Below are 57,671 nucleotides of genomic sequence, written 5' to 3'. Positions count from 1 at the left end.
ACAGCTGAATATGCTGGTGCGCGGCGATATCAACAGCTATTCCATGGAGAAACGCTATTACACCCGCGACGGCGATGTGGTCTGGGCATTACTGGCCGTTTCACTGGTTCGCCATAGCGACAACACCCCGCTCTATTTCATTGCGCAAATTGAAGATATCAACGACCTGAAACATACCGAACGGGTAAACAAGCGCTTGATGGAGCGGATTACGCTGGCGAACGAAGCGGGCGGTATCGGCATCTGGGAATGGGAACTGCGGCCTGACGTGATCAGTTGGGATAAGCGCATGTTTGAGCTGTATGAGGTTCCGCCGCATATCAAACCCACCTGGCAACTCTGGCACGACTGCCTGTTGCCGGAAGACCGCGCGCCGACGGAAAAGATCATCCGCGAGTCTCTGGCGGCACGTCTCCCCTTTAAGCTCGAATTCAGGATTGGCGTAAAAGATGGCATCCGGCATATCCGCGCCCTGGCGAACCGGGTGCTGGATAAAGACGGCGACGTGGAACGCCTGCTTGGCATCAACATGGACATGACCGAAGTCAAGCAGCTTAACGAGGCGCTGTATCAGGAAAAAGAGCGCCTGCACATTACGCTGGACTCCATCGGGGAAGCGGTTGTCTGCATTGACGTCGATATGAACGTAACCTTTATGAACCCTGTCGCCGAAAAGATGAGCGGCTGGCAGCAGGAGCATGCGATCGGCATCCCGCTGCTGACGGTATTGCGCATCACTTTTGGCGATAACGGCCCGCTGATGGAAAATATCTATAGCGCGGATATGTCGCGTTCCGCCATTGAGCAGGATGTGGTGCTTCACTGTCGCAACGGCGGTCGCTACGACATTCATTACAGCATTACGCCGCTCAGTACGCTGGACGGCGGGAATATCGGCTCCGTACTGGTCATTCAGGACGTCACGGAATCGCGGAAAATGCTGCGCCAGCTCAGCTACAGCGCCTCTCATGACGCCCTCACCCACCTGGCTAACCGGGTCAGTTTTGAAAGCCATCTGAAAGAAATCCTGCTTACGGTACGCGATACGCGCCAGCATCATGCGCTGGTCTTTATTGATCTTGACCGCTTTAAAGCCGTTAACGACAGCGCCGGGCATGCCGCAGGCGATGCGCTGCTTCGCGAACTGGCCGCCTTAATGCTCAGTATGCTGCGTTCCAGCGATATGCTGGCCCGCCTGGGCGGGGACGAATTTGGCCTCCTGCTGCCGGATTGCAATATCGACAGCGCACGCTTTATTTCTACGCGGATCGTCAACGCGATTAATGAATACCGCTTTACGTGGGAAGACCGCGAACACCCCATTGGCGCCAGCGCCGGAATCACGCTAATCAATAACGCCAATCGTCTGGCGGCAGACGTGATGTCCCAGGCGGATATCGCCTGCTATGCCTCTAAAAACAACGGTCGGGGACGTGTCACCGTGTACGAAGCGCAGCAGGAACAGGCGCACAGCGAGCGGGAAGTCACGTCTCAGGATGAACAATGGCGCATAATCAAAGATAATCCTCTATTGATGATCGCCCGTGGGGTCGCGTCGCCGCGCATCCCTGAAACGTGCGGTTTTTGGCTGATCTCGCTGCGGCTGTGGACCAGCGACGGCGAAATCATGGAGGAGCAGGCATTCCGCGCAGGGCTAACCGATCCCGAACTCAGCCACGCGCTCGATCGTCGCGTGTTTCAGACATTTTTCCAGCACGCGGCATCCACCGTCGCCAGTAAGGGGGTGAGCATCGCCCTGCCGCTTTCCGCCGCCGGACTCAGCCGCGCAACATTCATTGATGAGCTGCTCGAACAGCTGGAGCGCAGCCCACTTCCGCCGCGCTTATTGCATCTGGTTATCCCGGCACATGTCCTGATGCAAGAGTCCGATAAGGCCATACCCGCGATACAGATACTGCGTCAGGCGGGCTGTCGCATTGTTCTCAGCCAGGTCAACCGTGACCTGGCGCTTTTCGATTGCTTAAGCGCCCACATGGCTGACTACCTGTTGCTTGATAGCGAACTCTGCGCCAGCCTTCACGGTAATTTAATGGATGAAATGCTGGTATCGATTATTCAGAGCCATGCGCAGCGGCTGGGCGTCAGAACCATTGCCGGCCCGGTACAAATGCCGCTGATCATGGATGCGCTTTCCGGTATTGGCATCGATCTGATTTACGGCGACGTCATTGCCGATGCCCAGCCGCTGGATCTGTTACTGAACACCAGTTATTTCGCCATCAACTGACGGCTGCCAGCCATCCGTATACCAGATATGCAGCAACGCGTAGGAACGCCAGGGTTTCCAGCGCTCCGCATAACGGCGGATTTGCGCGGGCGTCATTCCCGAAAACCGCTGTTTAATCAGATAATCATCCGGCAAAAAGATATCTTTCGCCTGCCAGCCGCGCAGCGCGAAGTAGTTGGCCGTCCAGCGCCCAATCCCAGGAAAGGTTTGCAGGTTTTTCACCCCCAGCGCAATATCCGGCGGCGCGGACGTCTCTAACGTTCCATCCAGCGTCGCACGCGCCAGATGGATCAGCGCTTCTGCGCGTTTAAGCGGCATCCCCAGTGCTTTAAGCGCGAATGGGTCCGCCGCCGCCAGCGTTTGCGGCGTGGGGAAACAGACATACTCCGGCGCATCGGCAAGCACATCGCCATAACAACGGGCGACTTTCGCCGTCAGCTTTGCCGCCATCGCCACGCTGACCAGTTGCCCGAGTATCGCCCTTACGCCCTGTTCGAAGGCATCCACCGAGCCGGGCAGGCGCAATCCCGGTCGCGCAGCCCCCAGACTGCCGAGCGCGTCGGCAATCTGATCGGGGTTACAGCGCAGATCGAACAGGCGTTCAATTTTTGCCAGACATTCTTCGGCGACGGGCAACAAGCCCGCGCTCAGGGTTACGCGCAGCGTATGCGTCTGGTGCTCCGGTACAACGGCGATCAGTCCCCGATGTTCTCCCGTCGCCAGACTGCGAACGTAACGCGCGGGCTCAACCGTTTCGACGCCGCTCACCGCACGCGCGGCGAGAAAACCCAACATCCAGGACCAGTCATAAGGCGGCTGCCAGCTTAGGATATACATTGCGACTCCTGTTTTTATTCTCCTTCAGCATAAACGCTATTCAAACGCCGCGCCTTGCTTTCATATTCCAGTTGTCGGGATTACAACATTTCGTTAAAGTCACGCCCCTTCTTCACTGGCATGGGGATTATTAAGGTGTTTATTGGTTTTGACTACGGCACGGCAAACTGTTCCGTTGCCGTCATGCGCGACGGGCAACCGCAGTTGCTAAAAATGGAAAATAACAGCACGCTGTTGCCCTCAATGCTTTGCGCCCCGACGCGTGAAGCCGTCAGCGAGTGGCTGTACCGCCATCACGCGGTTTCGGCGACGGATGACGAAACGCAGGCGCTGTTGCGGCGCGCAATGCGCTACAACCGTGAAGAAGATATTGAGGTCGGCGCAGGCAGCGTGCAGTTCGGGCTGGCTTCGCTGAGCCACTACATTGACGACCCGGAAGAGGTTTACTTCGTTAAATCGCCAAAATCCTTCCTCGGCGCTAACGGCCTAAAACCGCAGCAGGTTGCGCTGTTTGAGGATCTGGTTTGCGCGATGATGTTGCACATCCGTCATATGGCGCAAACGCAGTTGCCGGAAAGCATCACACAGGCGGTGATTGGTCGACCAATTAACTTTCAGGGGCTGGGTGGCGATGAGGCTAACCGCCAGGCGCAAGGCATTCTGGAACGCGCGGCAAAACGCGCCGGTTTTCAGGATGTCGTCTTCCAGTTTGAACCGGTTGCGGCGGGTCTGGATTATGAAGCCACGTTGCAGGAAGAGAAGCGCGTACTGGTGGTGGATATTGGCGGCGGGACGACCGACTGTTCATTGCTGCTGATGGGGCCGCAGTGGCATCAGCGCGCTGACCGCGCCTCCAGCCTGCTCGGGCACAGCGGCTGTCGCGTGGGCGGTAACGACCTGGACATCGCGCTGGCGTTTAAACACCTGATGCCGTTGCTGGGCATGGGCGGCGAAACCGAAAAAGGCATCGCATTGCCGGTTCTGCCGTGGTGGAACGCTGTCGCGATCAATGATGTTCCCGCACAGAGCGATTTCTACAGCAGCGCCAACGGTCGCCTGCTCAACGAGCTGGTTCGGGACGCCCGCGATGCGGATAAAGTCGCGCTGCTGCTTAAAGTCTGGCGTCAGCGCCTCAGTTATCGTCTGGTACGCAGCGCGGAGGAGAGCAAAATCGCCCTGTCCGGGCAGCCCGATATCCTCACCACGCTGCCGTTTATCAGCGATGAGCTGGCGACGTCTGTCAGTCAGCAGGGGCTGGAAGCCGCGCTGAGCCAGCCGCTGGCGCGTATACTGGAGCAGGTACAACTGGCGCTGGACAATGCGCAGGAAAAACCGGATGTCATCTATCTGACCGGCGGCAGCGCACGCTCACCGCTGATCAAAAACGCGTTGGCGGAGCAGTTGCCGGGCATTCCGATTGCTGGCGGCGATGACTTCGGCTCCGTCACCGCCGGTCTTGCGCGCTGGGCGGACGTCGTATTTCGTTAACCGCCTCGCAAGCTGAGCGGCTTGCAGATTGACATTATTTTTGCTGTGGCTTATTTTCAGGAGTGAGGGTTAGGGAGGGTTTCCCCTCCCCCTGGTGTCTTAGTAAGTCTGAAAGCTAATCACTAAGAGTATCACCAGTATGATGACGCACTTCATCATAACCCTTTCCTTATTTTGGCCCCTTCCTCGGGAGGGGCTTTCCCGTTCCAGCGTCCTGCTGAAAGCTGTGGCTTACCTCCTTTTTTTGCCGTGCCGCCACTCTAACGTAAGAGTAAATATCCGTGTTTTTCATGGGTGATTGTTGCGTAACGCCTCGCAAAGGCCGACGTCATTCAGACGAATCCAGACAGTGTTTCATAATTCCTCCATTTTTCTCCCGTTATGGATGACTAAACTAGTATCATTCCGCGAAACGTTTCAGGATGAGAAACTTATAACGATGAAAGGCAGTAAAAAATCCCGCTGGGTGATAGCAATCGTGGTCGTTGTGGCGGCCATTGCCGTGTACGAGTTCTGGCATAGTCGCAGCGAAACCCAGGGGAATGCGCCGGGCGCTAACGAACATGCGCAACGTCAGGCTGGCGCAGGACGTCGCGGCATGCGTTCCGGCCCGCTGGCGCCGGTTCAGGCGGCCACCGCAACGGAACAAGCCGTACCACGCTATCTGACCGGGCTGGGCACGATCGCTGCCGCCAATACCGTCACGGTACGCAGCCGCGTGGATGGTCAACTGATGGCGCTGCACTTCCAGGAAGGACAACAGGTCAAAGCAGGCGATCTGCTGGCGGAAATCGATCCCAGCCAGTTTAAAGTCGCCTTAGCGCAAGCGCAGGGGCAGCTCGCGAAAGACAAAGCCACGCTGGCGAATGCCCGTCGCGATTTAGCACGCTATCAACAGCTGGTGAAAACCAACCTTGTCTCCCGCCAGGAGCTGGACGCGCAACAGGCGCTAGTCAGCGAAACAGAAGGCACCATTAAGGCCGATGAAGCCAGCGTCGCCAGCGCGCAGTTGCAGCTTGACTGGAGCCGCATCACCGCACCGGTAGAGGGTCGCGTGGGGCTAAAACAGGTGGATGTCGGTAATCAAATTTCCAGCGGCGATACCACAGGCATTGTCGTTATCACCCAGACGCACCCAATCGATCTGATTTTTACCTTGCCGGAAAGCGATATCGCCACCGTCGTACAGGCGCAAAAAACGGGCAAAACATTGACCGTTGAAGCCTGGGATCGCACTAACTCACAGAAATTAAGCGACGGCGTACTGCTCAGCCTGGACAACCAAATCGACGCCACGACCGGCACCATCAAAATCAAAGCCCGTTTTAACAACCAGGATGACGCGCTGTTCCCTAACCAGTTTGTTAACGCCCGCATGCTGGTCGACACGCAGCAAAACGCGGTGGTGATACCGACAGCGGCCGTACAAATGGGTAACGAAGGCCACTTTGTCTGGGTGCTAAATGATGAGAACAAAGTCAGCAAGCATCTGGTTAAACCGGGTATTCAGGACAGTCAGAACGTGGTAATCAGCGCCGGGCTGTCGGCAGGCGATCGCGTCGTGACGGACGGGATCGATCGTCTGACGGACGGGGCGAAAGTCGAAGTGGTGGAAGCGCAAGCGCCTGCGGCGAAAGAAGATAAAGCCACGAATCGGGAATACGGTAAGAAAGGAGTACGCTCCTGATGCAGGTGTTACCTCCGAGCAGCACAGGCGGCCCGTCGCGCCTGTTTATTATGCGCCCTGTCGCGACCACGCTGCTGATGGTGGCGATTTTACTCGCCGGGATTATCGGTTACCGCTTCCTGCCCGTCGCCGCATTGCCGGAGGTGGACTACCCCACCATTCAGGTGGTAACGCTCTACCCCGGCGCCAGCCCGGATGTGATGACCTCCGCCGTCACCGCGCCGCTTGAACGCCAGTTCGGGCAAATGTCCGGCCTGAAACAGATGTCGTCGCAAAGTTCCGGCGGCGCATCGGTTGTAACGTTGCAGTTCCAGCTGACTCTGCCGCTGGATGTCGCCGAGCAGGAAGTACAGGCCGCCATTAACGCGGCCACAAACCTGCTGCCGAGCGATCTGCCTAACCCGCCGGTATACAGCAAAGTTAACCCGGCAGATCCACCGATCATGACGCTGGCCGTCACCTCAACCGCTATGCCCATGACGCAGGTGGAAGACATGGTGGAAACCCGGGTGGCGCAGAAAATTTCCCAGGTATCCGGCGTAGGGCTGGTCACGCTGTCCGGCGGCCAACGCCCGGCCGTGCGTGTGAAGCTGAATGCGCAGGCGATTGCCGCGCTGGGGCTTACCAGCGAGACGGTTCGCGCCGCCATCACCAGCGCCAACGTCAACTCGGCGAAAGGGAGTCTTGATGGCCCAACTCGCGCGGTCACGCTCTCTGCTAACGATCAGATGCAGTCTGTCGATGAGTATCGCCAGTTAATCATCGCCTGGCAGAACGGCGCGCCGGTACGTCTGGGCGATGTGGCAACGGTCGAACAAGGCGCGGAAAACAGCTGGCTCGGCGCGTGGGCCAATAAAGAACAGGCCATTGTGATGAATGTGCAGCGCCAGCCCGGCGCCAACATTATCTCCACGGCGGACAGCATTCGTCAGATGCTGCCGCAGCTTACGGAAAGCCTGCCAAAATCGGTCAATGTCACCGTGCTGTCGGATCGCACCACCAACATTCGCGCTTCCGTTACCGACACCCAGTTCGAACTGATGCTGGCGATTGCGCTGGTGGTGATGATCATCTACCTGTTCCTGCGTAATGTCCCCGCCACAATCATTCCGGGCGTCGCCGTGCCGTTATCGCTGATCGGCACTTTTGCGGTAATGGTCTTTCTCGATTTTTCGATCAATAACCTGACGCTAATGGCGCTGACCATCGCCACCGGCTTCGTCGTGGACGACGCGATTGTGGTGATTGAGAACATTTCGCGTTACATCGAGAAAGGGGAAAAACCGCTGGCGGCGGCGCTCAAAGGCGCTGGCGAAATCGGCTTTACCATTATTTCATTAACCTTCTCGCTGATTGCGGTACTGATCCCGCTGTTATTCATGGGCGATATCGTCGGGCGTTTGTTCCGCGAATTTGCGGTCACGCTGGCGGTAGCGATCCTGATCTCCGCCGTCGTGTCGCTGACCCTGACGCCCATGATGTGCGCCCGGATGCTCAGCCAGGCGTCGCTGCGCAAGCAAAACCGCTTCTCCCGCGCGGCGGAAAAAATGTTTGATCGCGTCATTGAGAAATACGGTCAGTGGCTGGCAAAAGTGCTCAACCATCCGTGGCTGACGCTGAGCGTGGCGCTCGGCACCCTGCTTCTCAGCATCATGCTGTGGGTCTTTATCCCGAAAGGGTTCTTCCCGGTGCAGGATAACGGCATTATTCAGGGCACATTGCAGGCTCCACAATCCAGCTCGTTCGCCAGTATGGCCCAGCGCCAGCGCCAGGTGTCTGATGTGATTTTAAAAGACCCGGCGGTAGAAAGCCTGACCGCCTTTGTCGGCGTTGATGGTACCAACCCGGCGCTGAACAGCGCGCGTCTGCAAATTAACCTTAAGCCGCTGAATGAACGTGACGATCGGGTACAGAAAGTCATCGCCCGCCTGCAACACGCCGTGGCGAAAGTGCCCGGCGTCGATCTCTACCTCCAGCCAACGCAGGATCTCACCATTGATACTCAGGTGAGCCGCACGCAGTACCAGTTTACGCTACAGGCCACCTCACTGGATGCGCTCAGCACCTGGGTGCCGCAGCTGATGGAAAAACTCCAGCAGCTTCCGCAGCTTTCTGACGTCAGCAGCGACTGGCAGGACAAAGGTCTGGTGGCGTATGTGAACGTTGACCGCGACAGCGCCAGCCGTCTTGGCATCAGCATGGCGGATGTCGATAACGCCCTGTATAACGCCTTTGGCCAGCGCCTGATTTCGACCATCTACACCCAGGCGAATCAATATCGCGTCGTGCTGGAACATAACACCGACACCACGCCGGGGCTGGCGGCAATGGACACCATCCGTCTGACCAGCAGCGACGGCGGGATTGTGCCGCTTAGCGCCATCGCCAAAATCGAGCAGCGTTTCGCGCCGCTTTCCATTAATCACCTGGATCAGTTCCCGGTAACGACCTTCTCGTTTAACGTGCCGGATAATTATTCGCTCGGCGATGCGGTACAGGCCATTCTGGACACGGAGAAAACGGTCAACCTGCCAGTCGATATCACCACCCAGTTCCAGGGCAGCACGCTGGCCTTCCAGGCTGCGCTCGGCAGCACCGTCTGGCTGATCGTGGCGGCAGTGGTGGCGATGTATATCGTGCTTGGCGTGCTGTACGAAAGCTTTATCCATCCAATCACGATCCTCTCCACCCTGCCGACGGCGGGCGTCGGGGCGCTGCTGGCGCTCATGATTGCCGGTAGTGAACTGGACGTGATTGCCATCATCGGGATCATTTTGTTGATCGGCATTGTGAAGAAGAACGCTATCATGATGATCGACTTCGCCCTGGCCGCCGAGCGCGAGCAGGGAATGGCACCGCGTGATGCGATTTTCCAGGCCTGTTTGCTGCGTTTCCGCCCGATTCTGATGACCACGCTGGCGGCACTGTTAGGCGCACTGCCATTGATGTTAAGTACCGGCACAGGCGCGGAATTACGCCGCCCGTTAGGGATTGGCATGGTAGGCGGCCTGCTGGTCAGCCAGGTCTTAACCCTGTTCACCACGCCCGTCATCTATCTGCTGTTTGACCGCCTGTCGCTGTATGTGAAAAGCCGCTTCCCCCGCCAGGAAGAGGAGGCGTAAATGAAATTTTTCGCCCTTTTCATTTACCGCCCGGTGGCGACTATTTTAATCTCCATCGCCATTACGCTCTGCGGCGTGCTGGGTTTCCGGTTATTGCCGGTCGCCCCGCTGCCGCAGGTGGATTTTCCGGTCATTATGGTGAGCGCATCGCTTCCGGGCGCTTCGCCGGAAACCATGGCGTCGTCGGTCGCCACGCCGCTGGAGCGTTCGCTCGGACGCATCGCGGGGGTCAGTGAGATGACCTCCAGCAGCTCGCTGGGCAGCACGCGAATTATTCTTCAGTTTAACTTTGACCGCGATATCAACGGCGCGGCGCGTGACGTGCAGGCGGCAATTAATGCCGCACAGAGTCTGCTGCCCAGCGGGATGCCCAGCCGCCCGACCTACCGTAAAGCCAATCCGTCCGACGCGCCGATTATGATTCTGACGCTCACATCGGACACCTGGTCGCAGGGAGAGCTGTATGACTTCGCCTCAACGCAGCTGGCGCAGACAATCGCGCAAATTGACGGCGTCGGCGATGTGGATGTCGGCGGCAGTTCGCTGCCCGCCGTGCGCGTGGGGCTTAACCCGCAGGCGTTGTTTAATCAGGGCGTATCGCTGGATGACGTGCGCAGCGCCATCAGCAATGCCAACGTGCGTAAGCCGCAGGGCGCGATCGACGACAAGACTCATCGCTGGCAGGTTCAGACAAATGATGAACTGAAAACGGCGACGGAATACCAGCCGTTGATTATCCACTACAACAACGGCGCCGCCGTGCGTCTGGGCGATGTCGCCACGGTAACTGACTCGGTACAGGATGTGCGTAACGCCGGGATGACCAACGCCAAACCGGCGATTTTGCTGATGATTCGCAAGCTGCCGGAAGCCAATATCATCCAGACGGTAGACAGCATTCGCGAGAAGCTCCCGGAATTACAAACGCTGATTCCCGCCTCAATTGACCTGCAAATCGCTCAGGATCGTTCCCCGACGATTCGCGCCTCGCTGGAGGAAGTGGAGCAGACGCTGGTTATTTCCGTCGCGCTGGTCATTCTGGTGGTCTTTTTATTCCTGCGCTCCGGGCGCGCAACGTTGATTCCTGCCGTTGCGGTTCCCGTGTCGCTGATTGGCACCTTCGCCGCAATGTACCTGTGCGGTTTTAGCCTGAACAACCTGTCGCTGATGGCGCTGACTATCGCCACCGGTTTTGTCGTCGATGACGCCATTGTGGTGCTGGAAAATATCTCCCGCCATCTTGAAGCCGGCATGAAGCCCTTGCAGGCGGCGCTTCAGGGAACGCGCGAAGTTGGCTTTACGGTGCTCTCCATGAGCCTCTCCCTGGTGGCGGTATTCCTGCCGCTCTTGCTGATGGGGGGATTGCCCGGAAGATTATTACGCGAGTTTGCCGTCACTCTTTCGGTGGCAATCGGCATCTCGCTGCTCGTCTCGCTCACGCTAACCCCCATGATGTGCGGCTGGATGCTGAAGTCCAGCAAGCCTCGCGAGCAGACGCGAAGCCGCGGCTTTGGCCGTCTGCTGACTGGCCTGCAACAGGGGTACGGCACATCGCTGAAATGGGTGCTAAACCATACGCGGCTGGTGGGCGTCGTCTTGTTGGGCACCATTGCGCTGAATATCTGGCTCTATATTTCCATCCCCAAAACCTTCTTCCCCGAACAGGATACAGGCGTACTGATGGGCGGCATTCAGGCTGACCAGAGTATTTCGTTTCAGGCGATGCGCGGCAAACTTCAGGACTTTATGAAGATCATTCGCGACGATCCGGCGGTCGACAACGTGACCGGCTTCACCGGCGGTTCGCGGGTCAACAGCGGGATGATGTTTATTACGCTGAAATCACGCGGCGAGCGCCATGAAACGGCGCAGCAGGTTATCGACCGGCTGCGGGTCGCGCTGGCAAAAGAGCCGGGCGCAAACCTGTTTCTGATGGCGGTGCAGGATATCCGCGTCGGCGGGCGGCAGGCTAACGCCAGCTACCAGTATGCCCTGCTGTCTGATGATTTAAGCGCGCTGCGGGAATGGGAGCCGAAAATCCGTAAAGCGCTGGCGGCGCTCCCCCAACTGGCGGACGTTAACTCCGACCAGCAAGATAACGGCGCGGAGATGAACCTGATTTACGACCGCGAAACCATGTCCCGGCTGGGGATCGACGTGCAGGCCGCCAACAGTCTGCTGAATAATGCCTTCGGTCAACGGCAAATTTCCACCATCTATCAGCCGATGAACCAGTATAAGGTTGTGATGGAGGTTGACTCACGCTATACCCAGGACATCAGCGCGCTGGAGAAGATGTTCGTCATTAACAGCGACGGGAAGGCGATTCCGCTCTCTTATTTTGCAAAATGGCAGCCCGCCAATGCGCCGCTGTCAGTGAATCACCAGGGGTTGTCCGCCGCCTCGACTATCGCGTTTAACCTGCCTACGGGCACGTCGCTGTCCGAAGCGACGGAAGCCATCAACCGGGCGATGACACAGCTTGGCGTACCGTCAACGGTGCGCGGCAGTTTCGCCGGCACGGCACAGGTTTTCCAGGAGACGATGAATTCGCAGGTGATTCTGATCCTGGCGGCGATCGCGACGGTCTATATTGTGTTGGGGATATTGTATGAAAGTTATGTTCATCCGCTGACCATCCTCTCTACCCTCCCCTCCGCAGGCGTGGGGGCGCTACTGGCGCTGGAGCTGTTCAATGCCCCGTTCAGCCTAATCGCGCTCATCGGGATCATGCTATTAATTGGCATTGTGAAGAAAAACGCCATCATGATGGTCGATTTTGCGCTTGAGGCACAGAGAAACGGCAACCTGACGCCGGAACAGGCGATTTTCCAGGCCTGTCTGCTGCGTTTTCGCCCAATCATGATGACCACGCTGGCGGCGCTGTTTGGCGCGCTGCCGCTGGTTATCTCCGGGGGCGATGGTTCAGAGTTACGTCAACCATTAGGGATTACGATCGTGGGCGGACTGGTGATGAGCCAGCTGCTGACGCTCTATACCACCCCGGTGGTCTATCTCTTTTTCGACCGTCTGCGGCTGCGTTTTTCACGTAATAATAGCCAACCGGAATCCATAACAGAGCCATGACAGAACTTCCTGACAGCACACGCTGGCAACTCTGGATTGTGGCATTCGGCTTTTTTATGCAATCGCTGGATACCACAATCGTCAACACCGCGCTTCCCTCTATGGCGCTCAGTCTGGGGGAAAGCCCGCTGCATATGCACATGGTCGTGGTTTCCTATGTACTGACCGTGGCGGTAATGCTGCCTGCCAGCGGCTGGCTGGCGGATAAAGTCGGCGTGCGTAATATCTTCTTTACCGCCATTGTGCTGTTTACGTTGGGATCGCTATTTTGCGCCTGGTCCAGCACGCTGAATGAACTGGTGCTGGCGCGCGTTTTACAGGGCGTGGGCGGCGCCATGATGGTGCCGGTCGGCAGACTGACGGTCATGAAGATCGTTCCGCGCGAACAATATATGGCGGCAATGACGTTCGTCACGCTGCCCGGTCAGGTCGGGCCGCTGCTCGGCCCGGCGCTGGGCGGCATTCTGGTCGAGTACGCCTCCTGGCACTGGATTTTCCTGATTAACATTCCGGTCGGCATTGTCGGGGCGATTGCGACGCTCATGCTGATGCCGAACTACACCATGCAAACCCGGCGCTTCGATCTTTCAGGGTTCCTCCTGCTGGCCGTCGGCATGGCGGTACTGACGATGGCGCTGGACGGCAGCAAAGGCACGGGGCTCTCGCCTCTCTCACTGGGCGCACTGGTGTTGTGCGGCATCCTGGCGATTGCGCTCTACCTGAAACACGCCAAAAACAATCCGCGCGCGCTGTTTAGTCTGGCGCTGTTTCGCACCCACACCTTCTCGCTGGGCCTGTCTGGTAGCTTCGCCGGGCGCGTCGGGAGCGGCATGCTACCCTTCATGACGCCGGTCTTTTTGCAGATTGGTCTGGGGTTCTCGCCGTTTCATGCCGGGTTGATGATGATCCCGATGGTACTCGGCAGCATGGGAATGAAACGTATCGTCGTACAGGTGGTAAACCGCTTTGGCTATCGTCGCGTACTGGTCGCCACCACCCTCGGCCTGTCGCTGGTCAGCCTGCTGTTTATGAGCGTCGCGATGCTTGGCTGGTATTACGCCTTGCCCTTTGTGCTGTTCCTGCAAGGCATGGTCAACTCCACCCGTTTTTCATCCATGAACACCTTAACGCTCAAAGATCTGCCCGATGAACTCGCCAGCAGCGGCAACAGCTTGCTGTCCATGATCATGCAACTGTCGATGAGTATTGGCGTGACCATCGCCGGGCTGCTGCTGGGCATGTTTGGTCAACAACATATCGCGGCCGACAGCGGCGCGAGCCACACGGTGTTTATGTATACCTGGCTGTGCATGGCCCTGATTATCGCGCTGCCCGCACTCATCTTCGCCCGGGTGCCGAACGACACGCACAAAAACGCCGTCATTTCACGACGCAAAAGGAGCACGCAATGAAGTTCTGGCGGCCCGGTATTACCAGCAAATTGTTTCTGGCGATTTTCGCCACCTGCATTGTCTTGCTGATCAGCATGCACTGGGCCGTACGCATCAGCTTTGAGCGCGGGTTTATCGACTACATCAAACATGGCAACGAACAGCGGTTGCAGATGCTCGGCGACGCGCTGGGCGAGCAGTATTCGCTGCACGGCAACTGGCGTTTTTTACGCAATAACGATCGCTTCGTTTTCCAGATCCTGCGCTCTTTTGAGCATGACAACGACGATAACAAACCCGGCCCCGGGATGCCGCCGCATGGCTGGCGAACCCAATTTTGGGTCGTCGATCAACACGCCAATGTGCTGGTCGGCCCGCGAGCGCCAGTCCCGCGAGACGGCACCCGCCGGGCTATTCACGTAAACGGTGTGGAGGTTGGCGCGGTGATTGCCTCTCCCGTTGAGCGACTGACGCGCAATACCGATATTAATTTTGATAAGCAACAGCGCCGTACCAGCTGGCTGATCGTGGCGTTGTCGACTCTGCTGGCGGCGCTGGCGACGTTTCCGCTGGCGCGCGGGTTGCTGGCGCCCGTTAAGCGGCTGGTGGAAGGCACGCACAAACTGGCCGCAGGCGACTTCACGACGCGCGTAACGCCGACCAGCGCGGATGAACTGGGTAAACTGGCGCAGGATTTTAACCAGCTCGCCAGCACGCTGGAAAAAAATCAGCAAATGCGCCGCGATTTTATGGCGGATATCTCCCACGAACTGCGCACGCCGCTGGCGGTATTGCGCGGTGAGCTGGAGGCTATCCAGGACGGAGTCCGCCAGTTTACGCCCGAATCGGTGGCCTCGCTCCAGGCTGAAGTCGGCACGCTCACCAAGCTGGTTGACGATCTGCATCAGCTTTCTATGTCCGATGAAGGCGCGCTGGCGTACCAGAAAACATCGGTGGACCTGATTCCCCTGCTGGAGGTGGCGGGCGGCGCGTTTCGCGAGCGCTTCGCCAGCCGTGGGCTGACGTTACACTTTTCCCTTCCTGACAGCGTGATGGTATTCGGCGATCCGGATCGTCTGATGCAGTTATTCAATAATCTGCTGGAAAATAGTCTGCGCTACACCGACAGCGGCGGCAGCCTGCACATTTCCGCCGAGCAGCGCGACAACATGCTGCTGTTAACGTTCGCCGATTCCGCGCCCGGCGTTCGCGATGAGCAGTTACAAAAACTGTTTGAACGTTTCTACCGCACAGAAGGCTCCCGCAACCGCGCCAGCGGCGGGTCCGGTCTGGGACTGGCGATTTGCGACAATATCGTACAAGCGCATAATGGTCGTATCCGGGCGTCCCATTCGCCTTTTGGCGGGCTTAGCATTACAGTAGAGTTACCGCTGGAACGCGATTTACAGAGAGATGTATGACTGAGTTACCCATTGATGAAAACACGCCGCGTATTTTAATCGTGGAAGATGAACCCAAGCTGGGACAACTGCTGATCGACTATCTGCGCGCCGCAAGCTATGCCCCCACGCTAATCAGTCATGGCGATCAGGTATTGCAGTATGTGCATCAAACGCCGCCAGACCTGATCCTGCTGGACTTAATGCTGCCAGGTACGGACGGCCTGACGCTGTGCCGGGAAATTCGCCGTTTTTCTGACGTGCCCATCGTGATGGTCACGGCAAAGATTGAAGAGATCGACCGCCTGCTTGGGCTGGAGATTGGCGCCGATGATTACATCTGCAAACCTTACAGCCCCCGTGAGGTGGTCGCCCGCGTGAAAACGATTTTGCGCCGCTGCAAGCCGCAGCGTGAGCTGCAACAGCTGGACGCGCAAAGCCCGCTGATTGTTGATGAAGGCCGTTTTCAGGCATCCTGGCGCGGCAAGATGCTCGACCTGACCCCCGCAGAGTTTCGCCTGTTGAAAACGCTGTCTCACGAGCCGGGGAAAGTTTTCTCCCGCGAGCAACTGCTTAATCATCTCTACGATGATTATCGCGTGGTGACGGACCGCACCATTGACAGCCACATCAAAAACCTGCGCCGCAAGCTGGAATCACTGGACGCCGAACAGTCGTTCATCCGTGCGGTATACGGCGTCGGGTATCGCTGGGAAGCGGATACCTGCCGGATTGCATAAGTCACGCCTGCAATAGCCGGATGACGCTCCGCTGATCCGGCCGACAAATAAGAGCGTTGTCGGCCAGAGAAGGCGCTACGCCGCCATCCGGCGTTTTTCTTTACCTGCCTCCCCCACAGCGCTACAATGCCCGCCCTTAACGTAGGGGCACTCCCCTAACCGCCTCATTCAGTGAAGCGGATCTGACCTGTCATCAGAACGAGAAAATTATGTTTAAACCGGAACTCCTTTCCCCGGCGGGAACGCTGAAAAATATGCGTTACGCTTTCGCTTATGGCGCAGATGCCGTGTATGCGGGCCAACCGCGTTACTCCCTGCGCGTGCGCAACAACGAATTTAACCACGAGAATTTGCAGCTCGGCATTAACGAAGCCCACGCGCTTGGCAAAAAATTCTATGTGGTCGTGAACATTGCGCCGCATAACGCGAAACTGAAAACCTTTATTCGCGATCTTAAACCGGTTGTGGAAATGGGGCCGGATGCGCTGATCATGTCCGATCCCGGGCTTATCATGCTGGTACGTGAAAACTTCCCGGAAATGCCGATTCACCTTTCGGTGCAGGCCAACGCCGTAAACTGGGCAACGGTGAAGTTCTGGAACCAGATGGGGCTGACCCGCGTTATTCTTTCCCGCGAACTGTCGCTGGAAGAGATTGAAGAGATTCGTCAACAGGTGCCGGAAATGGAGATCGAAATCTTCGTACACGGCGCGCTGTGCATGGCCTACTCCGGTCGTTGCCTGCTCTCTGGCTACATCAACAAACGCGATCCGAACCAGGGAACCTGCACCAACGCCTGCCGTTGGGAATATAACGTGCAGGAAGGGAAAGAAGACGTCGTGGGCAACATCGTCCATAAATACGAACCGATTCCGGTACAGAACGTCGAACCGACGCTGGGTATCGGCGCACCAACCGACAAAGTGTTTATGATCGAAGAAGCTCAGCGTCCGGGCGAATATATGACCGCGTTCGAAGATGAACACGGCACCTACATCATGAACTCGAAAGATCTGCGCGCCATTGCTCACGTTGAACGCCTGACCAAAATGGGCGTGCACTCACTGAAAATCGAAGGCCGTACCAAATCCTTCTACTACTGTGCGCGTACCGCTCAGGTTTATCGCAAAGCGATCGACGATGCCGCTGCGGGCAAGCCGTTTGATCCGCAACTGCTGGAAACGCTGGAAGGCCTGGCGCATCGCGGTTACACCGAAGGCTTTCTGCGCCGTCACACGCATGATGACTACCAGAATTACGAGTACGGTTACTCTGTTTCTGAACGTCAGCAGTTCGTGGGTGAGTTCACCGGCGAGCGTAAAGGCGCCCTTGCCGCCGTTGCCGTGAAGAACAAATTCTCCATCGGCGACAGCCTGGAGCTGATGACGCCGCAGGGGAACGTCAACTTCACTCTGGAGCATATGGAAAACGCCAAAGGTGAAGCAATGCCGGTGGCGCCTGGCGATGGCTACACCGTCTGGATGCCGGTGCCGCAGGATATGGATCTGAATTATGCATTGTTAATGCGTAATTTTTCCGGCGAATCCACGCGGAACCCACACGCTAAGTAGTTAATCCACGTTATTTTTTCATTATGGGAAGATTCTTAGAAATCGATCACATACCGCCTCGTTCATTACGGGTATTATCCGAGGCGCTGAAAAACATAACCCATAAATGCTAGCTGTACCAGGAACCACCTCCTTAGCCTGCGTAATCTCCCTTACGCAGGCTTATTTTTTATCTCATCGTTGCGCACTGGAAAAGAGCCATTCCCTCCAGTATCCACATCTTAGTTGTTCCATTCTCGTTTCACATCCATGTGTTTTTGGCGACACACGCCTTGCTCACTCAGCGCCGTTCCCCTATAAAAATAGAGGTTTAATTTGACAATATAGGGTTAAAACCCTATATTTAAGACCTGCCATGTAGGGTGTGCTCTTTAACAATTTGTTTTACAGGGGATGTTTTATGACCCAGATACTCTGGACGGGTAGAGCCGTTAAGGATCTGCGAAAGCTACCTGCTGATGATCAAAAAGCTGTACGTGAGAAAGTAAACGCCATGCAGTTATACCCAGACATTAGCTCTCTGGATATCAAAAAACTCACGGATCAAGACGGGCAGTACAGATTAAGGGTGAAAAGCTATCGAGTTCTCTTCGTATTTGTAAACGGAGAACCGCTGATCGTTGAAATTCAGCGCATATTACGCCGTAGCTCATCAACCTACTGACAGACGGCGGGGAAACCCGCCCGTTTCCATCTGTAAACAATTTGTTAATTAACCGACAACAACTATTAGCATGTAAATGTAAAAAAGGTAATCTTATGGCCGCTATCCAATTTATTACAGACAGTCGAGGCCGCAGAGTCTCTGCTGTTGTGCCAATTGACCTCTTCGAAAAGTTAGTTAGCGACAGAGATCTTGATGAACTGTATGACACTGTACAAGACGAATCAGGCGCATCTGATAATGTTCGTTACCCCAACGAAGTGATCAGCATTCTTTCTGAGCGAAATTGCACCATGCAAGCGGCATGGCGCATTTACAGAGGGATGACGCAAAAACAGGTTGCGGAAGCCCTGGGCATCAAACAGGCGACTGTCTCAGAGTTTGAGAAGTCAGAACGCCCACGTAAAGATAACATCGAAAGATTAGCAAAACTGTATAACTGCGCTCCCGAGCAACTCATCCTCGAATAGCCAAAAAAGCCCCGGAAACCGGGGCTTTTTTGGCTGAGTCTTTATCCTTTCCTTTACGCTCCTGATTCATTTTCAGCCTGTTCTGACCTTTCCGCGCCTTTTCTGCTATACACTTTCAACAGGTTAACGACAGAGGCAAACAAAGGATGGCTACGTTTCCCGCCAGCTTACTGATTTTAAATGGCAAAGGCGCTGATAATCAGCCCCTGCGCGACGCGATAGGGCTACTTCGCGATGAGGGCGTGGAGATTCACGTCCGGGTCACCTGGGAAAAAGGCGATGCCCAGCGTTATGTTGATGAAGCCAGACAGCTTGGCGTTGAGACAGTTATTGCGGGCGGCGGCGACGGCACTATCAATGAGGTTTCCGCCGCGCTGATTCAGTGTCAGGGCGGCAACGTTCCCGCGCTTGGCATTTTGCCTCTGGGCACGGCCAATGACTTCGCCACCAGCGCTGGCATCCCGGAAGCGCTGGATAAAGCCTTAAAACTGGCGATTGCCGGTAACGCGGTTGCGATCGATATCGCCCAGGTCAACGATAAAACCTGCTTTATTAATATGGCGACAGGGGGTTTCGGGACGCGCATCACCACCGAAACGCCGGAAAAACTCAAGGCCGCGCTGGGCGGCGTCTCTTACTTTATTCATGGGCTGATGCGCATGGACACCCTCAAGCCCGATCGCTGTGAGATTCGCGGCGAGAATTTTCACTGGCAGGGCGATGCGCTGGTGATTGGCATTGGTAATGGTCGTCAGGCCGGTGGCGGACAACAGCTCTGCCCTGGCGCACTCATTAATGACGGGCTGCTGCAACTGCGGATCTTCACCGGGGAGGAGCTGCTTCCGGCGCTGTTTTCCACATTGACGCAGCCGGAAGAGAACCCCAACATTGTCGATGGCGCATCCGCCTGGTTTGATATTCAGGCTCCGCATGAGATCACTTTTAACCTTGATGGCGAGCCGCTCAGCGGTCAGGAATTTCATATTGAAATACTTCCCAACGCGCTGCGTTGCCGTTTGCCGCCAGACTGCCCGTTACTGCGCTAACGAAAAAAGAAAGTAAGCGCAGAGAGGGATAATCAGACCGGCGACATCCCGGAACCTCTGCGCTCACAAACGGGTCATTTACCCTGCGGCCCGAACCGGCGGGGCCAGCGTCTCCAGGAGTTGCGGCATTGACGTGTAGCGCCCGATGGCCTCGCTAAAGCAGGGATGCTGGCAGCCGTCAGACACCACGATGGTATCAATTCCGGCGGCCTGCGCGGCGCGAAAACCACTCAGGCTGTCTTCAATCACCAGACACTCTGCGGCGGGCAGGCCCAGCTTTTTCAGCGCGGAGAGATACACCGCCGGGTGCGGTTTGCCGTAGCGTTCATCGTCGGCGCTGCAAATGACGTCAAAATGCCCCCGAAGATTAAGTTTAGAGAGAACAGCCTCAATAACCTGATGGGATGATGACGTAGCCAGCGCAATCCGATACCCCCTGTGGCGAAAATGATGCAATACCGCGTAGACGCCGTCCATCGCTTCGCCTTCCGTTGCAATAAGTCCGGTAATGCGTTTGCGAATGGCCGACTCCAGCACCCCGGGGTCTGTCTGCAACGGGCAGTATTCGCACCAGACGCGGGCAATCTCATCCAGTCGCTTCCCTTTGGTTAACGTTTCACACTCCTCGTCATTAACCGTCACTCCCCAGCCTGCCAGCGCGTCTTTTTGCGCCTGACGCCACAGCCCTTCGGAGTCAATGATGACGCCATCCATGTCGAAAATTACCGCTTTACTCTTCATCATTTGCCGCCTTAAAAAGGCCCGGCAGCGCAGCCGGGCCCGACATCATTAAGAAATACCGACCGTTTCGCCTTCACATGCCTCCTGACGCGTGAATCCGGGTTGTTCAACACGAATAAACGGACACAGAATAAACGCCACAATATAGAGCAACGTATACGCAATCACGACGCCAATGGTGCTGAAGTGCGGTAACAACACCACGGCGATCGCCGGGGCGAGGAAGTTGGAAAGCCCAGCCGACAGGTTGTAGACCGAAATCGCGGCTCCTTTGTGTTTTGGCTCAAGCGCAGGAAAGACGGCGGCCATCGGCACAAACGCGGCAACGAAGATCCCCAGCGCGATTGCCGGAACCAGCGCCATCGCGAAGTTATGGCCAAAGTGCTGCGGAATGTAATAAAACGCGAGGCTGGAGAGCGCCATCCCGATGCAGCCAAACCAGCGTACAACCTTCATCCAGCCCATTTTCTCTGCCAGTACGCCCCAAAAGACGTTGGAGAAGATGGTTGTGAAGAAGAACGCCGCCCATACCTGTAGCCATTCAGAGGTGGTGAAGCCCAGTTCATCCACAAACATCATCGGCATGACCACCGCAAAACCGAACAGCGATAACGTATTGATAATACGCACGATGCTGGACAACATAATGCTACGGTTGGTGTAAAGCAGCGTGACCGCACGCCCCAGTTCGCTGAACTTTTCACGGGTGGTGAGGTTTTGCATATGGCGCGGCGTTTCAATTTTACGCAGCGAAACCAGCGCGATAACACCGCCGGTCAGACAGAACGCCAGCGCCAGCCACAGGGTGCCCATTTCGCCAATATGCGGAATGGTAAAACTCGGGATATAACTGCCGAAAACGCCGATCCCAATAGAGTAGACCGCCCAGAACCAGCCCAGCGCGGCGCTGGTGCTGTCGCTACGGACGTTATGCACAATGGCGACGATAAACGCATAAAGGAACAGCGGATACGCCAGACCGCGAATACCGTAAAACAACAGAATTAAGGCGTAGTTGGACTGACCCAGTCCAAAAACGAGGAACAATACGTGGAATACGCACCACAGCACAAAGCCGATCATCATGGTTTTTTGCGGCGTGATGATCTCCGCCACTACGCCGGATACCCAGGCCGACAGCGCCGCCGCCAGGCCATATAGCGTAAAGGCGAAGGAGGCTTCCGCCGGGGTAAAGCCCAGCGCTTTGATGTAGTGCGACAAAAATGCCAGCTCGAAACCATCACCAGTCATGAATACGGCGATGGCGATATACCCCCAGACCAGACTTAAGGGTAATCCCAGCCATTGTTTGTTAGTTAACGACATATTGACCTCGTTTTAGGGTGCAGGGAGCCACTCCGGTACATTCACCGGAGGGCTTTTGTTATAGAAATTATTGATTTCGATAGTTCAGGTCGTTTCGGTACAGTGCGTTAAACTGCTGATAACGCTGCATCAGCGCCGTGTGGCGAACCGGATCGCCATACCAGGTTTTGTAGACTTCCGGTTTTTCGCAAACGGACGCCAACGGTTTACCTGCCGCAAGGCACGCCAGTCGCGCCGCGCCCAGCGCGCCGCCGGTTTCTCCGCCTTTGTGCGTCACCACGGGCATATCCAGAATATCTGCCAGCAGTTGCGCCCAGAACGGACTTCGGGCGCCGCCGCCCACCAGCGAACATTGTTCGATATTTGTACCGCTCTCTTGCAGAACACGGAGCCCGTCAGCGATGCCGAAACTGACGCCTTCCAGCACCGCATACCCCATCAGCGCGCGCTGGCTGGAGTGCGTCAGCCCCCAGAACATGCCCCGGGCGTCAGGATCGTTATGCGGCGTACGTTCGCCGGAAAGGTACGGCAGGAACATCGGCGCGCTGGCTTTTTCCGCATCGCTTAACTGCGCGATTTCTTCCAGCAGTTCCGTTTCCGTTGTCCCTACCAGGCGGCAGAACCATTGCAGACAGCTGGCGGCGCTGAGCATTACGCTCATCTGGTGCCACAAATTCGGCAGGACGTGGCAAAAAGCATGTACTGCGGATTGCGGCGCGGGACGGTACGCGTCCGTCACCACAAACAGCACGCCGGACGTCCCCAGTGAAATAAACGCATCGCCGGGCGATACCGCGCCAACGCCAATAGCGCTGACCGCGTTGTCTCCGCCGCCCCCGGCGACCACCACCGAAGGGGTTAACCCCCAGCGTTGCGCGACGACGGGATCGAGCGTGGCAGAAATATCGCAGCCTTCCACCAGCTCCGGCATATTGGCCCGCGTCAGCCCGCATTTCTCCAGCAGCGCATCCGACCAGTCGCGCTTCTCGACGTCAAGCCACAGCGTCCCTGCCGAATCGGACATGTCGGAGACTTTTTTACCCGTCATTTTGAAACGCAGATAATCCTTCGGCAGCAGCACCGTTTCGATGCGGGCAAAATTCTGCGGTTCATGGCGACGCACCCACAGCAATTTCGGCGCGGTAAACCCCGGCATCGCCAGATTACCGGCAACCTGATGCAGCTCTGGGGCAATTTCTTCCAGTTCCGCACACTCCTGGGCGCTACGGGTGTCATTCCACAAAATCGCCGGGCGGATCGTATTCCCGGCGGCATCAAGCAGTACCGCGCCATGCATCTGACCGGAAAGACCGATCGCCTTAATCGCCTGCCAGTGATGACCACATTTCTCCCGCAGGGTGGACATCAGATACTCCGTCGCGTCCCACCAGGCTTCCGGTGATTGCTCTGACCAGTGTTGATGGGGCCGCTGAATCGTCAGCGGCGCGCTATGGGTGGCGACAATGTCATTATTTTCATCAATGACCAGCGCCTTCACTTCAGATGTGCCGAGATCGATACCCAGATACATAGCCACCTCTCAGTTAATCAGCGTGTGAACAGCGGCGATTTTCTCGCGCAGCAGCGCGGCGAAATCATCACGTTCCGTCAGGTCGCCAAACAGCGCTTTATCACTGGCATACGCCGCGATCGGATCGGCGGATTCAAACATGGCATGTACCGCTGGCGCATCCAGAATGCCGTCCTGGTACTCATAAGGCAGCGTGCCCTTGTGCCACTGCTCCATGAAGACGTAAAACAGTGCGGGCAGCATAGCGGTAGCGTTCGGCCGTGCACCACGCTGATAGCACTCGCGCAGCGTCGGCGCAATCATCGCCGGGATTTTCGAGAATCCGTCGGCGGCAACGCGCTGGTTGGTATCCTGAATATGCGGGTTGGTAAAACGCTTAAGCACCACATCACGATAGGTCGGGAGATCGATGCCGTTATCTCCCAGGCAAGGGATCACGTCTTCCGTCACGTAGCGGTCGGCAATCTGGTAGATAAAGTCCGTCAGGGTGCTTTCATGAATATACTGCTGGCCGATTAACGTACCCGCCCACGCAATGCAGCTATGTGATGAGTTGAGGATGCGGATTTTCGCCTCTTCATACGGGATAACAGACGTCACCAGCTCCACACCGACATTTTCCAGCGCAGGGCGCACATCGCGGAAACGATCTTCAACCACCCACTGGATAAAGGTTTCGCCCATTACCGGCGCTTTATCATCAATGCCCGTCTGCGCTTTGATACGCGCCGGAAGATCGGCTGCCGGACGCGGCGTGATGCGGTCCACCATCGTATTCGGGCAGGTCGCATTGGCGCTAAGCCAGTCAATCACCGCCTGTTTGCCGGTCAGCTGTAAAAACTCAACCAGACCATCGTGGAACCGTTCACCGTTGTGGCGCACGTTGTCGCAGTTGAGCAGCGTCAGCGGCCCTGCGTTATTGACCATACGCGCTTCCAGAATGCGGGTAATGACGCCGTAAATCGTTTTACAGCCGCCGTTGAGATCGCTCGCCAGATCGGGGTTATTCACTTCCAGCTTGTGGCTGGTGTTCAGGTAGTAGCCCCCTTCCGTCACGGTAAAGGCAATCACTTTGGTCTGCGCTCTGGCGCCTTCGGCAATCAGCGGCTGCAAATCCGCCTGCCACGGCAGCAGTTTCTGAATCGACGTGATCTCTTCGTACTCACGTTCGCCCTCCGGGCTGACCGTTTCCAGCACATAACGACCGTTTTGCGCCGCCAGCGCCTGCACAACGTGCTCGGCGTCATTGCGAATATTGCCGGCGGCAATGTGCCAGCGCGTATCGCCGGAAGCGATCAGACGATGCAGATACCACGCCTGATGGGCGCGGTGAAAAGAACCTAAGCCAATATGAAGCCATGTGTATTGATCGTTCATTGTTCTGCTCTCCAGTGAGGTTATGCCTGCACTCTAGTCGATCATTTGTATTAAATAAGAGCCGTAGATCACAAAAGAGCAATTGCTCTATAAAATTACAAATGACCACAAAAGAGCAAAGAGCTTGCCTCAATCCTGAGCACCCGCCAGAATGACCTTATCGGTTGAGGGAAATTAACGCCCCCAACGCCACTCTTAAGGTAGGGAAACGTGAGCAAAGAAGATGACATCAGGCTGGATCAGAAAGTCCGGGCCGCATGGATGTACTACATTGCGGGTTTAAACCAAAGTGAGATAGCCAGCCAGCTTGGGACGTCAAGACCGGTGGTACAACGCCTTATCGCTGCGGCGAAAGAGGAAGGCATTGTTTCGATTGGTCTGCACCATCCTGTCGCGAACTGCCTCGATTACGCGCAGCTTTTGCAGGAAAAGTATCAGTTAATTAACTGCAATATTGTTCCCGCCTACAGCAGCGAAAGCACCCTCGACAGCGTAACCTTTGGCTGTTATCAACTGATGGCCCGCTACTTACAGGGCGACAAACCGACGGTAGTCGGCATTGGTTCCGGGTTGACGCTGAAAAAAACCATCAAACGCATTGATTTCGACAGTCGCAATACGCGCTGCGTGGCGTTGATCAGCGCCATGAACGAACACGGACAATGTAACTATTACGACGACGTCCCGCTGTTGCTGGCGCGTAAAATTCAGGGCAAATATTACCAGTGGCCCGCGCCACGCTATGCGCAATCCTGTGATGAATACGAGATGTGGTGCACCAGCCGTCTGTTTCGCAACGTCTCTGCCGTCGCCGAAGCGTCGGAGGTCATTTTTGTCGGCATCGGCGCGCTGGGGAAACAGAGCCCTATCTTCAAAGACGGTTTTATCAATGAGGCGCAACTGGACGAACTGACCGCGCGCGGCGGCGTGGGGGAAATACTTGGCCGCTTTATTGACGCAGACGGCAACGTAGTGGATAGCCTCATCAACCGCTACATCACCAGCTACGATATACGCCAGAGCCAGTGTCCGCGTATTGCGGCGGCCTGCGGTGAAGATAAGCGCCCTGCTATCCTCGCCGCACTGAAAGGCGGCTGGATCAACGGTCTGGTCACCGATGAACATACCGCGCGCTGGTTGCTGACGCGCTAACGCGCCATGTTCTGGCTGGCGATCAATTCCGGCGAGATCTCAATACGACGTATTGTGGTGTCGCCGGAATCCACAATCTCAAACACTTTGTCCAGCATGGCTGGCACATCCTGGCGCACCATATCAATATCGTGCCCCAGCAGAGAGACAAACGGGTCCCAGTCAAAACAGCCCATTGGCGGCTGATGGCTTCCCGTCTGCCCGTTCTGCGCCAGCCAGCGCACCACCCCTTCGAGCGAAATTGTCGAATTAACAAACAGCCCCGGCAGCGGAATATCAGGCGACGGGTAGACCGATTTCAGTAGCCCTTCCACCCTTGCGGAAGAATAACCCGTAACCAGTTGCTGCGTTTCCGGCACCGTCAATCCATGCGCTTTATGCGCGTCGAGGAAGCCGCGCAAACGTTCGGCGGTGTTGTTATCGGTGATTCGCCCCCCCACAAACGTCAGCGGAGCCAAAACGCCATACCGCTTTTGGCTGCTGGCGAGAATGCTTTCCGTCAGCGCTTTAGCCCCCGCATAGTTATCCGAAATAATCGACGGCGCCAGCGTTCCGGGCAGATCGAGGTTCAGCGTGGGCACACCCGCCTGATGACACATCTGCGCGATCTTATCCGGGTGCGTCGCCCCGGTGGCGATAACCCAGTCCACCTGCCAGGAGAGCATCGCCCTCGCCGCTTCAACCTCCAGCTCCGGTTGACGCCGCGTACAGGTAATGATGGGCAGCAGCCCCCTGGCACGCGCCATCTCTTCAAACTGTTCAGCAATGGAGCCAAAGTAGCGGTTGTCGTATTTCGGGACAATCATCCCGATGACATTCGATTTCTTACTGCGAAGCAGGCTGGCCTGTCGGTTCACCGCATATCCCTGCTCTTCAGCAATCCGGGTCACCTTCTCCGCCAGCTTTGCGCTAATGCGTCGCTTCTTCCAGTTGCCATTCAAAATTGCGCTCACCGCGCTGGCGGAAACCCCGGTTAACTCAGCCAGGTCGTAGATGGTTGTTTTCTTCGTTTTCTCAACGCGCGTCACAAAATCGCCTCTTCATTTTGAATGTCTCTTGCTGAGGAAATAAACAAGTGCTAGATCAGCTTCATCGATTGAGCAATATGCTTCACACGCCAGTCAGAACGCCCCCGTTCTTCGCGCAGAAGCAAATACACCTTAAAAATCACCTATGCATAAAGGATTATAAAATGAATCACTCTGTCCCCTCCATGAATACTTCCCTCAACGGCAAGGTTGCAGCCATTACCGGCGCAGCCTCCGGTATCGGCCTTGAGTGTGCGAAAACCCTGCTTGCCGCAGGAGCAAAAGTGGTCCTGATCGACCGCGAAGGCGAGAAGCTGAAGAAAATCGTCGCGGAACTGGGCGATAACGCGTTTGCGCTGCAAATCGACTTGTTCAATACCGGGCAGGTCGACAACCTGCTGGCAGGCATTATCGAGCTGGCCGGTGGGCTGGATATTTTCCATGCTAACGCAGGCGCTTACATTGGCGGGCCGGTCGCCGAGGGCGATCCTGACGTCTGGGATCGCGTACTGAACCTCAACATCAATGCCGCATTTCGCTGCGTCCGCGCCGTATTGCCGCATATGATTGCGCAAAAATCCGGCGATATCATTTTCACCAGTTCTATCGCTGGCGTTGTACCGGTCATCTGGGAACCTATTTACACGGCCTCCAAATTTGCCGTTCAGGCCTTTGTCCATACGACCCGCCGTCAGGTGTCCGAACATGGCGTACGCGTCGGAGCGGTGCTGCCGGGGCCGGTAGTGACCGCGCTGCTGGACGACTGGCCGCAGGCGAAAATGGAAGAAGCGCTGGCAAATGGCAGCCTGATGCAGCCGATCGAAGTCGCAGAATCGGTACTGTTTATGGTCACTCGTTCGAAAAACGTCACTGTTCGCGATCTGGTTATCCTCCCCAACAGCGTTGATCTGTGAGGAAAAGCGCCATGAACAGCTTACAGAAAACCGTTATCGGCGTGGATGTTGGTTCAGGCAGCGTCCGCGCAGGTATCTTCGACCTGAGCGGCACGTTGCTCTCTCATGTCACGCAAAAAATCACGACCACTCATCGGAGCGGCAGCCGCGTGGAGCAGTCCAGCCAGGAGATCTGGCAGGCCGTTTGTCACTGCATCCGGGAAGCGCTCAGGCAGTCCGGCGCGGCGCCGGAAAGCGTGGCGGGGATCGGTTTCGACGCCACCTGCTCGCTGGTGGTTCTGGATAAAAACGGCGCGCCGCTCCCCGTGAGCGCCGAAGGCGATGCGGCGCAAAACATCATCGTCTGGATGGACCATCGCGCGACTGAACAGGCTGAACGCATTAACGCCAGCCAACATCCGGTGCTGAACTATGTCGGCGGGAAAATCTCACCGGAAATGGAAACGCCTAAGATTTTATGGCTGAAGGAAAATCGCCGCGAGGTGTACGAAAACGCATGGCAATTTTTCGACCTTGCAGACTTCCTGACCTGGCGCGCCACCGGCGACCTTGCCCGCTCCATCTGTACAGTCACCTGCAAATGGACCTGGCTTGCTCATGAAAACCGCTGGGACCCGGACTATTTCCGCACGATCGGGCTGGCAGAACTGGCTGATGACGAGTTTGCCCGCATCGGACAGCGCATCGTGCCACCGGGTACGCCCTGTGGCGACGGCTTAACCGCACAGGCGGCGCAGGAGATGGGCCTGCCTGCGGGCACGCCGGTCGCCGTGGGTCTGATTGACGCCCATGCGGGCGGCATCGGGACTGTCGGCGTTGAAGGCGGCGCCCTCAATAATATGGCATATGTGTTTGGCACCTCATCCTGCACCATGACCTCAACGAACGATCCCGTTTTCGTTCCCGGCGTCTGGGGGCCGTATTACAGCGCGATGGTGCCAGGGCTCTGGCTTGTTGAGGGAGGGCAAAGCGCCGCGGGCGCGGCTATCGATCAGCTATTGGCGTTTCATCCCGCCGCCGAAGACGCGCGGAAACTGGCGCAGGAGGCAGGATTACCGCTGCCGGTTTATCTTGCCGATCGGGTGTCAGAAAAAGCGCCGCAGGCGTCGGACGCCGTCACGCTGGTGGCGGGTATTCATGTTGTACCGGAGTTTTTAGGCAACCGCGCGCCGTTTGCCGACCCGCACGCACGCGCCGTTATTTGCGGATTGGGTATGGAACGCGACCTGGACAATTTACTGGCGTTGTATGTGGCGGGACTGTGCGGTATCGGTTACGGTTTACGGCAAATTATTGATGCGCAAACTGCCTGCGGCGTACGGAATAAAAATATCGTGATTAGCGGCGGTGCGGGTCAGCACCCTCTGGTGCGGCAACTATTAGCCGATACCTGCGGACTTCCGGTATTAACCACCCAGTGCAGCGAGCCCGTTCTATTAGGTTCCGCAATCCTTGGCGCCGTCGCCGGAAATATTTCCCCCTCGGTTGCCGAGGCCATGACGCAGTTTACGCATGTGGATACCTGTTATTACCCACAGACAGCGTATCAGCCATTGCATCATCGTCGTTACGAGGCCTATAAGCAGTTGCAACACATGGCGAAAATGCTCAGAGAGTGATTTTTGCGCCGTCCTGATAACCAATACCCCTCCCCGAAAACCTGGGGAGGGGTACGTGACATCAGGCAATCGTCACTTTATTGTCCAGGTAGACGTCCTGCACGGCGTTAATCAGTTTCACGCCATCCGCCATTGTTTTCTTGAAGGCTTTACGCCCCAGAATCAGGCCCATGCCGCCCGCGCGTTTGTTGATAACCGCAGTACGCACAGCGTCGCTGAGATCGGTCTCGCCGCCCGCCGCGCCGCCGGAGTTAATCAGCCCCGCGCGCCCCATATAGCAGTTGGCTAACTGGTAACGCACCAGATCGATAGGGTTATCGCTGGTCAGCTTGCTGTAAACACGATCGTCGGTGTAACCGAAATTCACCGCCTTATAGCCGCCGTTATTTTCCGCCATTTTTTGTTTGACGATATCTGCGCCAATCGTCGCCGCCAGGTGGTTAGCCTGCCCGGTCAGGTCGGCGGAAACGTGGTAATCCACGCCGTCTTTTTTAAATGCAGAGTTACGCAAGTATGCCCACAGGACGGTCACCATCCCCAGCTCATGCGCACGTTCAAAAGCGGCGGAAATCTCTTCAATCTGACGACGCGACTGCTCAGAACCAAAGTAAATGGTCGCGCCAACGGCCACGGCACCCAGATTGAACGCCTGCTCAACGCTGGCATAGAGCGTTTGATCGTACTCCGTTGGATAGCTCAACGTCTCGTTGTGGTTCAGTTTGACGAGGAACGGAATGCGGTGCGCGTAACGGCGTGAAACCGATGCCAGTACCCCATACGTCGAGGCCACGCAGTTACAGCCTGCTTCAATAGCCAGTTCGACGATATTCTTTGGATCAAAATAAAGCGGGTTTGCGGCAAACGACGCCCCGGCAGAATGTTCAACGCCCTGATCGACGGGCAGAATGGAGAGGTAGCCCGTTCCGGCCAGACGTCCGGTATTATACAGCGTCTGCATGTTACGCAGTACGGCAGGCGGACGGTTGTTATCAACCATCACGCGGTCTACGTAGTCATGTCCGGGTAAATAAAGTTGGTCAGAAGGAATGGTCATACAACGATGCTGTAAAAGGCTGTCGGCGTCTTTGCCAAGCAACTGCGCAATATCAGTCATAGCTATGCTCCCGTAAGTTCCGATTGAGTACCGGAATGTGGATTGTCCTGACCCGCGTTTTGCGGGCAGCAATAAGCCTGGTACCGACCGGCCATTTTTTCCATCTGTAGCGCATTTTTCAGCGCTATCTGCTGGCACGTTTCAGGTACGAAAAAGTGTTACAGCAGTCAAATTTACGCCTCAAAGGTATTTAAAAGGTATTATTAAGTGGTACTGTCATCGCGTACCTTACCTGTCATGAAGGATTTAACGATGAAAACTACAGTGAAACTGTCGTTCATGATGTTCGTGGAGTGGTTTATCTGGGGCGCCTGGTTCGTCCCCCTCTGGCTTTGGCTGAACAAAAGCGGTTTTAGCGCCGGAGAAATCGGCTGGTCTTACGCATGTACCGCGATTGCCGCCATTCTCTCGCCGATTCTCGTCGGCTCACTGACTGACCGCTTTTTCTCCGCACAAAAAGTGCTGGCGGTGCTGATGTTCGCAGGCGCAGTCCTGATGTATTTCGCCGCGCAGCAAACAACATTCGCCGGGTTCTTCCCGCTGCTGCTGGCCTATTCCTTAACCTATATGCCCACTATTGCGCTGACGAACAGCATCGCCTTCGCCAACGTGCCGGACGTCGAGCGCGATTTCCCACGCATTCGCGTGATGGGCACCATTGGCTGGATCGCATCCGGGCTGGCGTGCGGCTTCTTACCGCAAATGCTGGGCTATAACGATATCTCGCCAACCAATATTCCGCTGTTGATCACCGCAGGCAGTTCCGTCCTGCTGGGCGCCTTTGCGTTCTTCCTGCCGGATACGCCGCCAAAAAGCACCGGCAAGCTGGACATTAAAGTTATGCTGGGGCTGGATGCGCTGATCCTGCTGCGCGATAAAAACTTCCTGGTCTTTTTCTTCTGCTCGTTCCTGTTTGCGATGCCGCTGGCGTTCTACTACATCTTCGCGAATGGCTATCTGACGGAAGTCGGCATGAAAAACGCCACCGGCTGGATGACGCTGGGCCAGTTCTCCGAAATCTTCTTTATGCTGGCGTTACCCTTCTTCACGAAGCGCTTTGGCATTAAAAAGGTCTTACTGCTTGGTCTTATCACTGCGGCAATCCGCTACGGCTTTTTTGTTTACGGCGGCGCGGAAGAATATTTCACCTATGCCCTGCTGTTTCTTGGCATTTTGCTGCACGGCGTCAGTTACGACTTCTACTATGTTACGGCCTATATCTATGTCGATAAAAAAGCGTCTGTGCATATGCGTACTGCCGCTCAGGGGTTGATCACCCTCTGCTGTCAGGGGTTTGGCAGCCTGCTGGGCTACCGTCTCGGCGGCGTGATGATGGAAAAAATGTTTGCCTATAAAGAGCCGGTAAACGGCCTCACCTTCAACTGGGCGGGCATGTGGACATTCGGGGCGGTGATGATCGCCGTGATTGCCGTGTTGTTTATGATTTTCTTTCGCGAATCCGACAAAGAGATCACTGCGATTAAAGTGGACGATCGCGATATTGCGCTGACACAAGGGGAAGTTAAATGAAAGCTGAACGTATTCTCGGTGCCCTTTATGGGCAGGCGTTAGGGGATGCGATTGGAATGCCGTCGGAGCTATGGCCCAGAACGCGCGTAAAAGCGCATTTTGGCTGGATTGATCGCTTTCTGCCCGGCCCTGCGGAAAATAACGCGGCCTGCTATTTTAACCGCGCTGAATTTACTGACGATACGTCGATGGCGCTGTGTCTGGCGGATGCGCTGCTGGAGCGCGACGGGCAGATCGACCCGGACCTGATTGGCCGTAACATTCTGGACTGGGCGCTGCGCTTTGACGCCTTTAATAAGAACGTTCTTGGCCCGACGTCGAAAATTGCGCTGAACGCCATTCGTGACGGCAAGCCCGTTGCTGAACTGGAAAACAACGGCGTGACCAACGGGGCGGCCATGCGCGTTTCCCCACTGGGGTGCTTGCTTCCGCCACGCGATCTGGATGCGTTTATTGATGATGTGGCCCTGGCCTCCAGCCCGACACATAAGTCAGACCTGGCTGTTGCTGGTGCGGTCGTTGTGGCATGGGCTATCTCACGCGCGATTGAAGGTGATTGCTGGTCTGATATTGCCGATTCGCTACCGGCTATCGCCCACTATGCGCAGCAAAAACGCATCACGACCTTTAGCGCCTCGCTCTCCGCTCGCCTGGAGATCGCACTGAAGATCGTCCGTGACGCGAACGGCATTGAATCCGCCAGCGAGCAGCTTTACCAGGTGGTTGGCGCGGGCACCAGCACCATTGAATCGGTGCCCTGCGCCATCGCAATGGTCGAGCTGGCCAATACCGACCCTAACCGCTGCGCCATTCTGTGCGCCAATCTCGGCGGCGACACCGACACCATTGGGGCGATGGCAACGGCGATTTGTGGCGCGCTGCACGGCGTGGAGGCCATCGAGCCTGCGCTGAAAGACGAGCTGGACGCGGTAAACCAACTGGACTTCATGCGCTATGCCACCGCGCTGGCGCGCTATCGCCAGCAGCGGGAGGCGGTATGAACACAACGCGCCTGCGGGCGTTGCTGCCCGATTTAGCCCGCCGCCAGCCGGTGACGGTCGTGGGCGCTGCGGTCATTGATGTGATTGCCGATGCTTACGCGCTGCCCTGGCGTGGCTGCGATATTGAGCTTAAACAGCAAGGCGTCAACGTCGGCGGCTGCGCGCTCAATATCGCCGTCGCCTTAAAGCGTCTGGGGATTGAGGCCAGTAATGCCCTGCCCCTCGGTCAGGGCGTATGGTCAGACATTATTCGTCATCGCATGGCGAAAGAGGGGTTACACAGCCTGATCGACAACGCAGAGGGAGACAACGGCTGGTGTCTGGCGCTGGTAGAACCGGATGGCGAACGTACGTTTATGTCGTTCAGCGGCGTTGAGAACCAATGGAATGCCGACTGGCTGGCGCAGCTGACAATTCCGCCCGACAGTTGGATCTACTTTTCCGGTTATCAACTCGCCTCGCCATGCGGCGAACTGCTGGTGAGCTGGCTGGAAGGGTTAGAGCGCGTGACGCCGTTTATCGACTTCGGGCCGCGAATCGGCGACATTCCCGACCCGCTAATGGCGCGGATTATGGCCTGCCATCCGCTGGTATCGCTGAACCGTCAGGAGGCAGACATTGCTGCCGAACGGTTTGGCTTTAGTCATGAACCTAACGCGTTTGGCGCCGCCTGGCTTGCGGCGTTTGCCTCACCGGTTATTGTCCGCCACGATAAAGACGGAGCATGGTATTTCAGCCAGCAATCATCCGGCTGCGTGCCGGCATTTGCCACAACGGTCGTCGATACCATTGGCGCGGGAGACAGCCACGCGGGAGGCATGCTGGCCGGGCTGGCATCCGGCTGGGCGCTTGCAGACGCGGTGCTGCTGGGGAACGCGGTCGCCTCCTGGGTGGTAGGCCATCGCGGCGGCGATTGCGCGCCAACGCGCGAGGCGCTACTCCTCGCACACAAAAACGTATAGATCGCTGCGACAGTAGCTGATGCTGTATTCAATGGGCCGCTGTTGCTGGTCAAGCGCCACCTGCTTGATCACCAGCACCGGCACTTTGCTGTCCATCTGAATATGTGACTGAAATTCCGCATCCGGCATGCGCGCGCTGACGCGAGAGCGTGTACGTTGCGGAAAGATATGCTGGCTGCGGAAATAGTCATACAGCGAGATCCCGATGGCGTCCGCATCATGAATCAGGTGCGCAGGCACCCAGGACTCCTCAATGGACACCGCATCCTCATCCACATAACGAATACGTTTGAGCAAGAACACATCGCTGCCTGCGGCGATCGCCAGCTGCTGCGCCACCTCATCCGGGCATTTCACTACCCGCTTGTTGACCCACAGGGTATCCGGCTTTTTACCGCGCAATACCACCTGCTGCGAAAAGCCGCGCGCCTCTTTCAGGGAATATTCGAAGATGTTGTTAATCTGCGTTCCATAGCCACGGGCGCGGGTTACGACGCCTTCTTCTTCCAGCGCCTGCATTGCCTTGCGCACCGTAATACGCGAAACGCCGGTCAACTGGCTGAGATCGCGCTCGCCGGGCAAAATGTTGCCATGCTCAAGAATCCCGCTGCGAACGGCATTTTTGACCGTCTCGGCAAACTTCCTGTACAGCGGCGTGTTATCCACCGCGGCAATTCGTTCATTCAGTTGCGCGATAAGCCGGGTATGCGCTTGTTCCATTTATCTTTTTCCAGGCCGACAAGTCTGGGATCAGTATACTACCATTACCACCACGCGTGGAAATGATGTACCGGGCCAATCCCCTCGCCTACCTCCAGCGTATCCGCCTGGGCTAACGCCGCCGAAAGCCAGGTTTTTGCTTCCTGTACCGTATCGGCCCAGTTGCTATGGCACGGGCGCAGCGCCGCCAACGCCGCCGACAGCGTACACCCGGTGCCGTGGGTATTTTTGGTCATCACCCGTGGGGCGGTAAAACGCTGCTCCCCTTCACGGGTAAAGAGCCAGTCCGGGCTTTGCGCATCATCCAGATGACCACCTTTCATCAGCACGGCGCCACAGCCCAGCGCCAGTAGCGCACGCCCTTGTTCCAGCATTTCCTGTTCCGTGCGGGCGTGCGGCGCATCCAGCAATGCCGCGGCCTCCGGCAGATTCGGCGTGATAATCGACACCTGCGGCAATAACCGGCTGCGCAACGTCTCCACCGCCGACGGAGAAAGCAGCGGATCACCGCTTTTCGCCAGCATCACCGTATCCAGCACCACGTTTTGCACCTGGTGACGCTGCAAACGCTCTGCAACAGCTTCAACAATATCCGTTTCCGCCAGCATACCGATTTTGGTGGTGTCGATACGCACATCGCTGAAGACAGAATCCAGCTGCGCTGCGACAAAATCGGGCTCAATGCGGTACACCGACTGCACGCCGCGGGTATTTTGCGCCACCAGCGCCGTAATGACGGAGCAACCATACGCGCCCAGCGCCGAAAAGGTCTTCAAATCGGCCTGAATCCCGGCGCCGCCGCTTGGGTCAGTGCCTGCAATGGTTAACGCGTTAATCCGTTTCATACCTGCTCCTCCGCATTAAGGTGATACAACGCATCAAGAAAAGCCGGAATAAAGCTCCCGGGCCCCTGACTGCGTTCGGCAGCAGACTGCCCGGCCTGTTTCATCCAGCTACAGGCTGACGCCACATTGTCCAGCGTATTTCCCGGCAACGCGCAACTGGCCGCCACAACCGCAGATAAGGCGCATCCCGTCCCGACAACGCGCGTCATCAGCACATCGCCGCCGGTAACGCTGACGGTACGCTGCCCGTCGGTGACGTAATCCACCTCTCCCGTTACCGCAACGACGGCCCCCGTCTGACGCGCCAGCGCCTGAGCGGCCGGTAACGCCGATACCGCCGTATCGGTGGTATCCACTCCACGCCCGCCCGCCGCTAATCCAGCCAGGGCGAGGATCTCCGAGGCATTGCCGCGTATTGCCCTGGGCTTAAGAGACAGCAGTTCCAGACAGAAACGGCGGCGATAATCGAGCGCGCCAACCGCCACGGGATCAAGCGTCCAGGGGGTTTTCGCTATATGGGCCTGCTCTGTCGCAGCGCGCATGGCCTCCGCGCGCGACCGGGTCAGCGTGCCGACGTTAATCAGTAACGCACTGGCGATAGCTGCAAACTGGCGCGCCTCTTCGGGCTCAATCACCATCGCCGGTGAGGCGCCTGATGCCAGTAATGTATTGGCGGTAAAGTTCTGTACGACGTCGTTCGTCATACAGTGGGTCAGCGGAGAAAGGATACGAAATTGTTGTAAGGTATGGGCCGCAAGCGCGCGGCTGTGCAGGTCAGGCTGCATGGTTCAGCTCCTGCCCGCGTGAAGAAGGGACACGAGCAGTGTCAGACTTCCCTACGCTGGCATTATCCAGATCAGGTAATACGGGTATGTCTCAGCCCTTCGTGAAAAGGGGCACCCCGAGTCGTTGAAACCGAAGCATTTATTATGCATGTTTCACCAACAGGATACTGGGTGCGTCAGGAGATGTAAATCAGCGAAATGCCGATATCGCTGGCTCCAGCTCAGGTCAGATAGTTCCCAAAACCGTCATTCGTGATGTGAACTGCCTACGGCATGTGTTGCTTGCGCGCGCTTTCGTTTACACTTTTTACGAAATTATTGGCGTGATAACAAAATAGTTCTTGTCAGACTTGCTACACAGTGAGAATGATACACGACTGATTTTTATGACCCGAATACGTGGAGAGTTTATGGGTATGAAGAATAAATTTTTAATGGGCGCACTGCTGCTGGCAACCAGCGCAGTCTGGGCCGCACCCGCCGCAACGGGGATTGATCAGTACGAATTGAGCAGCTTTGTTGCCGACTTTACCCATTTCAAACCTGGTGATACCGTTCCTGAGCTGTACCGCACCGACGAGTACAATATTAAGCAATGGAAGCAACGCAATCTGCCAGCGCCCGACGCAGGAACCCACTGGACCTATATGGGCGGCGCTTATGTACTGATTAACGACACCGACGGCAAAATTATCAAAGCCTACGACGGCGAGATTTTTTATCATCGGTAAATGCTTTACTGTAAAAACAACAGACAAAACACGTCCTTTCATTCAGAAAAGGACGCGTTTTCAGAGAAATGACTTAATCATATGAAACAGCAAATATTACTTTGCTTTGCAAATTTCCAGGTCGTAATGGTTCGTTGCTGACTCTGACATATTTTGCGGTGATCGGGATAGTATACTTATCCTCAATACTGGTCATTTTTACCATTGTTCTTAGTATATCACCCTGCATTAAAGGCGTAGTACCTGAGCCACTGTATATCTGAAACCCCACACCTTTTGCACCCTCCGTCAGCGTATTTTTAAGTATCGTGCCGTTTTCATTCCAGTCACCATGAGAAACGTTGAAACTCACTGGATTAGTCGTAACATTATATACGCTATCACAGTTTAAAATCAGATTCGTGGTTCCTGTTTTCGTATTATTTCCAGTTATTATCTCATTTAATGTTGTTTCTGGCATCGCAATAACATATTGATTCTGTGAAAAATGGCAGGTCGTAGGTTTATGTTTTACTGTAAAAATAATGTTTTGTGAATAAGAAACATTACTGTTTAGCTTTCCCGTTATCCAACAAAGAATCCATGAGAAAAGATTATTATTACAGGTATTATCAGTAAGAATGCTGATAGCAGGACGGTTTAAGTTAATGCTATTACCTGAAACGGTTAAATCCGCAGTTCCAGACTTTATATAGTTCGCTTCAAGCGTAAACGACTTCGTATTGATCACATTATCTGTTGTAGTCTCCTGGTTACCAATCGTAATGGGAAACCCATTTCCCGTCAGCTTTAATTGCATAAAAATGGATTTCTGCGACCCTGTTCCTTTAAACTCAACGATATAATTTTGTAAAGGCGTCGCATAATACATCTTGTCGCTTGACGCATTACAGGTAAACGTATCATGTAAATTAGTTTTGACAGGAATCACCGCAGCACCTGATGTCATATCTATTTCAATAGATTGTTGTGCGGTTGTGTTATTCCCTAGTGAACATTTAGCCTGTGATAAGACAGGGAATAACAGTAATAATATTAACCAATACTTATTCATAGCAAGTCCTTTTCATCGGCAAATATAGGTCTTATTCTCATCAATTACGCCATCAAAAGTAATAATGCAAAACAATCCTTGCTGCTTGTTTGTCGCGACTTTCAAAGAGGCAGGAACATTATCTGTACGGATAAAAAGGCGACTTCCTTGCCCAACTAAGCCAACATTTTTCCCGGAATGATCTTCTACTTCATAACCGAAGGTTAATGGAGAACCATCTGGACGTCGCGCCAGAAAATACCAGGGCTTGCGCCTGTCGGTTTCAAACTCAGCTAACACAACCGCACCACGATAAGGCACAATCCCCTTACGATTACCGCGTAGTTCGACATCACTGTAGGTATGGGAAAGATCCAACGTTAAAAAGTTTTCACGATATGGCGTCAGACTGTCATATATGGCATACCCATTCTTGTCCGTGGTCAGATAACGGTGACCTTGCACTGCTGCCCCTTCTAACCCAGGCGCTTTAATAATGGCAAGTGTATCTGAGAGGCGGTTGGTTAAATGTATGCCATCAGACCAGGCGACAATTCCCCCCTGGATATTCCCACCAGCCTGCCGGTATTTATTAGACTGGCTATAGCTGGCGCCTACCGTCGCAACCGGCGCTCGCCACGTCAGGTTTCCACCTGCGCTTGTTTCATTATTTTGCCGCTGATGCGCAAGATTCGCGCCATAGCTAAATTGATCTCGACCACCCGCAATGCCGCTTAGGCTGGTATTATTCGACTGATAGCCTTCGTTATCAAACGTCGTTGAGTTTGAAACAAAGAGATCGCGTTCCGTTGCCGTGACGCCATCGCCCCAGGAGAATGGGATGGAAATATAAATATTAAGACGCTTATCCTCCCGATTATCCTCATCATAACTCTGACTCGCAGACAAGGTATAACTAATACGCCGCCAGTCATTAGAATAACTCAACTGATAATCCTTTCCGCTGCCATTGCGTCCCCAATAATCACGCCATAATCCGCTCAGTGCCAGGTTCCCCCATCCCTCTGGTAACCCCTGGTTTATATTGACAGAAAAACTATTCTTACGACCAAAATCATTTTGGTAATAATCAGTGATGTCATACACATCATTGTTATCCCGATGATAGCTGTTTTTATTATTCGCCCAGACATGATCATTAAATGAACGGTAATCACGTGAAGAATAACGATAGGCTGCTAACGCAAACTGCGTACCTGTTTGTGAAACATATTTATTCCACGCTATCTGATAACTTTGACCATTAAAAACATCACCATTATCCTGTTTACTATGAGACTGAGTGGCATCCACAGAAACAGCACCAATGTGTGTATTCCACCCAGTGCCTAATGTAAAGGCCTGGTAATGGTCGGACAGCATAGTGCCACCATATAATGTCAGTAGATTATTTAATCCATACTGATAATTGGCTTGCAAAAAATCCGTCTGCTTTGTCGCGCCTTCTATATGGCTACGCCCTGCCGCAATATCGTATTTTGATACGCCAGACTGTAGCATATTAGGTACAGATGAATAAGGCACAAGATAATGGGAAACTGAACCATCAGCTTCTTTTACACTGACATCCAAATCGGCACCACCTCCAGCAAGCTGTAGATCGGCAATCGCAAATGGGCCAGGCGGAACCTCTTTTTGATAGACAATAAAGCCATTCTGTTCAATGGTTACTAAAGCATGACTTTGTGCAATACCACGAACAATGGGTGTAAAGTTTTGTTTCGAATTGGGCAGCATTTGCATATCGCGCCAGATACGTATCCCGGTGAAACGTACAGAGTCAAACAGATCGGTTCCGGTATACATATCCCCGGCACGTAGCGTTCCTAATATTTCAGGGATGCCACGTTCCATATACAATGTATTATTTTTCCATTCTCCGCTGGCATCATTACTTTTCGTGAAGTTTGCATTCGAATGTAACTGCCAGCCAAACAGATTTAGCCCACTGTTCAGACTTACGTAGCTGCTTTCATCATTACCACCACTTTTATAATTACTGTAATACTGACTGGCATAATAAGACATGTATAGAGCATTAATGCCCCGATCCCAGGTTTCAGGTAACATATAACCCGGCTCGTATTCATTCACGTAGGCATGAGGCACCGTCAAATTTAGAGCAAACTGACTGATATCATAGCTAATATTCCCCCCCTGAACTGCGGCTCGTAGCGATACACAATCAACTTTCTTATCCACTTGAAGACCATCGGACTTAATACCAATCTGATGCAACTGAGCTATAGACAAGCAAGTATCATCAGGATCATCCTGGATATTTAATTCGTAACGGCCACGCCACTGATTGTTAAGATAAACATCCATATCATAAAGACCCGGCATCGGTTTATCTCCGTCGATCTGATAACGGGAAACCTTTTCACCTTTTAATCCGCCAAACATAAAGTGTGTGTCAAATGTTTCGGTTTCTCCCCATACCGGGGATATCACCAGCACAGAAAGGATCGCTAACGTAATGGAGTTTATCTTTAACATAACCAATCCTTGGGCTATCTATCCGTTTTTACTTTCTCACTCAAATAATTACCATGATCATCAATAAGTGTGACAGTATAATGATTAACGCCAACAGAAGTGCTTACTAATTTATCTGACCAGGGTGCAAGCACATAAGTTTCTTTATTAATTTTGGTTTTTCCAACAATTTCAGGGATGGTAATCCAGTTTGCTGAATTATTTTTGATATTTATGCCGTTGTATGATTTACTAATCCGCAGACGAGAAAAGCTATTTTTATCTACAGAAGAAATTCCTTGTGGACGGTAGATAAACTTCACACGGTTTTGCATCGCAAATTTGATTACATTTTTCCCTTCCGTTTCTGCTGAATTTGGCGGGATATCCAACACATTGAGAAAGAACAGACTTTCACGATCACCCGGCAATCTATTCTCAAGTAATTTAATCTTCAGTTGTTGGCCAGAACCCGCAATCACTCGGGCGACTGGCGGTGACAGAACAAATGGCACCTGAATTTTTTCAGGCGGCAAACTGGTGTCGCCGTCATCAATCCATGACTGCACCAACGCGCTACGCGTACCTTCATTCATTAACTGTACAGTAATTTCTTTTTTCTGGGCTGGATAAATAATCCGTGTGCCGTAAATATAAATACCTGCCCACGCAGGCATTACAGCACCAGCCAACAATAATGCCATTATCTTTCTCATGGTTAACTCACCTTATTATCAGAGAAATCGGCGGCGACAAAACGCCGCCGACTAAAAGGGTGTGTTAATCAGTTACTACCGTCAGCGTCAAAGAGGAACTCACCTCACCCGCAGTTACATTATTTTGTCCAGCCAGATTAGCATAACGCGCTGAGAAGCTAAGCTCATATTTCCCATCATCACTTTTATCCAGGGAAATACCATTATCTGCATTAACCTTAGTCCCGTCATAATAGACAGAGAAACCAGCGCCATTGTTTGATGCAGTATTTCGTGTAACAGAGGTATGTGAACTATCAAACTGTGAACGGGAGAAGGTAATACGAGGTGCATTATCACCCGTACACTCAACTTTCAACGGCGTGATAGTGGAGTTAGAATATCCATCATAAACGCCGCCAGCATTCAGTATATTTAAACGGTCCACCCCCACCTGGTTCATATCAATCTTTGCAGTTGCATCACCAACAAATTTACATGTTGTGCCAACAACTTTACCCGTAATAATCAGTTCACCATAATCTGCATCCGCCGCAAAAACCCCGGCACTCATAAAAATAGCAGACAATACGGAGGCAGCAATAATTGAACGTTTCATAGTATCTTCCTTAATAAATGAATTTCTATTTGTTAAGAGGGATTAACTCTTGAAACTAAATTCGCACACACAAAACGTTATCGCAATGTAAACGTGTTGTTTTGTTGATTTAAAACAATTTACAGAATGCAATATAATTACAACAAATAAGTTGTACTAATTATCATTTTTAGAATTTATTAATAATCGTGATTTATCATTAAATACATTCAAAATATAAATAAAAAAGCCCACATCATTCATGAAAATAATGTGGACTTTCTCGTATTCACGTTATTTTAGTCGTAGCGGTTTAAGACTATCTGGCGAGCAGAGCCTCCAGGCAGAGTGATAACTTCCGTTACAACGCCTCTGACCGGCATTGAAGCCGTTTCTCCTGCGTTTGCCAGATAGGTGTTATTACCGCAACGCTGTTGCAACTGAGTATCCACAACGTCAGCGTGACAGGTTGGGGTCGTGACGCTTCCGCTAATCGTGAGCGTCGCGGTATCAGAAGCAAAAACAGGAGAACTCATTCCATAAGCCAGAACTATAATTCCCATCAGCAAAGGATTCTTCATGTTTAGCGTTAATCCTGTCGTAAAAGAGAGCACAGCACAGTTTATCTTCACGGGAAATTATGCTCGCTGGTTCATTGTAAGACCAATCGAGATAATAAATTAATAAGATAGCTATGATCAATTCAAATGATGTATTTGGCGATTTTTTAAGAAAAGCGCCCAAATAATGAAGGGAAAATAAATAATAGTGTGATGATTATTTCATTAATATATTCACCGCATCAATATATTTCTGATGCGGTGAATAGCAGTCATCCTGACGGTTCAGGCGAAATTAAACCGCGCGGAAAGCTATTTCTCCGGGAATAACCTCACCCTGCCAGTACAGTTGCGCCGCAACGCGCCCTGCCAGCTCGCGGTATATCGCGGTAAACTCACTGTCGGGACGGCTGATTACCGTCGGCGTTCCGCGATCGAGATCTTCACGCAGGCTGATATGCAACGGCATCTGCCCCAGCAGTTGAGTACGGTACTGCTCGGCCAGTTTCTGTGCGCCGCCGGTGCCAAAAATTGGCTCATGGTGACCGCAGTTGCTACAGATATGCATACTCATGTTTTCAACAATCCCGAGCACCGGTACTTCGACCTTCTCGAACATCACAATGCCTTTTTTGGCGTCAATAAGCGCGATGTCCTGCGGCGTGGTAACGACAACCGCGCCTGTCACCGGAATGTTCTGCGCCAACGTCAATTGAATGTCACCGGTTCCCGGCGGCATATCCAGTACCAGGTAATCCAGATCCGGCCACAACGTTTCCTGCAACATCTGCATCAGCGCTTTGCTGGCCATCGGGCCGCGCCATACCATCGCATTGTCATCCGTCACCAGATAACCGATGGAGTTGGTCGCCAGACCGTGAGACATAATCGGCGCCATATGGGTGCCGTCCGGCGAAGTTGGACGCTGATTCTCAGCCCCCAGCATGGTCGGGATAGACGGGCCGTAGATATCAGCATCCAGAATACCGACTTTCGCCCCTTCCGCCGCCAGCGCTAACGCCAGGTTAACAGCGGTAGACGATTTTCCCACGCCGCCTTTACCGGAACTGACGGCGATAATGTTCTTCACGCCGTTAATGCCTGGCTGATTTTTAACGCGCTTCAGCGTCGCGATGTTATGCGACAGCTTCCAGTCAATGGCTTTCGCGCCCGTAATCCGCAGTAAATCGGCGCTGCATTGCTCTTTTAACACCTCAAACGCGCTGTGCCAGACAAACGGCATGACCAGCTCAACGTGCAGCGTGTCATCCAGCCAAGCGACATGGTGCAACGCTTTCAACGTCGTCAGGTTATGCTTCAGGGTTGGGTGCTGAAAATTCGCCAGCGTCCCGGCGACCATCGCGCGCAGGGTCTCTGGTGATTTAGCCTGGGATTGTGCGTTCATCCCGACTCCTTTTTATCGTTATGAAAAGTACAATTGTAACTTTCTAGTTTACTCCTGCGGTAATAATTATTCATTTATGGATTAATGCCCTTATCACTTGGCGTAGTTATTCCCTTTCAGGTAACATCAGAACCCCCTTTTACTAGAGAAGAAGTAATACCTACTATGACTCAAGTCGCGAAGAAAATTCTGGTAACGTGCGCGCTGCCGTACGCCAACGGCTCCATCCACCTCGGCCATATGCTGGAGCACATCCAGGCTGATGTCTGGGTCCGTTACCAGCGAATGCGCGGCCACCAGGTCAACTTCATCTGCGCGGACGACGCACACGGCACCCCTATCATGCTGAAAGCACAGCAGTTGGGGATTACGCCAGAGCAGATGATTGGTGAAATGAGTCAGGAGCATCAGACTGATTTCGCAGGCTTTAACATCAGCTATGACAACTACCACTCAACGCACAGCGAAGAGAACCGCGAGCTGTCCGAGCTGATTTACACCCGCCTGAAAGAGAACGGTTTCATTAAGAACCGCACCATCTCTCAGCTCTACGATCCAGAAAAAGGCATGTTCCTGCCGGATCGTTTTGTAAAAGGCACCTGCCCGAAATGTAAGTCTCCAGATCAGTACGGCGATAACTGCGAAGTGTGCGGCGCGACCTATAGCCCGACCGAGCTTATCGAGCCGAAATCCGTGGTTTCCGGCGCTACGCCGGTGATGCGCGACTCTGAGCACTTCTTCTTTGACCTGCCCTCTTTCAGCGAAATGTTGCAGGCGTGGACCCGCAGCGGCGCGTTGCAGGAGCAGGTGGCGAACAAAATGCAGGAGTGGTTTGAATCCGGCCTGCAACAGTGGGATATCTCCCGTGACGCGCCATACTTCGGTTTTGAAATCCCGAATGCGCCGGGCAAATTTTTCTACGTCTGGCTGGATGCGCCGATCGGCTACATGGGTTCATTCAAGAATCTGTGCAACAAGCGCGGCGATCTGACCAGCTTTGACGACTACTGGAAGAAAGATTCTGACGCCGAGCTGTACCATTTCATCGGTAAAGATATCGTCTACTTCCACAGCCTGTTCTGGCCAGCCATGCTGGAAGGCAGCGGTTTCCGCAAACCGACCAACCTGTTCGTTCACGGCTATGTAACGGTGAACGGCGCGAAGATGTCTAAATCGCGCGGCACCTTTATTAAGGCCAGCACCTGGCTGAACCATTTTGACGCCGACAGCCTGCGCTATTACTACACGGCGAAGCTCTCTTCCCGCATCGATGACATCGACCTGAATCTGGAAGACTTCGTGCAGCGCGTCAACGCGGATATCGTCAACAAGGTCGTCAACCTGGCTTCCCGTAATGCGGGCTTTATCAACAAGCGTTTCGATGGCGTACTGGCTGCTGAACTGGCCGATCCCGCGCTGTACAAAACCTTCACCGACGCAGCAGCGGTCATCGGCGAAGCGTGGGAAAGCCGCGAATTCGGTAAAGCGATCCGTGAAATTATGGCGCTGGCGGACATGGCTAACCGCTATGTTGATGAACAGGCGCCGTGGGTTGTCGCGAAACAGGAAGGCCGCGATGCCGACCTGCAAGCGATCTGCTCGATGGGCATCAACCTGTTCCGCGTGCTGATGACGTACCTGAAGCCGGTTCTGCCAACGCTGAGCGAACGTGTGGAAGCGTTCCTGAACACCGAGCTGAGCTGGGATGCAATCGCACAACCGCTGCTGGGCCACAAGGTTAACGCCTTCAAAGCGCTGTATAACCGCATCGACATGAAACAGGTCGATGCGCTGGTTGAAGCCTCGAAAGAAGAGGTGAAAGCGGCGGCGGCGCCAGTTACCGGCCCGCTGGCAGACGACCCGATTCAGGAAACCATTACCTTTGACGATTTCGCTAAGGTCGATCTGCGCGTGGCGCTGATTGAAAACGCTGAGTTCGTTGAGGGTTCTGACAAACTGCTGCGTCTGACGCTGGATCTGGGCGGCGAAAAGCGCAACGTCTTCTCCGGCATCCGTTCCGCGTACCCTGACCCGCAGGCGCTGATTGGTCGCCATACGGTGATGGTCGCCAACCTGGCCCCGCGTAAAATGCGCTTCGGCATCTCTGAAGGGATGGTGATGGCTGCCGGTCCTGGCGGGAAAGATATCTTCCTGTTAAGCCCGGATGACGGTGCGAAGCCAGGCCAGCAGGTGAAATAAACAAAAAGCCGGAGACATTCTCCGGCTTTTTTATTCCAGAACGCCAGCGAACCACGCCGTAGGTCTGGTAAGCGAAGCACCATCAGGCGCAAATGCCGGATGACGGTGCAAACACCTTATCCGGCCTACCGCTTATCTTATTACGCTTTCTTCTCGTGCTGACGCGCCGCCAGCCCGCGCAGGAAATAACGCAAGAACTGATCGCCGCACTCGCGGAAGTTTTTATGCTCCGGGGCACGCATCATCGCCGTGATTTCCGGCATCGAGACGCGGAATTTTTGCTCCGTCAGAATCGCAAGAATATCGTCGGTTTTCAGCGAGAACGCGATACGCAGCTTTTTCAGCACAATATTATTGTTAACGCGGCGCTCCGGCTCCAGCGCTGGCGCGGATTCATCTTTACCACGCTTTTCGTAAATCAGCCCATTCAGGAAAGCAGAGAGGATGATATCCGGGCAACGTTGAAAGCCCTCTTCCTCTTCTTTACGCAACCAGACAGCAATCTGTTCCGCAGTGGCTTCGGCATTACCCAGCGCCAGAATGCGCACCAGATCGTTATTGTTTGCTTTCAGGATGTAGCGCACGCTACGCAGAATATCGTTACTCAGCATGGGGCCTTCGGGTGTTAATGAGGCAAAAAATCATTTTAGCAGTCTTTTACAGCCCAATCGCCTCTTTTAAACTTTTCAGGTAGCGACGGCTGACAGGAACCGTTAAACCGTTGCGCAAAATCAGCTCGGCCTGACCATTATCCTCCAGCCGAATTTCCTGCAACTGCGCCATATTCACCAGATACTGACGATGGCAGCGCAATAACGGCGTGCGGCTCTCCAGCGTTCGCAGCGTCAATTCGGTAAACCCTTCCTTCCCCTCGCTGCTGGTTACGTACACGCCGCTCATCCGGCTGCTGACAAACGCCACGTCATCCATTTGCAACAGATAAATACGGCTGTGTCCGGTGCAGGGAATGAATTTCAACGCTTGTTGATTTTCCGGCAGTACCGAAACGTCCTGCATGTTTCGTTCCTGTCGCAGACGCGCCAACGTTTTCTCCAGCCGCTTCTCTTCAATGGGCTTAAGCAGATAGTCAAAAGCGTGCTCTTCAAACGCTTTAATGGCGTATTCGTCAAAAGCGGTCAGAAAAACAATGTACGGTCGATGTTCTGGATCGAGCATCCCGACCATTTCCAGCCCGCTGATGCGCGGCATCTGGATGTCGAGAAACAGCACGTCCGGGTGCAGCTTATGCACCGCGCCAATCGCCTCTACCGCATTCGAGCACTCACCCACAATCTCAATATCACTTTGTTCCTGTAACAGAATCCGCAGATTTTCCCGCGCTAACGGCTCATCATCCACAATCAGCACTTTAATCATGCGTTTTCCTCCAGGGGAAGTCGTAAGGTTATCCGGGTAAAGAGATCGGGTTCGCAGGCCACGTTGATGCCGTAATCATCGCCAAAGCGTTCGCGCAGCCGTTTATCCACCAGGTTCATCCCCAGGCCGCTGGCATTGGTCGTGGGCTGGTACAATCCGGCGTTATCCTCAATGTCCAGCATCAGGTGCTGCCCGTCCTGTCTGGCCGTAATGGAGACTTCGCCAGTGCCAAGCAGTTGCGACGTGCCGTGCTTAATGGCGTTTTCCACAATCGGTTGCAGAGTGAACGCAGGCAGTTGCTGGTGCGAAAGTTCCTCCGGCACGTTTAAATTCACCTGCAACCGCGCCTGGAAGCGCGCCTTCTCAATTTGCAAATAGGCATTCACATGCTCAATTTCATCGGCAAGGGTCACAATCTCCGAGGGGCGTTTTAAGTTCTTGCGAAAGAAGGTCGAGAGATACTGCACCAGTTGGCTGGCCTGTTCGCTGTCGCGGCGCACCACCGCTTTAATGGTGTTAAGCGCGTTAAACAGAAAATGAGGATTCACCTGCGCATGCAAAAGTTTAATTTCCGACTGTGTGAGCAGCGCTTTCTGGCGTTCATACTGCCCGGCCAGAATCTGCGCCGACAGCAGTTGCGCAATCCCCTCGCCCAGCGTTCGGTTGATGGAGCTAAAGAGCCGGTTTTTGGCTTCATACAGTTTGATGGTGCCCATCACGCGTTGGTTTTCGCCGCGCAGCGGAATCACCAGCGTTGAGCCTAATTTGCACTGCGGATGCAACGAGCAGCGGTAAGGCACTTCGTTACCATCGGCATACACCACCTCACCGGTCTCAATCGCTTTCAGCGTGTAGCTTGATGAAATAGGTTTCCCCGGCAGGTGGTGATCGTCGCCAATGCCGGTAAACGCCAGCAGTTTATCGCGATCGGTGATCGCCACTGCGCCGATGTCCAGTTCCTGATACAACACCTGGGCCACCTTCATGCTGTTCACTTCGTTAAAGCCCTGACGAAGGATACCCTCCGTGGAGGCCGCCACTTTCAGCGCGGTGGCGGAAAACGCCGAGGTGTATTTTTCAAACATCGCGCGTTTGTCGAGCAAAATGCGCATAAACAGCGCCGCTCCGACGGTGTTAGTCACCATCATGGGCGCGGCAATACTGCTTACCAGATGCAATGCATCTTCAAAAGGTCGGGCGATCAACAAAATGATCAGCATTTGCACCAGTTCAGCGACGAAGGTAATCGCCCCGGCCGTTAACGGGCTGAAAACTTTATCGGTGCGCCCGCGACGGATCAGCACGCTATGCACCAGGCCGCCTAACAACCCTTCAACAATGGTGGAGATCATGCAGCTCAGCGCCGTCATCCCGCCCATCGAATAACGGTGTAAACCGCCGGTGAGTCCGACCAGGCCGCCGACCACAGGCCCGCCCAGCAAGCCGCCCATCACGGCGCCAATCGCACGGGTATTGGCAATGGAATCTTCGATGTGCAACCCAAACCAGGTGCCCATAATGCAGAAAATAGAGAAGACGATATAACAGAGAAATTTATGCGGCAGGCGAACGGTAACCTGCATTAACGGGATGAATAAACGTGTTTTACTCATTAACCACGCAATGACCAGAAACACGCACATCTGCTGAAGCAGCAGCAACACCAGATTAAACTCGTACATACCCGCAAACCACACATCTCTTAAAAACGCGTAACATACATTGGCTGCGCTTATCTTTCTTTGAACTGTTGCAAAAAAACATGAATTCGTGAGAACGATCACTTAAAAGCGCACGTCAGGCCACAATCTCACCCGCGCACTGATTAAAAAACAGACAAAACTACCTGGTTCGTAAAAGAGCGTCTAAAGTAAAACTGGGACCTCGCGAGCAAGGGTGAAACGATGGCGCTTTACACAATAGGTGAAGTGGCTTTGCTTTGTGATATCAACCCTGTCACGTTACGTGCGTGGCAGAGGCGTTACGGATTATTAAAGCCCCAGCGAACAGACGGGGGGCACCGCCTGTTTAATGACGCCGATATCGACAGGATTCGGGAGATTAAACGCTGGATTGATAACGGCGTGCAGGTCAGTAAGGTCAAAGTGCTGCTCAGCAACGATAACATCGATGTACAAAACGGCTGGCGCGAACAGCAGGAGACGCTGCTGCACTATTTGCAAAGCAACAATCTGCATAGCCTCAGGCTATGGATTAAAGAACGTGGGCAGGATTACCCCGCCCAGACGCTCACCACGCACCTGTTTACTCCTCTGCGACGACGCTTACAGTGCCAGCAACCCACTCTCCAGGCGCTGCTCGGCATCCTTGACGGCATCTTGATCAATTACATTGCGATTTGTCTTGCCTCCGCGCGCAAAAAACAGGGGAAAGACGCGCTGGTGGTCGGCTGGAATATTCACGATACCACCCGGCTGTGGCTGGAAGGCTGGGTCGCCAGCCAGCAAGGATGGCGCGTCGATGTGCTGGCTCACTCGCTGAACCAGCTTCGCCCGGAGCTGTTTGACGGCAGGACGCTGCTTATCTGGTGCGGCGAGACGCAAACGCCCGCGCAGCAGCAGCAACTCAATGCCTGGCGCGCGCAGGGGCACGATATTTACCCGCTGGGCCTGTAGCCTTACCGGATGGCTGCACCAATGCGTAATCAGACATTCTGCGCATTTAATGATTCATTAACAAACGTGCTTTACGGTACAATCCTTTTGTTAACATAAGGAGTGCACAATGCGCGCAGCTAAAATCGGTGTGATTACCCTCTTCCTGCTGATGGCTATCGGCGGTATCGGCGGCGTGATGCTCGCTGGCTATACGTTTATTTTACGTGCCGGTTAAGGCGCAGCACCAGACGCTCGAACAGGCGATCGACAATGATCGCCGCCAGCGCGACCAGTAAAGCCCCCTGAATCACATAGGCGGTGTTAAAGCCGCTCAGCCCGATGATAATCGGCGTGCCGAGCGTGCTGGCGCCCACCGTCGAGGCGATCGTCGCAGTCCCAATATTGATGATTACCGAGGTGCGAATCCCCGCCAGAATCACCGGCGCGGCCAGCGGCAGCTCGACTTTCCACAGCTGCTGTCCCCGGCTCATCCCCATCCCGCGCGCCACGCTCATGACGCTGGCGGGAATCGCCCCCAGCCCGGCGAGCGTAGCCTGCAATATCGGCAAAACCCCGTAGAGGATCAGCGCGATAATGGCTGGCTCCTGACCAAACCCCATCACCGGAACGGCTATCGCCAGCACCGCGACCGGCGGAAAGGTCTGCCCGACGGCGGCGATGGTTTCCACCAGCGGGCGAAACTCTGCCCCCCATGAGCGAGTGACCGCAATCCCCGCCCCGACGCCAACCGCCACAGCAATCAGGCTTGACACGCCCACCAGCCAGAAATGGGCCAGCGCCAGCGCCATAAAGCTTTCTTGCTGGTAAACCGGTCGTGGTAACTGTGGAAACAGCGCGCCAAACACCGCCTGGCTGTACGGCAGCCCCGCAAGCAGCGCCAGAAAAGCGACAATAAGCCAGAACAGCGGATCAGACAGTCGTTTCACCGGGCAGCGCCTCCGAAAGCAGATCGCGAAAATGGAGCGTCCCGCAGGGAGTGCCCTGCTGATCCACCACCGGCAATACGTCGCACCCTCGCGCCACAAAGACAGACAGCGCATCGCGCAGCGTCATCTCTTCCGCCAGCGCGTCACCGCCCACTTGCTCATGGCGACGCACATAATCCCCCACGCTGCGCAGCGACAGCAGCCGCACGCCCAGTTCGCTGCGCCCAAAAAACGCCTGCACAAAATCATTCGCCGGCGCGGTCAGCATTTCCAGCGGCGTGCCCTGCTGTACCACTTCGCCGCCATCCATCAGCACCAGATGCTCCGCCAGACGCAGCGCCTCGTCGATATCGTGCGTCACCAGCACGATGGTGCGGCCAAGCAGTCGGTGAATACGGGTCATCTCCTGCTGAAGCGCCCCGCGCGTCACCGGGTCCAGCGCGCCAAACGGCTCATCCATCAGCAATACCTGCGGATCGGCAGCCAGCGCGCGGGCCACCCCAACGCGCTGCTGTTGCCCGCCAGAGAGCTGGTGCGGATAACGGTGACGCAAATTCACGTCCAGCCCCAGCAGCGCCATCAGTTCTTCCGTGCGGTCATCAATACGCGAGCGCGACCACTTTTGCAGTTGCGGTACGGTGGCAATGTTTTGCGCCACCGTCCAGTGCGGGAAAAGGCCGATCGACTGGATGGCGTACCCCATGCGACGACGCAGTTCCAGCACCGGCAAGCTGCGGATCTCTTCCCCGGCAAAACGGATCACCCCGCTGTCATGCTCCACCAGGCGGTTAATCATCTTCAGCGTGGTGGATTTTCCCGACCCCGATGTGCCAATCAGCACTGAAAAGCTGCCTTCGCGAAAATGCAGATTGAGGTCGTTGACGGCCTTCTGCGCACCGAAGGTTTTGCTGACATGGCTAAATTCAATCATCATTCGTTACCTTCAGGAGTGCGATCCATAAATCAAACAGCGCGTCGATCAGCACGGCCAGCGCAATGACCGGGATCACCCCCAGCAGAACCAGATCAACGGCGCTGCTGAGCAGTCCCTGAAAGACCAGGGCGCCAAACCCTCCCGCCCCAATCAGGGCGGCGATGACCGCCATCCCCACCGTTTGCACCATAACCACGCGCAGGCTGCGTAAAAAAACCGGCAACGCCAGCGGCAGTTGTACATGGATAAAGCGTTGAGAAGCGCTCATCCCCATCGCCCGCGCGCTTTCCAGCACGTCTCGCGGTACCTGGTTAAGCCCGGCAACCACGCCGCGCACCAGCGGCAGTAACGCATAGAGCACCAGCGCAATCAGGGCGGGCGTTAACCCGGTTCCCGCCACGCCAAGCGTTCCCAGCCAGGGCCACGCCTTCACCAGCCCGGCAAGCGGGGCAATCAGCAGGCCAAACAGCGCAACGGAAGGGATGGTCTGGATAACATTCAGAACGGCAAAGACCGGCCCCTGCCGCGCCGTTGCAAACGAGCACCAGATGCCCAGCGGTACGCCAATCAGCAACGCGGGCAACACGGTTCCCGCCAGCAGCGTCAGGTGCTGAACCAGCGCATTATCAAAAATATCCTGCCGGTTAGCGTACTCTTTGAGTAAAGAGAGATCGTTGAATGCGCCGGTGAGCAGCAGCGCCAGCGGTAAGAGCGCAATTTGCGCATGCAGAAGCCAGCGCCAGAGCGGTTGGGTGGTGATACGGCGAATGGCATCGCTACAGGCCAGCAGGGTAAGCCCAAGACCCAGCCACAGGCCGCTCCCCAGGCTGGTGCGCGCTAGCGGGCTGCCGGCCTGCGCCAGATGCGTTGCCGCTTTCCCCACGCTCCAGAGCATGGCGATCACCAGCGCCTGCGCCAGCACAAGCGTCAGCACGCTGCCCTTTTTTCCAGGGACAAAACACAAGACCAGCAATGCGCACCCGGCGCCCGCCAGCAGAGAAACCGAACCCGGCCAGATATCCCAGATCTGACGTCCCTCCCCTGACACCAGGCGATTGGGGGCGTAGTTGACGAAAGGCAGCGCGGCGGCAACCCCCGTCAGGATCACCAACAGCAGCAACACACGGTTAAGACTGACTTTTGACACCTTACTGACCTGATACAAAATGTGTTACTTCACCCAGCCTTTTTGCTTCAGGTAATCTGCCGCGACTTTTTTCGCATCCAGCCCTTCAACGGCGATACTGGCATTCAACTGTTGCAGCGTTTTTTCATCCAGGCTGGCAAAGACCGGCTGCAACCATTCCGCCATCTGCGGATATTCTTTTAGCACCGACTCACGAACCACCGGAGCAGGCGCATAGATAGGCTGAACGCCTTGCGGATCGCTCAGTGTTTGCAGCCCCAGCGCCGCAACCGGGCCGTCGGTGCCATAGGCCATTGCCGCGTTTACGCCGGACGTTTGCTGAGCGGCCGCTTTAATGGTCACCGCCGTATCGCCGCCAGCCAGCGACAGCAACTGGTTCTGATTCAGTTTAAAATCGTAGGCTTTTTCAAAGGCAGGCAGCGCATCGGCGCGTTCAATAAACTCGGCGGAGGCGGCCAGCTTGAACGTTCCGCCCTCTTTCAGATAGCGTCCGAGATCCGCAAGCGAAACCAGTTTATTCTTTTCCGCAACATCCTGGCGTACCGCAATCGTCCAGGTATTGTTTGCAGGCGCTGGCGTTAACCAGACCAGCTTGTTCTGCTCAGCATCCAGTTTTTTGACTTTTTCAAACCCCGCCTGTGCGTTTTTCCATGCCGGATCGTTTTCGTCTTTAAAGAAGAATGCGCCGTTTCCGGTATATTCCGGGTAAATATCCAGCTCGCCGGAGGTAATCGCGCCGCGTACTACCGGGGTTGTACCCAGTTGCACTTTATTCACCGTTTTAACGCCGTGGCTTTCCAGCACCTGTAAAATCAGGTTGCCAAGCAAGGCGCCTTCCGTATCGATTTTTGATCCGACCGTTACGGGTGATGCGGCCTGCAACGGCAGGCTGACCGCCGCTAACAGCAGCAGCGCCCCCGCCCCTGTTTTTGAAATTGTCATGCTGCTTTCCTCATTCTTTTACATCCCTTTTCAGAGACTTGAGGAAAAAGCATAGTTGAAAAATAGCAGAGCGACAAAAGGCAGAAGCAATTCACAGGCCGGATAAGCGCAAGCGCCATCCGGCAATCAGGCGCACCGGTGCCGGATGGCGACGCTAACGCGTCTTATCCGGCCTACGGAGCTGACAGGCATGGCGCGTGGCTACAGCAGTTCAAACTCGCCCTGCTTCACACGGGCGGAATCGACGCCAATAAAGACGTTAAACTTGCCGGGCTCCGCGTCATACTTCATGCGCTGGTTCCAGAATTTCAGCGCCTCAATATCAATCGGGAAGCTAACGGTCTGCGTTTCTCCCGGCTTCAGCGTTACCTTCTCAAAGCCTTTCAGCTGTTTTACCGGACGACTCATGGATGCCGTGACATCTTGCAAATACATCTGGATTACCGTCGCCCCCTCGCGCTTGCCGGTATTCGTCACCCGCACGCTGGCCGTTACCGCGCCATCGCGCTTCATGGTGGGCGCAGAGAGCGTCACATCGGAAACGGTAAACGTGGTGTAGCTCAGACCATAACCAAACGGATACAGCGGGCCATTCGCCTCGTCAAAGTAGCGGGAGGTGTACTTGTTCGGCTTGTCGGCGTTATACGGACGACCGGTGTTGAGATGGCTGTAGTAAACCGGGATCTGCCCGACAGAGCGCGGGAAGGACATCGGCAGTTTACCCGACGGGTTATAGTCGCCGAACAGAACGTCAGCAATGGCGTTACCGCCTTCCGTACCGGCAAACCAGGTTTCCAGAATGGCGTCAGCCTGCTGATCTTCTTTCACCAGCGCCAGCGGACGACCGTTCATCAGCACCAGCACCAACGGTTTACCCGTCGCCTTCAACGCCGCGATCAGATCGCGCTGGCTTTGCGGGATCTGAATGTCGGTGCGGCTGGAAGCCTCATGCGCCATACCCTGCGCTTCCCCGACAACGGCCACAACCACATCGGACTGTTTCGCGGCATTAACGGCCTCGTCAATCATCGCTTCTGGCGAACGAGGGGCAACTTTCACCGCCTCCTCATACTGATTGAGGAAATCAACAATGCCTTTGTCATTAGTGACATTCGCCCCTTTGGCGTATATCACTTTGCCTTTGTCGCCCAGCGCGTTTTTAATCCCCGTCAGCACCGTAACGGACTGGCTGGCGACGCCAGCGGCAGACCAGCTTCCCATCACATCACGCTGACTGTCGGCCAGCGGCCCCACCACCGCAATGGTGCCGGATTTATTCAACGGCAGCGTTTCCAGACGGTTCTTCAGCAGCACCAGACTTTCGCGCGCAACGTCGCGCGCGTCTTTGCGATGCAGGCGGCTCTCAGCGTTCGTGTCCTGCGGATCGGACTCTTTTGCGCCCAGGTGGCTGTACGGATCGTTAAACAACCCCATGTCATATTTCACGTTCAGCACATGGCGCGCGGCATCGTCCAGCTCCGCCATCGTTACTTTGCCTGATTTGACCAGCCCCGGCAGGTATTTGCTGTAATACTCATCGCTCATACTCATGTTGATGCCGGACTTGAGCGCCACGCGCACCGCGTCTTCCGGGTCGGATGCCGTGCCGTGTTTAATCAGCTCTTTGATCGCGCCGTGATCGGAAACGGTGATGCCTTTAAAGCCCCACTCGTCGCGCAGCACCTCTTTCAACAGCCACGAATCTGACGTCGCAGGCGTGCCGTTCAGTGAGTTGAGCGCCACCATCACCGCGCCGCTGCCCGCGTCCAGCCCGGCTTTATACGGCGGCATATAGTCGTTGAACAGGCGCTGCGGGCTCATATCGACGGTGTTGTATTCCTTCCCGCCCTCAACCGCGCCATAGGCGGCGAAATGTTTCACGCTGGTCATCACCGAATAGCGATCCGCCGGGCTTTTACCCTGCATCGCCTCGACCATCGTTTTGCCCATAATCGCCGTCAGATACGTATCTTCACCAAAGCCTTCCGACGCGCGTCCCCAGCGCGGATCGCGGGACACATCCACCATCGGCGCCCAGGTCATGTTCAGGCCATCGTCAGCCGCCTCATACGCCGAGACGCGACCCACGGTTTTTACCGCCTCCAGATTAAACGAGGAGGCCAGGCCAAGGCTGATAGGGAAAACGGTACGCTGCCCGTGCAGCACGTCATAGGCGAAAAAGAGAGGGATTTTCAGGCGGCTCAGTTCCATCACCTGATCCTGCATTTTTCGGATATCCTGGCGGGTGACGGTGTTAAAAATCGCCCCGACCTGCCCGTTTTTGATCATCTCCCGGATGGCTTCTTTCGGGTTGTCGGGCCCAACGCTTATCAAACGCAGCTGACCGATTTTTTCATCGACGGTCATTTTCGTGAGCAATTCAGTGACAAACGCATCCCGAGCTTCAGGCGTCAGCGGATGGTTGCCAGACAACGCTTCCGCCAGCGCTGGCTGCAACGCAAGGCTTACCGCAACACCTACAGAACATAGCCATTTCATCTTGATTCTCTCTTTTTCTTTAGCCCGACGTGGCAGCAAAAATATAACAAAAACCGCAGTTTGCCATAAGCCTAATCGGGAGAGGAGAAGAAAGCTAAGGTTATTCTCTGATTTTTTTAACGTCCCCTGCGCAGGGAGGAGGATCAGGAATACGCTAAGCCTGCACCGAGACAAGTTGCATGAGAAAGCGTATTGTCATACAAAGCGCTATGCTTAGTTCCGATAGTTTGTCCCACCACAAGGAGTGGAGAATGTCTTCCATTACAACGACAGATAATAAAGCCTTTCTTAATGAGCTCACCCGTCTGGTGGGTCATTCGCACCTGCTCACCGATCCTGCAAAAACCGCCCGCTACCGCAAGGGGTTCCGTTCCGGTCAGGGCGAAGCGCTGGCCGTGGTCTTCCCCGGCTCGCTGCTGGAATTGTGGCGCGTACTGAACGCCTGCGTAAACGCCGATAAAATCATTCTGATGCAGGCCGCCAATACCGGCCTGACTGAAGGTTCCACGCCGAACGGCAACGATTACGATCGCGAAATTGTCATCATCAGCACGCTACGCCTCGACAAGCTGCACGTCCTCAGTAAAGGCGAACAGGTGCTGGCATACCCAGGCACCACGCTGTACTCACTGGAAAAAGCGCTTAAACCTTTTGGTCGCGAACCGCACTCGGTTATCGGTTCCTCCTGTATCGGCGCGTCAGTTATTGGCGGCATTTGCAATAACTCCGGCGGGTCGCTGGTACAACGCGGCCCGGCGTATACCGAAATGTCGCTGTTCGCGCGCATTGATGAACAGGGCAAATTACAGCTGGTGAACCATCTGGGCATCGAACTGGGCCAGACCCCGGAACAGATCCTCAGCACACTCGATGATGAACGCATCAAAGATGAAGATGTGCGCCACGATGGCCGCCACGCCCACGATTACGATTACGTGACTCGCGTCAGGGACATTGAGGCCGATACCCCTGCCCGCTATAACGCTGACCCGGATCGCCTGTTCGAATCCTCCGGCTGCGCGGGTAAGCTGGCGGTGTTCGCCGTGCGGCTGGACACTTTCGAGGCGGAAAAAAACCAGCAGGTCTTTTAC

Annotated in this window: 48 protein-coding genes and 1 riboswitch (2 of these 49 running past the window's edge); of the genes, 23 read left to right on the top strand and 25 right to left on the bottom strand. The window is 54.9% G+C overall.

All coding sequences use genetic code 11. From position 1 onward, the window contains the following. On the top strand, nucleotides 1-2,248 hold the 3' portion of the coding sequence (locus CKO_RS03110; protein ID WP_012131688.1) for a diguanylate cyclase. 1,082 nt of this gene lie to the left of the window's left edge; the window shows 2,248 of its 3,330 coding nt (coding positions 1,083-3,330); the start codon falls outside the window, past its left edge; it ends in the stop codon at nucleotides 2,246-2,248. Here the strand turns inward: CKO_RS03110 and alkA are convergent. Continuing rightward, complete coding sequence (alkA, locus tag CKO_RS03105) at nucleotides 2,216-3,085, bottom strand: DNA-3-methyladenine glycosylase 2 (protein WP_012131687.1); 870 nt, start codon at nucleotides 3,083-3,085, stop codon at nucleotides 2,216-2,218. The genes CKO_RS03110 and alkA overlap by 33 nt on opposite strands. Nucleotides 3,086-3,220: 135 nt before the next feature. Between alkA and yegD the strand changes: the two genes are divergently transcribed. Beyond that, entirely contained in the window at nucleotides 3,221-4,573 is a 1,353-nt protein-coding gene (gene yegD, locus CKO_RS03100; RefSeq protein WP_024130191.1) for a molecular chaperone, read from the top strand. Nucleotides 4,574-4,672: 99 nt separating this feature from the next. Here yegD and CKO_RS23230 read toward each other — a convergent pair whose 3' ends face one another. Continuing rightward, nucleotides 4,673-4,732, bottom strand: a complete 60-nt coding sequence (locus CKO_RS23230) for a type I toxin-antitoxin system Ibs family toxin (RefSeq protein WP_075203763.1) — start codon at nucleotides 4,730-4,732, stop codon at nucleotides 4,673-4,675. A 280-nt stretch (nucleotides 4,733-5,012) separates the two neighbouring features. Between CKO_RS23230 and CKO_RS03095 the strand changes: the two genes are divergently transcribed. The 10 genes from CKO_RS03095 (at nucleotide 5,013) to yegS (ending at nucleotide 19,751) form a co-directional block, all read left to right on the top strand. After that, entirely contained in the window at nucleotides 5,013-6,260 is a 1,248-nt protein-coding gene (locus CKO_RS03095; protein WP_024130190.1) for an MdtA/MuxA family multidrug efflux RND transporter periplasmic adaptor subunit, read from the top strand. Beyond that, nucleotides 6,260-9,382: a multidrug efflux RND transporter permease subunit MdtB gene (gene mdtB, locus CKO_RS03090; protein WP_012131683.1), complete on the top strand. Its 3,123-nt coding sequence runs from the start codon at nucleotides 6,260-6,262 to the stop codon at nucleotides 9,380-9,382. Before CKO_RS03095 ends, mdtB begins: the two co-directional genes overlap by 1 nt. Continuing rightward, complete coding sequence (gene mdtC / locus CKO_RS03085) at nucleotides 9,383-12,469, top strand: multidrug efflux RND transporter permease subunit MdtC (protein WP_012131682.1); 3,087 nt, start codon at nucleotides 9,383-9,385, stop codon at nucleotides 12,467-12,469. After that, entirely contained in the window at nucleotides 12,466-13,881 is a 1,416-nt protein-coding gene (gene mdtD, locus CKO_RS03080; RefSeq protein ID WP_012131681.1) for an MFS transporter, read from the top strand. Before mdtC ends, mdtD begins: the two co-directional genes overlap by 4 nt. Next, on the top strand, nucleotides 13,878-15,281 hold the full coding sequence (gene baeS, locus CKO_RS03075) for an envelope stress sensor histidine kinase BaeS (RefSeq protein ID WP_012131680.1): 1,404 nt from the start codon (nucleotides 13,878-13,880) through the stop codon (nucleotides 15,279-15,281). The genes mdtD and baeS overlap by 4 nt, the downstream gene beginning before the upstream one ends. Beyond that, entirely contained in the window at nucleotides 15,278-16,000 is a 723-nt protein-coding gene (gene baeR / locus CKO_RS03070) for an envelope stress response regulator BaeR (protein ID WP_012131679.1), read from the top strand. The genes baeS and baeR overlap by 4 nt, the downstream gene beginning before the upstream one ends. A 209-nt stretch (nucleotides 16,001-16,209) precedes the next feature. After that, nucleotides 16,210-17,571 (top strand): prephenate-dependent tRNA uridine(34) hydroxylase TrhP, encoded by a 1,362-nt coding sequence (gene trhP / locus CKO_RS03065; RefSeq protein ID WP_012131678.1) that lies wholly within the window; start codon nucleotides 16,210-16,212, stop codon nucleotides 17,569-17,571. A gap of 400 nt (nucleotides 17,572-17,971) precedes the next feature. Next, nucleotides 17,972-18,235, top strand: a complete 264-nt coding sequence (locus tag CKO_RS03060; protein ID WP_012131677.1) for a type II toxin-antitoxin system RelE family toxin — start codon at nucleotides 17,972-17,974, stop codon at nucleotides 18,233-18,235. Nucleotides 18,236-18,330: 95 nt separating this feature from the next. Continuing rightward, complete coding sequence (locus CKO_RS03055; RefSeq protein ID WP_012131676.1) at nucleotides 18,331-18,705, top strand: helix-turn-helix domain-containing protein; 375 nt, start codon at nucleotides 18,331-18,333, stop codon at nucleotides 18,703-18,705. 146 nt (nucleotides 18,706-18,851) lie between these two features. Further along, nucleotides 18,852-19,751: a lipid kinase YegS gene (gene yegS / locus CKO_RS03050; protein ID WP_012131675.1), complete on the top strand. Its 900-nt coding sequence runs from the start codon at nucleotides 18,852-18,854 to the stop codon at nucleotides 19,749-19,751. A gap of 78 nt (nucleotides 19,752-19,829) precedes the next feature. Here yegS and CKO_RS03045 read toward each other — a convergent pair whose 3' ends face one another. The 4 genes from CKO_RS03045 to dalD all read right to left on the bottom strand — a co-directional run bounded on the left by CKO_RS03045 (nucleotide 19,830) and on the right by dalD (nucleotide 24,726). Then, on the bottom strand, nucleotides 19,830-20,492 hold the full coding sequence (locus CKO_RS03045; protein WP_048902422.1) for an HAD family hydrolase: 663 nt from the start codon (nucleotides 20,490-20,492) through the stop codon (nucleotides 19,830-19,832). 48 nt (nucleotides 20,493-20,540) lie between these two features. Then, nucleotides 20,541-21,818: an RbtT/DalT/CsbX family MFS transporter gene (locus tag CKO_RS03040; RefSeq protein WP_012131672.1), complete on the bottom strand. Its 1,278-nt coding sequence runs from the start codon at nucleotides 21,816-21,818 to the stop codon at nucleotides 20,541-20,543. Nucleotides 21,819-21,885: 67 nt separating this feature from the next. Continuing rightward, a complete protein-coding gene (gene xylB / locus CKO_RS03035; RefSeq protein WP_012131671.1) occupies nucleotides 21,886-23,349 on the bottom strand; it encodes a xylulokinase in 1,464 nt (487 codons plus the stop codon). A gap of 9 nt (nucleotides 23,350-23,358) precedes the next feature. After that, nucleotides 23,359-24,726 (bottom strand): D-arabinitol 4-dehydrogenase, encoded by a 1,368-nt coding sequence (dalD, locus tag CKO_RS03030; protein WP_012131670.1) that lies wholly within the window; start codon nucleotides 24,724-24,726, stop codon nucleotides 23,359-23,361. 210 nt (nucleotides 24,727-24,936) lie between these two features. On the opposite strand from dalD, the gene CKO_RS03025 reads away from it, so the two are divergent. Further along, nucleotides 24,937-25,878, top strand: coding sequence for a sugar-binding transcriptional regulator (locus CKO_RS03025; RefSeq protein ID WP_012131669.1), 942 nt, complete (start codon nucleotides 24,937-24,939; stop codon nucleotides 25,876-25,878). Here CKO_RS03025 and CKO_RS03020 read toward each other — a convergent pair. After that, on the bottom strand, nucleotides 25,875-26,906 hold the full coding sequence (locus CKO_RS03020) for a LacI family DNA-binding transcriptional regulator (protein WP_012131668.1): 1,032 nt from the start codon (nucleotides 26,904-26,906) through the stop codon (nucleotides 25,875-25,877). The two genes, CKO_RS03025 and CKO_RS03020, sit on opposite strands and share 4 nt — an antisense overlap. 164 nt (nucleotides 26,907-27,070) lie before the next feature. On the opposite strand from CKO_RS03020, the gene CKO_RS03015 reads away from it, so the two are divergent. Further along, nucleotides 27,071-27,820: an SDR family oxidoreductase gene (locus CKO_RS03015; RefSeq protein ID WP_024130189.1), complete on the top strand. Its 750-nt coding sequence runs from the start codon at nucleotides 27,071-27,073 to the stop codon at nucleotides 27,818-27,820. Nucleotides 27,821-27,831: 11 nt separating this feature from the next. Further along, the gene (locus CKO_RS03010) at nucleotides 27,832-29,439 is read left to right on the top strand and encodes an FGGY family pentulose kinase (RefSeq protein ID WP_024130188.1); all 1,608 of its coding nucleotides are present in this window, start codon (nucleotides 27,832-27,834) and stop codon (nucleotides 29,437-29,439) included. Nucleotides 29,440-29,500: 61 nt separating this feature from the next. Here the strand turns inward: CKO_RS03010 and fbaB are convergent, their stop codons facing one another. Then, nucleotides 29,501-30,553: a class I fructose-bisphosphate aldolase gene (gene fbaB, locus CKO_RS03005; RefSeq protein ID WP_012131665.1), complete on the bottom strand. Its 1,053-nt coding sequence runs from the start codon at nucleotides 30,551-30,553 to the stop codon at nucleotides 29,501-29,503. A gap of 252 nt (nucleotides 30,554-30,805) precedes the next feature. On the opposite strand from fbaB, the gene CKO_RS03000 reads away from it, so the two are divergent. From CKO_RS03000 to CKO_RS02990, 3 genes are read left to right on the top strand one after another with little or no spacing between them, the layout of a single operon-like run. Beyond that, nucleotides 30,806-32,083 (top strand): nucleoside permease, encoded by a 1,278-nt coding sequence (locus tag CKO_RS03000; RefSeq protein WP_024130187.1) that lies wholly within the window; start codon nucleotides 30,806-30,808, stop codon nucleotides 32,081-32,083. Next, entirely contained in the window at nucleotides 32,080-33,084 is a 1,005-nt protein-coding gene (locus CKO_RS02995; protein WP_012131662.1) for an ADP-ribosylglycohydrolase family protein, read from the top strand. The genes CKO_RS03000 and CKO_RS02995 overlap by 4 nt, the downstream gene beginning before the upstream one ends. Continuing rightward, a complete protein-coding gene (locus CKO_RS02990; protein ID WP_012131661.1) occupies nucleotides 33,081-34,046 on the top strand; it encodes a PfkB family carbohydrate kinase in 966 nt (321 codons plus the stop codon). The genes CKO_RS02995 and CKO_RS02990 overlap by 4 nt, the downstream gene beginning before the upstream one ends. Here CKO_RS02990 and CKO_RS02985 read toward each other — a convergent pair. Genes CKO_RS02985 through thiM form a run of 3 tightly spaced genes read right to left on the bottom strand, consistent with a single transcriptional unit; the run spans nucleotide 34,020 to nucleotide 36,396 of the window. Next, nucleotides 34,020-34,766: a GntR family transcriptional regulator gene (locus CKO_RS02985; protein WP_012131660.1), complete on the bottom strand. Its 747-nt coding sequence runs from the start codon at nucleotides 34,764-34,766 to the stop codon at nucleotides 34,020-34,022. The genes CKO_RS02990 and CKO_RS02985 overlap by 27 nt on opposite strands. Nucleotides 34,767-34,810: 44 nt before the next feature. Continuing rightward, the gene (gene thiD, locus CKO_RS02980; RefSeq protein ID WP_012131659.1) at nucleotides 34,811-35,611 is read right to left on the bottom strand and encodes a bifunctional hydroxymethylpyrimidine kinase/phosphomethylpyrimidine kinase; all 801 of its coding nucleotides are present in this window, start codon (nucleotides 35,609-35,611) and stop codon (nucleotides 34,811-34,813) included. Further along, the gene (thiM, locus tag CKO_RS02975; RefSeq protein WP_012131658.1) at nucleotides 35,608-36,396 is read right to left on the bottom strand and encodes a hydroxyethylthiazole kinase; all 789 of its coding nucleotides are present in this window, start codon (nucleotides 36,394-36,396) and stop codon (nucleotides 35,608-35,610) included. Before thiM ends, thiD begins: the two co-directional genes overlap by 4 nt. A gap of 31 nt (nucleotides 36,397-36,427) precedes the next feature. Further along, a riboswitch (TPP riboswitch) is annotated at nucleotides 36,428-36,525 on the bottom strand. Nucleotides 36,526-36,806: 281 nt separating this feature from the next. On the opposite strand from thiM, the gene rcnB reads away from it, so the two are divergent. Further along, entirely contained in the window at nucleotides 36,807-37,127 is a 321-nt protein-coding gene (gene rcnB / locus CKO_RS02970; protein ID WP_024130186.1) for a Ni(II)/Co(II) efflux transporter accessory subunit RcnB, read from the top strand. Nucleotides 37,128-37,200: 73 nt separating this feature from the next. On the opposite strand, the gene CKO_RS02965 is transcribed toward rcnB, so the two are convergent. The 6 genes from CKO_RS02965 to apbC all read right to left on the bottom strand — a co-directional run bounded on the left by CKO_RS02965 (nucleotide 37,201) and on the right by apbC (nucleotide 43,917). Continuing rightward, on the bottom strand, nucleotides 37,201-38,181 hold the full coding sequence (locus CKO_RS02965) for a fimbrial protein (RefSeq protein ID WP_012131656.1): 981 nt from the start codon (nucleotides 38,179-38,181) through the stop codon (nucleotides 37,201-37,203). Between the two features lie 12 nt (nucleotides 38,182-38,193). Further along, a complete protein-coding gene (locus CKO_RS02960) occupies nucleotides 38,194-40,680 on the bottom strand; it encodes a fimbrial biogenesis outer membrane usher protein (protein WP_012131655.1) in 2,487 nt (828 codons plus the stop codon). Nucleotides 40,681-40,694: 14 nt separating this feature from the next. After that, on the bottom strand, nucleotides 40,695-41,375 hold the full coding sequence (locus tag CKO_RS02955) for a fimbrial assembly chaperone (RefSeq protein WP_012131654.1): 681 nt from the start codon (nucleotides 41,373-41,375) through the stop codon (nucleotides 40,695-40,697). Nucleotides 41,376-41,439: 64 nt separating this feature from the next. Further along, nucleotides 41,440-41,973, bottom strand: coding sequence for a fimbrial protein YehD (gene yehD / locus CKO_RS02950; protein WP_012131652.1), 534 nt, complete (start codon nucleotides 41,971-41,973; stop codon nucleotides 41,440-41,442). 278 nt (nucleotides 41,974-42,251) lie between these two features. Then, on the bottom strand, nucleotides 42,252-42,533 hold the full coding sequence (locus CKO_RS02945) for a YehE family protein (protein WP_024130185.1): 282 nt from the start codon (nucleotides 42,531-42,533) through the stop codon (nucleotides 42,252-42,254). Nucleotides 42,534-42,807: 274 nt separating this feature from the next. Then, a complete protein-coding gene (gene apbC / locus CKO_RS02940; RefSeq protein WP_012131650.1) occupies nucleotides 42,808-43,917 on the bottom strand; it encodes an iron-sulfur cluster carrier protein ApbC in 1,110 nt (369 codons plus the stop codon). 165 nt (nucleotides 43,918-44,082) lie between these two features. Between apbC and metG the strand changes: the two genes are divergently transcribed. After that, complete coding sequence (gene metG / locus CKO_RS02935; RefSeq protein ID WP_012131649.1) at nucleotides 44,083-46,116, top strand: methionine--tRNA ligase; 2,034 nt, start codon at nucleotides 44,083-44,085, stop codon at nucleotides 46,114-46,116. Between the two features lie 140 nt (nucleotides 46,117-46,256). Here metG and CKO_RS02930 read toward each other — a convergent pair whose 3' ends face one another. Genes CKO_RS02930 through CKO_RS02920 form a run of 3 tightly spaced genes read right to left on the bottom strand, consistent with a single transcriptional unit; the run spans nucleotide 46,257 to nucleotide 49,175 of the window. Further along, nucleotides 46,257-46,727, bottom strand: coding sequence for a YehS family protein (locus CKO_RS02930; RefSeq protein WP_012131648.1), 471 nt, complete (start codon nucleotides 46,725-46,727; stop codon nucleotides 46,257-46,259). Nucleotides 46,728-46,773: 46 nt separating this feature from the next. Beyond that, nucleotides 46,774-47,493 (bottom strand): two-component system response regulator BtsR, encoded by a 720-nt coding sequence (btsR, locus tag CKO_RS02925; protein ID WP_012131647.1) that lies wholly within the window; start codon nucleotides 47,491-47,493, stop codon nucleotides 46,774-46,776. After that, nucleotides 47,490-49,175: a sensor histidine kinase gene (locus tag CKO_RS02920; protein ID WP_012131646.1), complete on the bottom strand. Its 1,686-nt coding sequence runs from the start codon at nucleotides 49,173-49,175 to the stop codon at nucleotides 47,490-47,492. The genes btsR and CKO_RS02920 overlap by 4 nt, the downstream gene beginning before the upstream one ends. Nucleotides 49,176-49,397: 222 nt before the next feature. Here CKO_RS02920 and mlrA point away from each other — a divergent pair, with 222 nt between their 5' ends. Together mlrA and CKO_RS02910 are read left to right on the top strand one after the other, a co-directional pair. Continuing rightward, nucleotides 49,398-50,129 (top strand): HTH-type transcriptional regulator MlrA, encoded by a 732-nt coding sequence (gene mlrA, locus CKO_RS02915; RefSeq protein ID WP_012131645.1) that lies wholly within the window; start codon nucleotides 49,398-49,400, stop codon nucleotides 50,127-50,129. A gap of 109 nt (nucleotides 50,130-50,238) precedes the next feature. Continuing rightward, on the top strand, nucleotides 50,239-50,346 hold the full coding sequence (locus CKO_RS02910) for a protein YohO (RefSeq protein ID WP_047462533.1): 108 nt from the start codon (nucleotides 50,239-50,241) through the stop codon (nucleotides 50,344-50,346). Here CKO_RS02910 and CKO_RS02905 read toward each other — a convergent pair. The 5 genes from CKO_RS02905 to bglX all read right to left on the bottom strand — a co-directional run bounded on the left by CKO_RS02905 (nucleotide 50,327) and on the right by bglX (nucleotide 56,580). Further along, the gene (locus CKO_RS02905; RefSeq protein WP_012131644.1) at nucleotides 50,327-51,058 is read right to left on the bottom strand and encodes an ABC transporter permease; all 732 of its coding nucleotides are present in this window, start codon (nucleotides 51,056-51,058) and stop codon (nucleotides 50,327-50,329) included. The genes CKO_RS02910 and CKO_RS02905 overlap by 20 nt on opposite strands. Then, nucleotides 51,042-51,989, bottom strand: a complete 948-nt coding sequence (locus CKO_RS02900) for an ABC transporter ATP-binding protein (protein ID WP_024130184.1) — start codon at nucleotides 51,987-51,989, stop codon at nucleotides 51,042-51,044. Before CKO_RS02900 ends, CKO_RS02905 begins: the two co-directional genes overlap by 17 nt. After that, a complete protein-coding gene (locus CKO_RS02895; RefSeq protein ID WP_048902379.1) occupies nucleotides 51,982-53,139 on the bottom strand; it encodes an ABC transporter permease in 1,158 nt (385 codons plus the stop codon). Before CKO_RS02895 ends, CKO_RS02900 begins: the two co-directional genes overlap by 8 nt. Nucleotides 53,140-53,163: 24 nt before the next feature. Further along, complete coding sequence (osmF, locus tag CKO_RS02890; RefSeq protein ID WP_012131641.1) at nucleotides 53,164-54,081, bottom strand: glycine betaine ABC transporter substrate-binding protein OsmF; 918 nt, start codon at nucleotides 54,079-54,081, stop codon at nucleotides 53,164-53,166. Nucleotides 54,082-54,282: 201 nt separating this feature from the next. Further along, nucleotides 54,283-56,580 (bottom strand): beta-glucosidase BglX, encoded by a 2,298-nt coding sequence (bglX, locus tag CKO_RS02885; protein ID WP_024130183.1) that lies wholly within the window; start codon nucleotides 56,578-56,580, stop codon nucleotides 54,283-54,285. Nucleotides 56,581-56,831: 251 nt separating this feature from the next. On the opposite strand from bglX, the gene dld reads away from it, so the two are divergent. Next, nucleotides 56,832-57,671, top strand: the start of a protein-coding gene (gene dld / locus CKO_RS02880) for a D-lactate dehydrogenase (RefSeq protein WP_024130181.1). It continues 891 nt past the right edge of the window; the window shows 840 of its 1,731 coding nt (coding positions 1-840); its start codon is at nucleotides 56,832-56,834; its stop codon lies beyond the right edge, outside the window.

It is taken from the genome of Citrobacter koseri ATCC BAA-895, assembly GCF_000018045.1.
Taxonomy (GTDB): Bacteria; Pseudomonadota; Gammaproteobacteria; order Enterobacterales; family Enterobacteriaceae; genus Citrobacter_B; species Citrobacter_B koseri.
This window is presented reverse-complemented; position numbering and strand designations above follow the sequence as displayed.

Coding starts and splice junctions, on each gene's coding strand:
- osmF (WP_012131641.1), bottom strand. CDS start 54,081: ATGACAATTTCAAAAACAGGGGCGGGGGCGCTGCTGCTGTTAGCGGCG.
- CKO_RS03010 (WP_024130188.1), top strand. CDS start 27,832: ATGAACAGCTTACAGAAAACCGTTATCGGCGTGGATGTTGGTTCAGGC.
- CKO_RS03045 (WP_048902422.1), bottom strand. CDS start 20,492: ATGAAGAGTAAAGCGGTAATTTTCGACATGGATGGCGTCATCATTGAC.
- CKO_RS03015 (WP_024130189.1), top strand. CDS start 27,071: ATGAATCACTCTGTCCCCTCCATGAATACTTCCCTCAACGGCAAGGTT.
- CKO_RS03055 (WP_012131676.1), top strand. CDS start 18,331: ATGGCCGCTATCCAATTTATTACAGACAGTCGAGGCCGCAGAGTCTCT.
- thiM (WP_012131658.1), bottom strand. CDS start 36,396: ATGCAGCCTGACCTGCACAGCCGCGCGCTTGCGGCCCATACCTTACAA.
- xylB (WP_012131671.1), bottom strand. CDS start 23,349: ATGTATCTGGGTATCGATCTCGGCACATCTGAAGTGAAGGCGCTGGTC.
- btsR (WP_012131647.1), bottom strand. CDS start 47,493: ATGATTAAAGTGCTGATTGTGGATGATGAGCCGTTAGCGCGGGAAAAT.
- CKO_RS02960 (WP_012131655.1), bottom strand. CDS start 40,680: ATGTTAAAGATAAACTCCATTACGTTAGCGATCCTTTCTGTGCTGGTG.
- CKO_RS02995 (WP_012131662.1), top strand. CDS start 32,080: ATGAAAGCTGAACGTATTCTCGGTGCCCTTTATGGGCAGGCGTTAGGG.
- rcnB (WP_024130186.1), top strand. CDS start 36,807: ATGGGTATGAAGAATAAATTTTTAATGGGCGCACTGCTGCTGGCAACC.
- fbaB (WP_012131665.1), bottom strand. CDS start 30,553: ATGACTGATATTGCGCAGTTGCTTGGCAAAGACGCCGACAGCCTTTTA.
- baeR (WP_012131679.1), top strand. CDS start 15,278: ATGACTGAGTTACCCATTGATGAAAACACGCCGCGTATTTTAATCGTG.
- CKO_RS03040 (WP_012131672.1), bottom strand. CDS start 21,818: ATGTCGTTAACTAACAAACAATGGCTGGGATTACCCTTAAGTCTGGTC.
- mdtC (WP_012131682.1), top strand. CDS start 9,383: ATGAAATTTTTCGCCCTTTTCATTTACCGCCCGGTGGCGACTATTTTA.
- CKO_RS03000 (WP_024130187.1), top strand. CDS start 30,806: ATGAAAACTACAGTGAAACTGTCGTTCATGATGTTCGTGGAGTGGTTT.
- thiD (WP_012131659.1), bottom strand. CDS start 35,611: ATGAAACGGATTAACGCGTTAACCATTGCAGGCACTGACCCAAGCGGC.
- CKO_RS03060 (WP_012131677.1), top strand. CDS start 17,972: ATGACCCAGATACTCTGGACGGGTAGAGCCGTTAAGGATCTGCGAAAG.
- CKO_RS02965 (WP_012131656.1), bottom strand. CDS start 38,181: ATGAATAAGTATTGGTTAATATTATTACTGTTATTCCCTGTCTTATCA.
- CKO_RS02900 (WP_024130184.1), bottom strand. CDS start 51,989: ATGATTGAATTTAGCCATGTCAGCAAAACCTTCGGTGCGCAGAAGGCC.
- mdtB (WP_012131683.1), top strand. CDS start 6,260: ATGCAGGTGTTACCTCCGAGCAGCACAGGCGGCCCGTCGCGCCTGTTT.
- trhP (WP_012131678.1), top strand. CDS start 16,210: ATGTTTAAACCGGAACTCCTTTCCCCGGCGGGAACGCTGAAAAATATG.
- CKO_RS02910 (WP_047462533.1), top strand. CDS start 50,239: ATGCGCGCAGCTAAAATCGGTGTGATTACCCTCTTCCTGCTGATGGCT.
- alkA (WP_012131687.1), bottom strand. CDS start 3,085: ATGTATATCCTAAGCTGGCAGCCGCCTTATGACTGGTCCTGGATGTTG.
- CKO_RS02955 (WP_012131654.1), bottom strand. CDS start 41,375: ATGAGAAAGATAATGGCATTATTGTTGGCTGGTGCTGTAATGCCTGCG.
- CKO_RS02920 (WP_012131646.1), bottom strand. CDS start 49,175: ATGTACGAGTTTAATCTGGTGTTGCTGCTGCTTCAGCAGATGTGCGTG.
- yehD (WP_012131652.1), bottom strand. CDS start 41,973: ATGAAACGTTCAATTATTGCTGCCTCCGTATTGTCTGCTATTTTTATG.
- mdtD (WP_012131681.1), top strand. CDS start 12,466: ATGACAGAACTTCCTGACAGCACACGCTGGCAACTCTGGATTGTGGCA.
- dalD (WP_012131670.1), bottom strand. CDS start 24,726: ATGAACGATCAATACACATGGCTTCATATTGGCTTAGGTTCTTTTCAC.
- CKO_RS02945 (WP_024130185.1), bottom strand. CDS start 42,533: ATGAAGAATCCTTTGCTGATGGGAATTATAGTTCTGGCTTATGGAATG.
- bglX (WP_024130183.1), bottom strand. CDS start 56,580: ATGAAATGGCTATGTTCTGTAGGTGTTGCGGTAAGCCTTGCGTTGCAG.
- yegS (WP_012131675.1), top strand. CDS start 18,852: ATGGCTACGTTTCCCGCCAGCTTACTGATTTTAAATGGCAAAGGCGCT.
- CKO_RS02985 (WP_012131660.1), bottom strand. CDS start 34,766: ATGGAACAAGCGCATACCCGGCTTATCGCGCAACTGAATGAACGAATT.
- CKO_RS02990 (WP_012131661.1), top strand. CDS start 33,081: ATGAACACAACGCGCCTGCGGGCGTTGCTGCCCGATTTAGCCCGCCGC.
- metG (WP_012131649.1), top strand. CDS start 44,083: ATGACTCAAGTCGCGAAGAAAATTCTGGTAACGTGCGCGCTGCCGTAC.
- CKO_RS02930 (WP_012131648.1), bottom strand. CDS start 46,727: ATGCTGAGTAACGATATTCTGCGTAGCGTGCGCTACATCCTGAAAGCA.
- apbC (WP_012131650.1), bottom strand. CDS start 43,917: ATGAACGCACAATCCCAGGCTAAATCACCAGAGACCCTGCGCGCGATG.
- mlrA (WP_012131645.1), top strand. CDS start 49,398: ATGGCGCTTTACACAATAGGTGAAGTGGCTTTGCTTTGTGATATCAAC.
- CKO_RS03095 (WP_024130190.1), top strand. CDS start 5,013: ATGAAAGGCAGTAAAAAATCCCGCTGGGTGATAGCAATCGTGGTCGTT.
- baeS (WP_012131680.1), top strand. CDS start 13,878: ATGAAGTTCTGGCGGCCCGGTATTACCAGCAAATTGTTTCTGGCGATT.